Here is a 54,421-nt window from a genome sequence, read left to right as displayed (position 1 = left end):
CCCGGCCAGGACCTGGGGCTCGTTGACGCTGCTGAACCAGTCGACCGGGCTGGGACTGGTGCCGGCCACCAGGAAGACCCGCTTGTTGCGGTAGCTCTCGATCCGCTCCACCGGGTTGTCGGCGCTCACCCGCGCCTGGTCCCAGAACGGCGCGCCGTAGATCGTGCCGCCCGCCAGGTCCAGCGCGGCGGAGGAGGCGTTGGCCCAGTGCGCCACCAGGCCGCCGTCCCGGCGCAGGCTGGCCGGGCCGGAGTGGGCGCTGACCGAGGCGAAGTGGCCGTAGTACTTGGCGGCGTACTTCAGCGCGCCGAAACCGCCCATCGAGAAGCCGGACACCGCGCGGCCGTCGTACTCGGCGAACGTACGGAAGTTGGCCTCGACCCACGGCAGCAGCTGGTTGATGTGGAACTCCTCCCAGTTGCGCGGGCCCACGTTGGAGCTGACCGGGTTGGAGTACCAGCCGGCGTGGCCGCCGTCCGGCATCACCACGATGATCGGCTTGCCGATGGTCCAGTCGCGGACGCCCATCCGGTCGAAGGTGATGAAGTCCTGGTCGGTGCCGCCGCCGTGGAACAGGTACAGCACCGGATAGGTGCGGCCGCTCGTCTGGTAGTCGTCCGGCAGCAGCACGTTCACGGCGGGGTTCCAGCCGATCGCGGAGGTCTGGAAGCGGTAGTACCACATCCGCGGGTCGCTCTCGTTGCGGTCCACGATGGTCAGGCCGAAGCCGTTGTCGGCGGCCGCCGCGGGCTTGGCCGACGCCAACGCGCCCGCGGTGCCCAGCGCCAGCGCGGCGCCGAGCCCGCCGGCGGACTTGAGGATGCTCCTGCGGGTGGGGTGGTGTGCGGTCAACGTGACCTCCTGTGGGCGCGTGGCGGCGGCCGTCCGGACCGCCGGGTGTCGGGCGGTTGGGACGGTAGCCACGCACGGCGCGGCGCGGAATCCGGAACCATACGGACTGACAGGAGGGGATCGGTCGCCGAGACTGTTCTCTTTCGGGGCGCGGCTGCCCGTGGTGCCTGCGCGGGTGCCCGCGGCCGTGCGCGGGGTGCCCGAAGCGGGTACTGACGTACAGTCAGAACCTGCCCTCAGTTGGGGCACGGAGCCCCGGCGTAGTCGCTGGCGTTCAGGAGGCCGGCGGGTACCCGCGGGTGCGGACGAGGTCGTGGACGAGGTCGGTGAAAGCGCGGGTGGCGGCGCTCCGGTAGGCGTCGCTGCGTCGCAGGAGGGTGACGATGCGGGTGGGGAGGGCCGGGTCGAGCGGGACGGGGGTGAGGCGGGGGTGGTCGTGGGTGACGGCGTCGGGCAGGACGGTGGCGAGCGGGGTGCGCTGGACGACCTCGGTGAGGGCTTGGACGGAGTTGGCCTCGACGGCGATGCGCGGGCTGACGCGGTGGAGTTGACCCCATGCGTGACTTCGCCAACGGCATCGAGCGTTTCCAGCGGGACGTCTTCCCGGCCAAGGAGGAGCTCTTCGCCCACCTGGCCGCCCGCCACACCCCGCACACGCTGTTCATCGGCTGCTCCGACGCCCGGGTGGTGCCGGAGCTGATCACCGGGTCTGAGCCCGGCGAGCTGTTCGTCATCCGCACCGCCGGCAACCTGGTGCCCGCCTACACCCCCGGGGCCGACGGGGTCGCGGCGAGCATCGAGTACGCCGTCGCCGCACTGGGGGTCAAGGACATCGTCGTCTGCGGGCACTCCGGCTGCGGGGCGATGACGGCCCTCGCGCCCACCCCGTGCGGGGATCGCCGGCTGCTGCGCTGGTAGCCCCTCCGGGCCGCCGCCCGGAACCCGGCGCGGGAACGCGGCGTCCTGCGGCTCCGTCGTCAGGAGCCGCAGGACGCGGGTGCGTTCCGACCGAACGGGCTCAGCGCCGTAGGTGCTGGACGGCGCGCGGGGCGGTCGCGTGCGCCGCTTGTGCGGCCGGAGCGTCGGTGGCGGGAGCGCCGACGGCGGGGCTGCGCAGGGTGCCGGGCTGGAAGCGGCCGCTGTACACGTCGGTGGCGTTCAGCGGTTCGGCGTTGTTGGCGGTCACCATCACCGGGCGGATCTGGCGGCCGTCGTTGATCAATGCCTGGTAGTCGCCGAGGAAGTGGCCCCCGGCGTAGGGCGCCTGGAGCCAGTCGAAGACCGGCGAGATCTGCCGCTCGATCGGGCTGTTCTCGCCGCCGCGCGGGAAGCTGAGCAGCCAGGCGGCGGTGGGCAGGGTGGTGGTGTTGCCCGGGGTGAGGTAGCGCAGGTCGTAGTAGCTGACGGCGACGGTGCCGTCGGCGGTCACGGTGATGGAGGGGGTGAACGCCGGAGCGCCCGGGGCCTGGTTGAGCCGGGTGGGCCCGCTCCAGGTCCGGCCGCCGTCCGTGGAGTGCACCAGCTGGATCGCGTCGTACTGGCCGCCGGTGAACTCCGAGCCCTCGTAGGCGAGGTAGAGCTCGCCGGTCTGCGGGTCGATGGCTACGCTGGGCAGCCCGGCGCCGGCCCGAAGGGACTTGGTGGCGTCGGTGGGCGCGTTCGGGTCGACCTCGGCGACGGAGGTGTCGGCGGCGACCCGGACCGGCTGGCTCCAGGTGCGGCCCTGGTCGGTGGAGCTGACCATGCCGAAGTGCACCTCGCTGACCGTGGTGGCGGTCGCGTCGGTGAAGGTGATCGAGTCGAAGAAGTCGTACAGGGTGTCGGTCCGGGGATCGACCACGATCTGGTTGCCGATGGTCTGGGTGTTCGGCGTCGAGTCGGTGACCACGAACGGCTTCGCCGGGGACCAGGTGCGGCCGTGGTCGCGGGTGACGGAGATGTAGCCCGGTCCGTCGAAGACGGGTGTCGGGCTGGTGGCCTGGTCCACCCGGTCCCAGACCTGGTAGGCGACGCCCGGGTGCACCGGGTCGGCGGTGACGGCGTTCTTGTCGTCGGTGATCGCCGGGTCGTTGTCGCTGATCAGCTCGGTGACGTGCTGCCAGCTGCGCCCGCCGTCGGTCGAGGTGGCGGCGGCCACGGCGCTGCGTGCCGTGGTGGCGTCGAAGACCAGGGCGCTGGCGTAGGCGGCGCCGTCCGGACCGAAGCTCACCCAGCCGTCCGAGGCCCGCTGGTAGGCCAGCCCGCCCGGTGCGCAGTGGGTGAACGGCAGGGCGGTCTGGGTGAAGTGCACGCCGTCCGTGGTGTAGCTCGAACTCAGGCCCCGGGCACCGCCGTTGGACCAGCGGTCCTGCTGGTAGATGGTGATGGTGTTGGCCGGGTCGCGCGGGTTGGCGGCGGCGTACGGTTCGTCCTCGGCGGACGGGTGGTTGGTGCCGGGGCCGTCCGCGGTGAGGTCGCACGCGGCGTACGGATCGTCGGGCGAGATCAGGGCGAGCGGCGCGCCGCCCGTACTCGCTCCGGCCGGGGTGCCGCCCGCGACGGCGGCGAGGACGAGCGCTGCGGTCGCGGTGGCGAGCGACGCTCTGGCGCGGAACTGCATGAAAGACCCCCATGGTCGTCGGCGGGTTGTGCCTGGTGTCCTGGGTGGTACTGAGCTGTTCCTGCCCGAACGGAAGTTGATGTCCGGTCAGCCGGGCGAGTGTATCCAGCCGTGGGGGCCTCGCCAATGATCCGGACGGGGCGGAAGCAGGGGGGTGTTGCGCGACCTCGCCGTCCGCTCCGACCTTCGGGGGACATGGTGCTGTCGGCCGATGTCGGCGGCGGCCGACGGTCTACCGTGACCACCATCAGTCCGATGCGGATCTCCCGGCGCTCGGACGCTTCCCGGAGGTCCCGCAGCATGACCGAACCCGCGCCGCCCACCGGCTGGTTGACCCGCAACGTCAAGGTGCTGTGCGGGGTCTCCTTCCTCCAGGACGCCGCCAGCGAACTGCTCTACCCGATCCTGCCGATCTTCCTCACCACCGTCCTCGGTGCCCCGCCCGCCGTGGTCGGTGCGATCGAGGGCCTCGCCGAGGGCGCGGCCTCGCTCACCAAGCTCGCCGCCGGACGCCTCGCCGACCGGTTTCCCCGCAAGCCCCTCATCGCCGCCGGCTACGGCCTCGCCGCCCTCGGCAAACTCCTCATCGCCCTCGCCACCGCCTGGCCCGTCGTCCTGCTCGCCCGCGTCACCGACCGCCTCGGCAAGGGCCTGCGCTCCGCACCGCGCGACGCCCTCCTCGTCGACGGAGTCCCGAAGTCGCAGCGCGGCCGGGTCTTCGGCCTCCACCGCGCCGCGGACACCGCCGGCGCCGTCGTCGGCCCGCTCATCGGGCTGGGCCTCAACGCGGCGCTCGACCACCGGCTACGTCCGCTGCTGTGGATCGCCGTGATCCCCGCCGTCCTCAGCGTGCTGCTGACCCGCGCGGTCGCCGACCCCGCCCGCCCCCGTTCGAAGCCCGAAGCCGCACCCGTGCCCGGCGCCCGCCACTCGGCGCCGTACCGGTCACTGCCGGCCCGCTACTGGCGCGTCACCGGTCTCCTCACCCTGTTCGCGCTGGCGAACTTCCCCGACTCGCTCCTGCTCCTGCGGGCCCACCAGGTAGGGCTGTCCACCGCCGGGGTGTTCGCCGCGTACGCGCTCTACAACCTCGCCTACGCCGCGGCCTCGTACCCCGCCGGCGCCCTGTCCGACCGCCTGCCCCGGCGGGCCGTCTACGCCGTCGGCCTGGTCTTCTTCGCCATCGGCTACCTCGGTCTGGCCCACGCCCACCAAGCCTGGCAGATCTTCACCGTCCTCGCCCTCTACGGCGGCTTCAACGCCTGCACCGACGGCGTCGGCAAGGCCTGGATCTCCGGCATCGTCCCCGACCGGGCCCAAGGCACCGCCCAGGGCGTCTACCAGGGCCTGACCGGGGCCGGCGTGCTGGGCGCCGGGCTCTGGGCCGGCCTCGCCTGGGGCGACGACGGCCACCTGCCCCTGCTCGTCTCCGGCACCGTCGGCGCCGTCCTCGCGCTCGCCCTCCTCGCCTACGGCCCTGGAGCGAAAGCCGTCGCCGGCGGACGTCGAGGGCGGGTCGAGGGGTGACCGTTCAGCCTGCCACGCGCCATCTGCGCCTGGTCCGCCCAGGGCGGCAGGATCGCCGACTCCTCGAAGTACTGCTGGAGCTTGGGCGGCAGCCCCGCCGGGGCGGCGCCGCTGTTCCGGCCGAAGCCGAGCAGCATCTGCCGCACCTGCTCCTGTTGTCCCAGCGCGTAGATCTCGGCGATGGCGGCGTCCCCGAGCGGGTCCCCGGTGCCGCGCATCCGGTCGGGCAGGTCGTCCGTCCAGCCATTGGCGGCCATGTGGTCCTCCGTCGAAGTCGGCAAGTGATGCGAATGCGTATCACCGAGCTTCGGCGCGGCCCGGGAACCTCCTTCGGCGCGGCCCGGGAACCTCACTCCAACGAGGGCGTGCCGGCCGGGTCCAGGGAGCGGATGCGCGGTATCGGTGAGGGGAGCAGCCAGAGCAGTGACAGTGCTCCTCCGACGGCAGTTGTGATCAGGGTGGCCCTGAGCCCGATGAGCGTGGCGAGCATGCCTCCGACGATGGCGCCGAGAGGGCGTATGCCGTAGTTCACGGTGCTGTAGGCGCCGGCCACGCGACTGCGCATGCCGTCCGGAATCACCGCGGCTTGCAGGGAGTTGAGGTTGACGTCGAACAGCATCACGCCGATTCCGGAGAGGAACTCGGCGACGCCCAGCGCCCCTGCGCTGGCCCAGGCGGGACCGCTCGCGGTGGCGGCGATGGCGATGGGGGCCGGGAAGAGTACGGCGCCTGCCGCGATGCTGCGTCCCACGCCGATCCGTCGTGAGACCTTCGGGGCTATCACCGCGCCCAGGAGAGCTCCGGTTGACCCGATGCCGAATGCCAGCCCGATGGTCCCTGGGGAGAGGCCGAGCACCTGGGTGGCGAACAGAACGGTCAAGTTGCTGCTCGACACGAAGGTGAAGAAGTTGACGGTCGTCGCGCAGCCGAGGCTCGCCCGCAGGACCGGGTGACGGACGACGAAGACCAGCCCCTCCCTGGCCCGCCGCAGCAGCGAAGGTCCTGCCGTCTCACCGACGGCGACGGCTGGTTCGTCGACCCGGCTCGGCCCGAGCAGAGCGGCCGAGGCCACGAAGGACAAGGCGTCGGCGACCACAGCGACGGGCGCGGTCAGGAGCTGAACGAGGGCACCGCCCACGGCAGGGCCGACGACGAAGGAAGCGGAACGGCTGGCGCTGAGCTTGCTGTTCGCGTCGACGTAGGACGAGCGCGGCACGAGGTGGGCGAAGAAGGGCGGATATGCGGTGTTGAACAGCACCGCCGCGGAGCCGGTCAGCAACGCCACGGCATACAACTGGAGAAGCGTCACGGCGCCCAACAGGTAGGCGACGGGCAGGGTGAGCAGCACACACGCGCGGAACAGATCGGCGAGGATCATCAGGCGGCGCTTGTGGACGCGTTGGTCGACCCAGGCGCCCAGCACGATGGCGAGGAGATTCGGGGCCGAGGCAAGCGCGGTCAGCCATGCGACCTGGCCGACCGAGGCGTGCAGCGCGACCAGAGCGATCAGGGGTAACGCCAGTTCGGAGATCCGGTCGCCGAACTGCGACACCGACTGCCCGGCCCAGAAGCGGACGAAGCGCCGATCCCGCCACAGTGATATCGAGGGGGCCGTGTGCTCCAAGGAGTTCATGCCGTGTCCCCTGTCCGCTGCTCGGCGGCCTCCGGCAGGACGTAGCGCAGCAGCCGGACGCCACGGCTCCCGCTCGGCCGCTGCTCAGGGTCGCGCGTCACATAGGGCGCGAGGACGCTTTCGATCGCGTCCTCGATGGCCGCGAGTTCCTCGGGGGACACCACAACGCGCGTGTTCGCCAGCCCCGCGGGCTTGCGCCAGACCGGATCGAGTCCGGGTTCGGTCTCGGTCACCCACCGCTGCGGCAGGTCGGCGGAGCGGGCGAACATCTCCCGGGACAGCACCCGTGCGGCGGACTGACCCTCAGCGTCCTCCGGCATCTCGAATCGGAATCCCCGTGCCACAGCCTCCCACCGCCGCTCCCGGCGATCGGTTCCGGCCTCGGCGTCGCGGACCAGCCCGAAGCCCGCCAGGTGGCGCAGATGCCAGCTGGTCACGGACGGGGTGGCTCCGACATCCGGTGACAACTGCGTCGCCGTCGCCGGCCCGTGCCGTTGCAGACGTTCGAGGATCGCGAGCCGTACCGGATGTGCCAACGCTCGCATGGCCTTCGGGTCGGTGATCTCGATATCGCCCAGGCGATTCCCATGCTCCATGGTGTGAGAGTGTTCTCTCATAATGTGTGAGAGTCAACTCTCACACATGGTCCGATCCCGGTGCTCGACGGTTGAGCTGTGCGGGCCTGGTCCCCCTGCTCAGCGCGGGGCGGACAATGAGACACATGATCGGAGAGTCGCAGCATTGGACACTCAGGGGTGAGCTCCGGCATCGCGGCGGCCCGGAGGGGAAGCAGCCCGATTATGGGATCACTTTCACAGCCGCAGTTCCACATGCCGTTCGAGTCCCGCCTCAACCCTCATGTCGACCAGGCCCGCGCACAGGCCGGCGAGTGGGCCCGGCAGATGGGCATGTTCGATGAGGAGTACTCGCAGTGGCCACAGAGGTGGAGCGAGGAGAAGTTCGATCAGGCCGACTTCCCGTTGTTCATCGCCCTGACCCATCCGGACGCCGATGCCTGCGAGTTGGAGCTGGTAACCGACTGGCATGTCGCTCTGTGGTTCGTCGATGATCTGTTCTTGCCGCTCTACCGGCGTGACCACGACCAGGAGTCGGCTGCGGCTCAGGTGGAACGGCTGATGATGTTCCTGCCGTTGGACGGATTGCCGCGGCCGCTGAGTCCGGGCAATCCCGTGGAGCGGGCCTTCGCCAACCTGTGGTCCGGCACGGCCGCCACCATGAGCCCGCTCTGGCGTGATCGGTTCGTCAGCAGCGTGCGGCGCTTCCTGGACGGGGTGCCGTGGGAGCTTGAGCACGTCGACCATGCCGTGACGGACCTGATCGAATACCTGGGCGCCCGCCGTGACTTCGGCGGTCTGCAGTTCACCGCCGTGCTCATGGAGCACGCGATGGGCGAGCTCCGTCCGAACGTGCTCCGCCGCAGGGAGTTCCACACCGCCGTTGACGCGTTCGTGGACGCCATCAGCCTGCACAACGACATCGTGTCCTACGACCGGGAGGTCGATGAGGGCACGGTGGGCAACAACGGCGTGGAGGTCGCCCGCAAGGCCCTGGGGCTGAATCGGCGCGACGCCGCCACCGTCATCAACGACCTGCCAGGGTCGACACCCTGGCCGAGGCCCCGGCGGTCGTACCGCCCGAGGCGGAGCGGTTCGTCGAGTCGCTCCAGGAGGCGCTGGCGGGCTCGTACCTGTGGCACGAGCTGACCGGCCGCTTCGACCAGGCAACGGCCGCCACCCTTGGGAAACCTCGCGGTCTGGGCACATCCGCGGCATACGCTTTTTCGGGCTCTTCTGCTCCATCTGTGGGTCGCTTCGGAGAGCCTGACGCAGTGCACGCCGCTCCCTGTGCGGATCTTGAGGTGTCGAAGCCCGAGATCGAGCGCGCAGGAGAAGCGGCGTGCGGTTCACCACGGTATTGAAGCGGTTGGTCGGATGCGAGCAGGCGGTGCCAGAAGACGCCTGGTTCGACGAGGAAGCGCAGGTCATGGTGGTCGCGGTGCGTCCGATGTCCCGGGCGCGTCGTCGCTGTGGAATCTGCCGCAGCCGCTGCCCCCGCTTCGACGCAGGGGCCGGCCGGCGGCGGTGGCGGCACCTGGACGCGGCCGGGTTGCCGCTGTTCCTGGAGGCCGAGGCCCCGCGCGTGTTCTGCCCGCGCCACGGGGTGGTGGTGGCCGCGGTTCCCTGGGCCCGACACGACGCCGGACACACCTACGAGTTCGACCGGCAGGTCGCCTGGCTGGCCACCGAGTGCTCCAAGTCCGCGACCTCGCAGCTGATGCGGATCGCCTGGCGCACCGTCGGCGCGATCCTGACCCGCTACCAGCGCGACGCCGACGCCGGGGGAATCTCGCGGTCATCCCGTCCTCCCGGTGGGTGCGGCCGGTTGCGGCCGGGGGGTCCTGACTTCCAGCGGCTACCCAGCCGGCCGGTTCCCATCCGTCCGGGGCGTTACGCGGTGCGTGGAGCGGGCAGCCGCGCGGTGGGAGGTGGCGCGGATGGACGGGCCCGGGCTCTCGGGGCGGGAGCTGCGGATCCTGGCGGAGATCGAGGCCGGGCTACGGGTGGACCACCGGCCGGAGCGTGCCCTGCGCGGCATGCGGCACGGGCCGCGATGGGTTGTGGGGCGGGTACTGCGGTGGGCCGCCCGGGTGCCGGTGTTCGTGTTCCCGGTGCTGGCGGCCCTGTCGACGACCCTGCTACTGGTCAGCGCCACCGTGTACTCAGCCGCGGTGATCGCCGGTTTCAGCGTCGTGTGGGGGCTTTCGATCGCGCTGGGGGCTGCGCGGCTGGTCGCCCACCGCCGGGGCATCGTGCCCTGACCCGGGCGGGTCGGCCGACCGGCCGCCGTCCCGTAGTTCGGTGAGCGCCGCCCAGGCGACCGCCACCACCGGGACGGCGACGACTGCGCCTAGCACCCCGGCCAGGACGGCGCCACCGATCACCGACAGCGCGATGGCCACCGGGTGGATGCGCACCGACCAGCCGAGCACCAGCGGATGCAGCAGGTGGCCCTCGATCTGGCCGATGACGACGATCAGGGCGAGGACGAGCAGCGCGACCACCGGCCCGCGTGCCGCCAGGGCGACCAGGGCGGCGACGGCCAGCGCGATCGGGGAGCCGACCAGCGGGATGAGGGCGGCGACGAACTCCAGCACCATCAGCGGCAGGACCAGCGGCACCCGGAGCAGGGCCAGGGCGATGCCGACCAGTACGGCGTTGGACGCCGCCACGATCAGCACGCCGCGGGTGTATCCGGCGAAGGTGCGCCAGGCGGCGCTTCCGGCGCGGCCCAGGACGGGGCGGACGCGGGCGGGGAGTTGGCGCTGGGCCCAGGACCACATCCGGTCGCCGGAGTGCAGGAAGAACACCGAGCAGAACACCGCTAGGGCCAGCCCGGTGACCAGCTCGACGACCCGGCTCGCCCCGCTGAGCGCGGTGCTCAGCAGTGCCGAGCGGTGGGCCGAGACGAAGGCCTCGATCTTGGCCCGCAGGTTGGTGACGGTGCCGGGTCTCAGGTGGAAGGGGGCGCGGGTGAGCCATTGGTCGATCCGGCCGAGGCCGCCGCGCAGCTCGCTGCCCAGCCGGTTCCACTCGTCGGCGACGTTCGTGCCGACCAGCACCAGGACCCCGCCGACGACCATGACGGCGAGGACGAAGGCGAGCAGGACGGCGAGCGAGCGGGGCAGCGCCCGGGCGAGCAGGTCGACCAGCGGGCGCAGGACGGAGGTGATGACCATCGCCAGGAACAGCGCGATCACCGGGAGTTGGAGCTCGCCGAGGACGGCGACGGCCAGGTACGCGGCTACGCCGAGCACCCCCAGCCGCCAGGTGTATCCGGCGGCGGTCCGCAGCCCGGACGGGACGCGCTCCCGCTCCGTCTCGCGACGGGCGCGGCGGAGCGCCACCCTGGGCGGGCGGCTGCCGAGCGGCCGAGGCTGGTGGGGGCGCCGGTCCGGTCCGGCGCCGTTCAGGTCCACAGGGTGCCTCCGTGACGAGGGGCGGGCCCCAGGTCTACCGTCCGGTCGACGGGCAGGTGCCGCGCGCAACGCCGCCGGACGCGCGATCGCGGGACCGGACCACCCGTTCGCCGGACGGCGGAGCCGATACCTCCGATGATCGGCCCGGAGGGCTCAGTCGGGCGGCTCGTGCGGCTCCGGTTCGCGGGCCGGCTCCGTCGCCTCCGGCTCCTCGCCGGGCTCCGAGCCCACCTGCGGTTCCAGCGCGTGGGCCGTCTCCATGGCGTCGTACTCGGGGACCGCCTGCGGCCCCCTGCCCTCCTCGGGCACAGGTGGCGGTCCGTCCTCGCCGGTCGTCCGGGACTCGGGAGCACCGGCGGGTCCTTCGGAACGGGCTCTCCCGGGTCGCTCATCATGTCCACCTCCTGGGGACGGGACGGGTGGTCAGGGCCCCAAGGGCGCCGTGACCACGCCGTCCTGCTCGGATGCCGGCTCAGCGCCTCCCGGCGTCCTTGACCTTCTCGGCGGCCTGCTTCAGGTCGCTCTTGACCTGCTTGCCCCGCCCCTCGGCCTCGACGACCCGGTCGCCCATGGCCTTTCCGGCGGCCTCCTTGGCCTTGCCGTGGGCCTTCTCCGCCGCGTTGCGCAGCTTCTCCTTGGTACCCATGACGTGCACTCCTCTCGTGACGGGGGCGGGTTTTGCTCCGCGCCGCGCCTGCCCAGGACCGGCGGTTCCACACCACATCCCGCGCACCGCAGGCTCACCGCCCCCGGGCGAGCGCCTTGGCAGTGGCGGCGCGAGCAGCACCGCCCCGTCGGTGGCCGGCCGGCCGTGGCGCTGAGTGGCCCACAGCTGGGCGCTGTGCTCGCGGGCCTCCTCGTCGAAGCGGCCGTGGGCGCCGTGGTCCCGGGTGGCGTCGCCCGATGTTCAGAGGTTGGTCCGGTCCTGCCACCTGGACGCAGGCGTGTGTAGCCGTGAGGGGACCGGGCAAACGCGTGGCATGGACGAGGAGTACGTGGCGAGCCCGGCCGCACCCGGGACGCCCCTTGAGCGCCCGGCCGTCCACGCCGCGCGGCATGATGGTCGGGACGGCACCTCGCCGTCCCGACCGGTCAGGGAGCACGCCATGCCACGGCCAGCCGATGAGCCCACCGGGGCCGAGGGGGAGCAGGGCAGCGGGGGTCTGCACGTCGCGGTGGGCCGCGACGGACCGGTGCGGATCGTCACCGTCGCCGGGGAGCTGGACCACGACTCGGCGGACGGGCTGCGTACGGCGCTCGCCGCCCCCGCGGACGACGGCACCGAGCGGATCGTGGTCGACCTCGCGGACCTGCGGTTCTGCGACTCGACCGGGCTCAACATCCTGCTGCGCGCCCGTCTGGAGGCCGAGGCCGCCGGGCTGCGCCTGGAACTCGCGGGCCTGCGTCCGATCGTGGCCCGGCTGTTCGAGGTCACCGGGGCCGACAGCGTGCTGCGGATCCATCGCGATCTCACGTCGGCGCTGAACCCGCCCGTCCGGTCGTCCGAGAAACCGGACGAGACCCCGGGATCGGCGTGAAGGGGGCCGGCCATGGACCGCGTCGGGCGAGGACCACGGGCGACCGCCGGGGAGGCCAGGCGGCTCGCGTTCGCCGGCAGCGACGGCGCGGTGCAGCGCAGCCGTGAGTTCAGCCGGGAGGCGCTGCGGTCCTGGCAGTGGCTGCCCGCCGTCGACGACGAGCAGCTGGCCGTCACCGAGGACGTCCTGCTGATGGTCTCGGAACTGGTCACCAACGCCTGCCTGCACGCCCCCGGGGGACCGCGCGAGCTGCGGCTGTTCTGGGACGGCGCCCGGCTGCGGGTGGAGGTCACGGACGCCAGCCCGGTGCCGCCGCGGCTGCGGCCGGCCGGGAATCCGGGGCGGCCGGGCGGGCACGGTCTGCGGGTGGTCGACCGGCTCTCCCGAGCCTGGGGCAGCGTGCCCGGGGGCGGCGGGAAGCTGGTCTGGCTGGAGGTGGAGTCCCCGCTCGACCAGCGCGCTGCCGACCGCTACCGACAGGTACGTTGACTGTCCGTCAGCTCTTTCCGGGGTGCCATCCGGGATGCCGTCACTGTCCGGGATGCGGTTCCGGCCGCGGTGCCGGATCGAGGTCCGGGAAGGGCTCGGGCGTGGGCGCTCTCCTTGATGCGCTCGTACTGGCGCTCCCGCCTGGGGCTGGATCCTCGGGGCGGGTCGACTTCCGCACCGCCGTCCGCCCGCTCCTCGCCCGACTGCCCGCGCGCGAACAGCGGCTCCTCAGGCTCCGCTTCTGGGAGGACCGCACCCAGTCCGACATCGCCGACCGGATCGGCGTCTCCCAGATGCACGTCTCCCGGCTGCTGAGCGCCACGCTGACCTGGCTTCGTGAGCAGTTGGAGGACCGCGACGCCCCCGGCTGGGCCGACGAACCGGAGGGAGTCGGCTGACCTTCCCCCACCGGGCGTTTCCGGCCTCCCGCAGCGGACAGCCGAGCTGCGGGGGTCCGTCCTGTGAAGGACGTGGAGGACGCGCAGGACGCGTAGGACGTGAAGGACGTGAAGGACGTCGCGAAGGAGGAGCGTCGTGGCACCGGAACCCCGTGACGGGCTCGTCACCCGGAGCAGGCCGTGCGCCGAGGCATCCTGCTCACTCTCCTCGGGGAGCTCGACCACGACTCGGCCGACGACCTGCGGAGCGCGCTCGACGACGCGCTGCGACCGCCCGGCACCGTGCTGGTGATCGACTGCGCCGGGCTCGGCTTCTGCGACGCCAGCGGCCTCAACACCCTGATCCGGGCCCGGGCCCGCGCGGCCGCGCAGGGCAGCCGCATCGACCTGGCCCGCCCCCGGCCGCTGGTCCGGTGGATGCTCCAACGGACCGGCACCACCCAACTGTTCACCATCCGCGACACCCTGCCGGCCTGACCGGAAGAACGCGGCCAGGACGACCGTCGGAGCGGCTTGCCGGGCCGGGCCCGGTGAACCTCGGAGGCCTCCGGCAGGCGGTGCAGTTCCTCCCGGCCCGGGGCGAGTCCCACCTCGGCGAGGTCGAGCAGGCCCGGCGCCGCCGAGGGCGCGCGATCACGCGGCCCGGAGCTCCTCCAGCGCGCCCTTCGACAGGCTGACCCGGACCAGCGCGGCGGCCAGCCGGGCGTGGTCCGCCGACGGGACGAGCCGGCCGAGGCCGTCCGGCGTGTGCGGCAGCCCGAGGTCCTTCGCCGTCGCGCACGCCCGGTCGTCGAAGTACGGGCGCAGCCGGGGCCACACGGCCTGGACCTCCCGGCAGAAGATGTCCGCGCCGACCGGTCCGATCCGCGGGACCTCCCGCAGCAGCTCGCGCAGGGCACCCGGGTCGTCGTCGGCCTCGTCCCGCATCCGGCGCAGGTCGCCGTGCCAGCGGTCGAGCACCAGTCGTGCCCCCTCGCCGAGCGCGGTCGCGGTGCTCTCGTCGTACCGGACGTAGTGGGCCCGGCCCAGCGCGTCCACCCGGTCCTGCCAGCCGGAGTCGGCCATCGCCCGCGGGGTCCGGAAACCGGCGGCGGACAGCTCCCGGGCCGCCGTGGTGGCGGTTCCGGCGCTGATGCGGATCGAGCAGAGCATGGTGAGGACCAGCAGCCGGTACAGCGGTGAGGGCTTGTCGCGCAGCGTGATGCCGGCCTCCTCGGCGTACGTCCGGCCGTGCTCGGCGAGCAGCCTGGACGTGATCGCGTCGACCGTCATGGTGCTCACCCCTTCTACGCCCGGGCGAGCAGCGCCCGGTGGACGCCGCGGTGGCGCATCGCCGGCCACCGGAGCCCGGCGGCGCGCCGCCTCAGGTCGGCCCCGTCCGGGTCCGGCATCGGCGACGGCCACCGGCCCCACCGCCGCGGGGTGTGTCGCGTGGGGGAAATGACGGACGGTGTCGGCCGGTGAGCCGTACCGCCGGGTGCTCCGCCGGCTCGTCACCGGCCGGCTGCGGTGAGCGCCTCCCTGACGTTGACCAGGCACGGGTCGCAGTACCGGTCCGGCAGCGCCGGGCCGGTACCGCCATCCGATGGAACGACCCGCTGCGAGGGTTCGAGGACCCGCCCGCACAGCGAGGCCGTCGCGTCGTCCTTCGCCACCACGTGCCACACCAGTCCGGGCGGTGACACTGCCGGGTCCTGCTCGGCCCACATCTCGTACATGGTGACCTCCGGGTCTCGGGGCTCGGTCACCCCATGCAACCCCGGGACACCATGGCGGGCCACCGGGGCGGACCCGGTGGGATGGTTGTGCCGGTGCCGACTGGGACCACGCGCGGGTCGGCCGGGAGCGGCCCGGCCGCAGCACCCGAGGAGGCCCGGACGAGCGTGGTCAAGGAGGTCCGCGAGGTCCTGGGCGTGGTCGACCGGCGGGTGAAGGGCGACCTGAAGCGGTTCAAGGGGTTCATCGAGCAGCGCGGCCGCGTGGCGGGCGGCCGGCACCGGTCGGGTTGGTCCGGCCCGGGCGGGGTAGGCGCGCGGTATGGAGGACTTCGGACCCCCGGCGGGCGGCCCGTCCGCCGACGACGCGGAAGCGTTCGACCTGTGCGACCACTGCGGCCGGATCATCGCCGGTCCGGACGTGCTCAGCGCGCTGGTGCCGGACTCCTCGGCGCTCCACCCCACCGCATCGGAGCTGGACGGCAAACGGGTGCTGCTGGCCTGTTCGGTGGACCACCTGGCCCTCCTGGTCGAGCACTACCGCCACCGCCCCTTCGTCCCGGAGGAACAGTGGGCCGGAAAGGTCTGCCGGGCGCTCGCCGACTACGAGGGACCCGTCCCGCTCAGCGTGGTGGCCCGGCTGAGCGGACTGTCCGAGCGTCAGGCGGAGCAGGGCGTGGAGTGGCACAATGCCCGCGCCCGCGAGTGGCAGGCGCGCTACGGCCACCGGTCGGTCGCCGATCGCGATGACGACGAGTGACGACGACGAGTGACGACATCCGGTCCGGCTCGCGTGCGCACCCTCGGCGATCCACCTGCCTCGATGGGTGAAGCGCGCGTCGCGTCCCCGTTTTCGTGCTACCGCGAGGACGAAAACCCGGTCGTAGGCTGAGACCATGACCGACCGGCCGGAGGGTCTGGGGTGGACCTTCCTCACCAACCACGCCCGTGTCCTGGTGCAGATCGCGCGGGACCCCGGCATCAGAGTGCGCGACATCGCCGCCAGCTGCCTGCTCACCGAACGCGCCGTGCAGCGAATCATCGTCGACCTCGAACAGGCCGGCTACCTCACCCATGAGCGCCAGGGGCGCGTCAACCACTACCACGTGATCGGCGGCAAGCAACTGCGCCACCCGGCCGACGCCGGCCCGACCCTCGCGGAGCTGCTGGCCGTGCTGCTGCGGTGACGGCAGGCGGTGGGCCGGCAGCAGGCCGCTCATGGGTGCCCCCGCCCAGGATGATCACGAGTCCGGCGTGTGCCCGCTTCGGCCCGGTCCACATGTGGCCTGCGGCGTCGCCGTGCGCGTCTCCGGAGGAGGTCGTCCGACGCGGTCACGCCCGCGCACCGCTCAGCGACCGGTGGCGGGCGCCTCCGCCGAGGCCAGCAGCAGGTCGCGCAGCGCCGTGGCGGTGTCCGACGGTTCGGCGGGGGTGAGGATGACCTGGTCGGCGGTGGTCGACGGACCGGTGAGGGGGATGACGCGCAGGCCGGGTGGCTGGTGGTCGAGCGCGGATTCGACGGTGATGCCGATGCCCGTTCCGGCGGCGACGTGAGCGGCGATGGCGTGCACGCTGTCGGCGGTTCTGATGATGCGCAGGTCGGCTCCGCCGATCCGGAAGGCGGACAGGAGGCGGTCGCAGAGACCGCTGTTGATCTGGTGCGGCCAGGTGAGCAGGTCGGTGGTGGACAGTTCGGCGGCTCTCAACTCGCTGTGCCCGGAGAGCGGGTGGGCCGCGGGCACGAGCGCCACGAACCGCTCGGTGGACAGCACCCGCGCGCGTACGCCGGTGATGCCGTCGGTCGCCCAGCCGATGCCCAGGTCGATCGTCTCCGCGCGCAGGGCGGTGAGTTGGGCCGTGGTCGGCATGGCCTCCGGCACGATCGTCACGTTGGGGAAGCGGTCGCGCAGTTGCGGCAGGCAGCGCAACAGCAGCTGGTGGCCGGTGTATTCGGCGTGGGCGACGACGAGGGTGGTGGGGTTCCGGTCGCCGGCGGCCAGAGCGCGTCCGCGCTGCTGGAAGCGGCGCAGCTGGGTCAGGGTGGCGTGGGCGTCGGGCAGCAGTGCCGCACCGAGGTCGGTGAGTGACACCCGGCGGCTGGTGCGGTGGAACAGCCGCCCGCCCAGGGTTTTCTCCAGTCGTCGGACGGCGTCGCTGACGGTGGGTTGCCCCCGGTGCAGGCGCGCGGCGGCGCGGCCGAAGTGGAGCTCTTCCGCGACGGCGACGAACGCTTCCAGTTCCATCCTGTCCATGGGGCCAGGCTAGCGCGATCGATCGGTGTGACCGATCGCTGGGTGCCGGAGTTCGGCGTTGATGCCGTGTCGTGCGCAGGGTGTGATGGGTGGGCAGGCAGGGATCTCCCCATGATCGGAAGTAGTGAAGCGACATGGCAGTCAACGGCGTTGACCGTGAGCACGATGAGCCGACGGTCACGGTGACGGTGGTCTACCACTCGGTGCACGGACACACCAGGGTCCTGGCCGAGCACCTCGCCGACGGGGCGCGGCTGGTGCCGGGCGCGCAGGTGCATCTCGTCGAGATCCGGCCCGAGGACGTCACCGCGGGCCGGTGGCACGATGCGGAGGTGCTGGCGCTGCTGGAGCGCTCGGACGCGATCGTCCTCGGCTGCCCGACACTGATGGGCAGCGTGTCGGCGGTGTTCAAGGCGTTCATGGAGGCGGCGTTCACGCCGTTCATCACGCAGGCCTGGAAGGACAAGCTGGCCGGCGGCTTCACCATGTCCGCTTCGCAGAGCGGCGACAAGCTGGCCGTCCTGGAGCAACTGGCGGTCTTCGCCGCACAGTTGGGCATGCAGTGGATCGGCGTGGGCGACATGCCGGGCAACAACTGGAGCGGTGGCACCCGCGACGATGTGAACCGGCTGGGCTCGTGGCTGGGCCTGATGAGTCAGAGCCACGCCGACCACGGTCCGGAGCAGGCCGGATCGCGCGGCGACCTGATCACCGCGCAGCGGTACGGCGAGCGGATCGCCCGGCTGACCCAGCGGTGGGTCAACGCCCTGCCGTACGACACTCCCCGGATGACCGAACACGAGGCCCGCGCCCTGTCCGCCTCCCTCAGGGAGACGGACGACGCACCGGCGGCGCTCCACGCCTGACCGGCGCCCGATCTCGCGGCTCGATCCGGCCCCGGCCGGTCACACTCCCCACGTCACCCACCCGGCCGAGTACGTGCGGAGCGTGACCGCCTTCATTGAGGCTCACACCGGACGATGCGCCTTCCCGAGCCGTTCGTGCCAGGCGGCGAGCAGGTCGGCCTCCTGGTCCGGCGTCAGCGTCTGCGGCAGCGGGTCGAACGGTGCGATGTCCCGGGCGGTCTCGGTCACCGGGCGCAGCACGAGCCCGGTGGCGAGGGCGGCGGCGGGGTCGGCGGTGCTGGTGGCCCGCACCAGCGGGTTGGTGGTCCACAGTGGCAGCGCGCCGTCCGGGACGTCGGCCGCCCGCAGGAAGTCGTCGTCCACCCAGGTGAGGGTGGTCCCGGCCGGGGCGACCGCCGAGGCGACGGCGTCCAGCAGCCCGCCCATGGTGAAGGGCGGGGGAGTCGCGGCGTGGTAGGCGCCGGAGGCACCCCGTTCCAGCAGGGCGAGCATCCAGGCGGCGAGGTCGCGGGCGTCGACGACCTGGACGGGTGCGTCGGGCCGGCCCGGGGCCAGGACCTCGCCGCCCTGGGCGAGGCGTTGCACCCAGTAGTCGAAACGACGGGTGTAGTCCTGGGGGCCGATCACGTAGGTCGGGCGCACCAGCAGGACGTCCGGGCCGAAGGCCTCGCGCGCCGCCCGCTCGCACTGGACCTTGAGCGGGCCGTAGCTGGCGGGGGTGACCGCGTCGGCCTCCGGGCCGTCGGCGGGCAGCAGCGGGGTGTCCTCGGTGAACGCCGGGGCGTCGGGGGTGTCGTACACGGCCATGGAGGAGACCAGCAGGTAGCGTCCGGCGGCGCCCGGGTCGAGCGCGGCGGCCAGCTTGCGGATCTGGCGGGGGAAGTACGCGCTGACGTCCACGGTGGCGTCCCAGCCGAGGCCGTGCAGGAGGGACAGGTCGGCGTCGCGGTCGGCGATCAGGTGCGTGGCGTCGGGCAGCAGGTGGGCGCCGGACCTGCCCCGGTGGAGCACGGTGACCTCGTGCCCGGCGGCGAGCGCCGCCTGAGCGAAGTGGAGTCCGACGAACCTGGTGCCGCCCATGATCAGTATGCGCATCGGGCCATCGTGCCAGTTCCGGTGCGCCCGGACCACGGGGTCGGCCGAAGCACGGGGTCGGCCGAAGCGCCGGCACGTCGCCGAGGCGGCAGGCCCCGCTCAGCGCTTGCGCTTCGCCAGCCACTCGGCGAGCACGGCCGCCTGGCTGTGGTCCACGTCCTTGGTGGCGGTCAGGAGGGTGAGCGCGTCGTGGGCGGCGAGGTCGCGCAGATGGTCGGCGGCCTCGTGGTGTTCGGCGTCGCGCAGCTCCGCGAGGTAGCGGCGGCGGAACTCGGCGAAGCGGTCCGGGGCGTGGCCGTACCAACGGCGCAGCTCGGTCGACGGGGCGACGTCGCGCAGCCACTCGTCGAGGTGCGCGTCCTCCTTCTTCATCCCGCGCGGCCAGACGCGGTCGACGAGGACCCGCTGCCCGTCCTGGGGCGAGGACTCCTCGTAGATCCGCCGGTAGGCGATCCGTGCGGCCATGGCGGGTTCCTCCCGGCTCTGCCCGGTGGTGCGTCGGAGGCGACGGGCGCTCCACACCAGCGTGCGCCCGGACCGGGAGGATCCGCACTCGGACGGCGGACCGGGGGCAACCGCGACCGTGATCACGCAGCGTGGCGTCCCGGCTCACCGGTCCGCCGACGCTAGGGTCGCTCCCGGCGCGCGAAGCCGCGTACTCCGTGGCGGACGACGGGCCGGGGGTGCGTCATCGGCTCCGCTGCGGAGGTTCCATGAGTGCGTCTGACACCGCGCCGTCGCGCGCAGAGGTCCGCGTCCGGCGTGGCAGCACGCTGCTGCGCTGGTTGTTCACCACCGACCACAAGGTGATCGGGAACCTCTACCTGGCGACCGCCTTCGGGTTCTTCCTGGTCGGCGGCGTGATGGCGCTGCTGATGCGGACTCAGCTGATGGGCCCGGACACCGGGTTCCTGTCGAATCAGCAGTACAACCAGATGTTCACCATGCACGGCACGATCATGCTGCTGCTGTTCGCCACCCCGACCTTCGCCGGCTTCGCCAACGCGATCATGCCGCTGCAGATCGGTGCGCCCGACGTGGCCTTCCCCCGGCTGAACGCCTTCACCTACTGGGCCTTCCTGCTGGGCGGGCTGATCGTGCTGAGCGGCTTCCTCACCGCCACCGGGGCGCCCGCCTTCGGCTGGTTCGCCTACGCGCCGCTGAACGGGGCGGAGCACTCGCCGGGGACAGGCCCGGACCTGTGGGCGCTCGGCCTGGTGGTGGCCGGCCTCGGCACGATCCTGGGCTCGGTCAACTTCATCACCACCATCACCTGCCTGCGGGCGCCGGGCATGACCCTGTTCCGGATGCCGATCTTCACCTGGAACGTGCTGTTCACGTCGATCATGGTGCTGCTGGCCTTCCCCGTGCTCACCGCCGCCCTCCTGCTGCTGGAGGCGGACCGCAAGTTCGGCGCGCACGTCTTCGACCCGGCGAACGGCGGGGCGCTGCTGTGGCAGCACCTGTTCTGGTTCTTCGGCCACCCGGAGGTGTACATCGTCGCGGTGCCGTTCTTCGGCATCGTCAGCGAGATCATCCCGGTCTTCAGCCGCAAGCCGCTGTTCGGCTACTACGGGATGATCGGTGCGACCATCGCCATCACCTCCCTGTCGATGTCGGTGTGGGCCCACCACATGTTCGTCACCGGTCAGGTGCTGCTGCCGTTCTTCTCGATGATGTCCTTCCTCATCGCGGTGCCCACCGGGGTGAAGTTCTTCAACTGGATCGGGACGATGTGGCAGGGCTCGCTGTCCTTCGAGACCCCGATGCTGTGGTCGATCGGGTTCCTGGTGACCTTCCTGTTCGGCGGCCTGAGCGGGGTGCTGCTGGCCGCGCCGCCGATCGACTTCCACGTCTCCGACAGCTACTTCGTGGTGGCCCACCTCCACTACGTCCTGTTCGGGACGGTCGTGTTCGCGACCTTCGCGGGCTTCTACTTCTGGTGGCCGAAGCTGACCGGGAAGATGCTCCACGAGCGGCTGGGGAAGGTGCACTTCTGGATCCTGTTCACGGGGTTCCAGACCACCTTCCTGGTGATGCACTGGCTCGGCGCCCAGGGGATGCCGCGCCGCTACGCGACGTACCTGGACGCGGACGGCTTCACCACCCTCAACGTGGTCGCCTCGATCGGCGCGTTCCTGCTCGGGGTCTCCAACCTGCCGTTCTTCTACAACGTCTGGACGACCACCCGGCACGGCACCCGGATCACCCAGGACGACCCGTGGGGCTGGGGCCGGTCACTCGAATGGGCCACCTCCAGTCCGCCGCCGGACCACAACTTCCACGCGCTGCCCCGGATCCGCTCCGAGTCCCCGGCGTTCGACCTGCACCACCCGGAGGTGCCGACGGAGGCGCAGTCGAGCGGCGGAGCCGACCTGCCGTACGGCCGCCGGGACGGACGGGGGAACGGGCGATGAAGGCCGAGGGGTGGCTGTTCGCCGTCATGACGACGTTCTTCGCGGTGACCGGACTCATCTACGGGTTCTGGGCCCGTGAGCCGGCCGGCAAGGCGATCCTGGCGGTGGCGTTCCTGATGTCGGGGCTGGTCGCGCTGTTCTGGTTCGTCCAGTACCAGCGGAGCGGCGGCGGCCGGGCCCAGGACCGCAAGGACGCCGAGATCGCGGAGACCGCCGGCCCGCTGGGCTTCTTCCCGGCCCGCAGCGGCTACCCCGTGCTCGCGGCGGCGGGCCTGGCCGTCTTCGCGATCGGCCTGGTGTTCGCCCGGTGGCTGATCGTCTGCGGCGCGGTGGTGCTCGCACTCGCCGTCTTCGGCTTCATCTTCCAGTACCGCGACCACGGCGACGGCGGGGCCTGACCCTCCGCAGCAGCCGGCCCAGCGGGCCGGTTCGAGGGGCGGCGGGCGGTTCCGGGGGCCGGGGGTGGGCCGGCGCGGTGAGGACGGCCTCGACCCGGCCCTCCTCCTGCTCCGGGACGGGCAGGGCGACCCGGTCGCCGTAGTACCAGGAACCGAGCGCGGCCCGCACCCGCTCCGTTCGCGGCGCCCCAACCGGGGCACTCGGCGGCAGCGGCGCGTCGCGCACCACCATCGCGTAGCGCTCGGCCGCCGGCACCGGGCGGCGGCTCCCGCTGAACCCGCCGTAGACCGACTGGTCGATCCGGCCGGTCGCGTCGCCCTCCAGCAGCCGGGTGCGGTCCCGGGCCTGCAGGCCGAGGCAGAGCCGCCGGGTGAGCACGAAGGCGAGCGGCGGCAGCAGGACCAGCGCCGCCCGCAGCACCCAGGTGAGGGCGTTGACCGACAGGCCGAAGGCGTACGCGATCACGTCGTTGCCGCCGGCGATCAGCAGCACCGTGTAGAAGACGACCCCGGCGACCCCCAGCGCGGTGCGGGTCTGCTTGTCGCGCGGCCGGTCGCACAGGTGGTGCTCCCCGTCGCCCGGGGTCAGCCACCGCTCGACGAACGGGTAGGCGTACAGCACCCCGAACAGCAGGCCGGGCACCACCAGCGCGGGAAGGAACGCGCTCCACGACACCGTGTGCCCCAGCACCCCGGTCTCCGCGGCCGGCATCAGCCGCAGGGCCCCCTCGATGAACCCGATGTACCAGTCGGGTTGCGCGCCCGCTCCGGCGATGTCGGGCCGGTAGGCGCTGTACCGCCAGATCGGGTTGATCTCCGCGACCAGGGCGGACAGCGCCAGGACACCGGCGACGGTGAACGCCAGGCCGGTCGTGCGGGCCAGGAACTGCGGGAAGAACGGCAGCCCCACCACGTTCCGGTTGGTCCGGCCCGGCGCCGCCCACTGGGTGTGCTTCAGCACGACCACCAGGGTCAGGTGCGCCCCGATCAGCGCCAGCAGCAGGCCGGGCACCAGGAGGATGTGCACGGTGAACAGCCGCGGGATGATCGCGTGCCCGGGGAACTGGCCACCGAAGGCGAAGAAGCTGAGGTACGTGCCGACGATCGGCACGGACAGCAGGACGCCCTCGGTGATCCGCAGACCGGTCCCCGACAGGGTGTCGTCCGGCAGCGAGTAGCCGGAGAACCCCTCCAGCAGCGCGAGGTTGAACAGCGTCACCCCGATCACCCAGTTCAGTTCGCGGGGCCGGCGGAACGCGCCGGTGAAGAACACCCGCAGCAGGTGCGCGCAGATCGAGGCGACGAACAGCAGCGCGGCCCAGTGGTGGATCTGGCGGACCAGCAGGCCGCCGCGCACCTCGAAGCTGATGCGCAGCGTCGAGGCGTAGGCCTCGGACATCCGCACCCCGCGCAGCGGCAGGTAGGAGCCCTGGTAGTCGATCTCGCCCATGCCCGGGTTGAAGAAGAAGGTGAGGAAGACCCCGGTCAGCAGCAGGACGACGAAGCTGTACAGCGCCAGCTCGCTCAGCAGGAACGACCAGTGGTCCGGGAACACCTTGCGCAGCAGCTCCTTGCCCGCCTCCATCAGCGGGAGCCGCCGGTCGACGGCCCGTGCGGCGCGCTCACCGGCCGACGGTTCCGGTGTGCTCGTCCGCACCCACGCACTGCGGTCCGGCACGCGGTCCACAGGCCTGTCGTCACCCTGGTTGCCGTCCATATCGGGCAACCTAGTGCGAAACGCCCGCTGTGCACGGGCAGGCCGACGCGATCCTCCCTCCGTGTGAGGGGCGGAGCACCCCATCGGAGCAACGCCTGCGGGCGTGCTGTGCGGCCCACCGGGTCGCCCGCGGTCAGCGGCCCCGCCGGGATCGGACGGTGGCCGTCCGGCGCGTGGCAGTGCGGATCAACAGCCGTTCCGCGGAGGGGACATGGCCTGCATCTGTTCTGCCGTCACGGGGTGACATTGCCCGGGCCGGTCGGAGCGGTCCGGTCCGTCCGGCGTGTCACTGCGCGCGGACGATGACCACCGGGCAGCCGGCGTGCTGCGCGCAGCGCGTGCTCACCGAGCCGAGCAGGGCCCGGGTGAACCCGCCGTGGCCGTGGCTGCCCACCACCAGCACCTCGGCGCCCTGCGACGCGTCCAGCAGGACGTCGGAGGGGTCGCCCATCACCATCGACCGTCGAACCCGAGCCGGCTGGTCGTCGCCGAGCACGGTGCGGAGCTGGTCGGCGAACCGTCGTTCGGCCACCTCCCGGTCGAAGGTGACATCGACCACGGGCGCCGACCAGCCGAAGTGGCTCGGCGGCTCCCACGCGCCCACGGCCTCCACGACCCCGCCGATCTGCGTGGCGTACCGGACCGCCCAGCGCAGCGCGGCGTGCGACGACGGCGAGCCGTCCACGCCGACCACGACGCGGGGAGCGGAGTCGTTCGCGTCCATCCGTCTGCACCGTCCTGTCGGTCGTCACCCCTCCTCTCACGGTGCGGGCCGCTCGGCGCCACCGCGAGTACGGCCCGGCACCCGGGTGACACCGCCGGGCGGTCCCGGCTGCCCACGGAAGGCCCACCCGGCGTGTGGACCGGGCCGGACCGTCCGATCCTCGACTCATGGCATCGATCATCGTTCTGTTCGAGCTGCAGCAGGACGAGGCCCTCGGCCCCGACGGCGTGGAGCCGGTGGTGCTCGCGGTGCACGCCGCGGGCGCCGACCCGGACGCCCCCGAGGACCCGTTGCCGCGCACGCTGTGCGGGCTGGACACCGACGTGATGGAGCACTCCCACTACCGGCCCATGCGTCCCGGCGACCCCTGGTACCCGGCCCCGCTCGCGGACCGGCGCTGCCGCGCCTGCGAGGCGGTGCTCCGGGCGGCATGAGCCGGACAGCCTCCGACTCCGGGGGGATCCACGGGCCCGAGGCGGGCGAAGGCTGCGACGTGCTCGCGGACGGCGGCGCGGGCGCTCGGTTCCGGGTGGTTCACTCGTGCGCGCTGATCTCGCCGCCGGCGGTGAGCACGATGTAGACGCCGTTGGCGACGGCGCCGATGTCGTGCTGGTTGGCCTCCAGCGTGCCGTCCACCTCGTTCTCGTTGCCGAGGATCTGCGCGCGGTAGTCGAGCTCGCCGGTCTTGGTGACCTTGGCCGTCCAGCCGCCGGGGAGTTTGAAGGTGCCCGGTCCCTGGTGCCCGCCACCCATCCAGGAGTGGACCGTGCCGTCCATCGAGAGCACGACGAACATGTCGTTGGCGTCGAGCCCGGCGTCGGTTCCGTTCGTCTCCAGCGTGGCGAGGACCTGCCCGCGGTTCATGATCTTGGCGACGTAGTGCAGGTTCCCGAGGTCCTGGATCTCGGCAGTGCTGCCGTCCGGCAGGGGCTGGCTGCGGGTCGCGGACGCCGGCTTGCCCGGGGCCGCGGGTGTGGTGGTGCGATGCGCGCTGGGTGTGGCGGCGGGTGTGGCGGCGGGTGTGGTGGTGTGGCGTGCGGTGGGCGTGGCGGTCGGGGCGGTGGTGTCCTGCGCGTCGGGTGTGCCGGCGGGCGCGCTGGTGGCCGTGGGCGCGGTGGACGGTGCGGCGGTGCCGGGCGCGTCAGGTGTGGAGCCGCAGGCCGTTGCGGTGGATACCAGCAGAGCGGCTGTCAGGACGGTGCCGGCCAGCGTTCGGACAGTGGTCGCGCGGCGGGTCGTCGAGAGGGACATGCAGGTTCTCCTGAACGAAGTGCGGGTGAGGGCGCGCCCGTTGACTGTTCGGCCTGGAACGGGGACCGGCGGGCAGCCGGGTGCGGCGTGCACAATCGAAACTAGTACGAACGGTCGACGGAATTGAGCGTTCCGTGTCACCGGACTGCAACACCCCCGGGCAGTGGGTAGCCCACCGGGCTTCTGTCGGTGTGTCAGCAGATCAAGCCCAAGCGACCCGCGTCCGATGGACCGCGGACGATCGCATGCCCGTCCGTCGTGGTGCGTTCGTCCACGGCCGCGCATCCGGTTCGTCGATCCCGTGCCGGACCCGGTCGACGGAGCAACCCCGCCCCGGACCTCGGCCGTTCCGTGTACGAGGTGAACCGCCGCTCAGCCGGGGAGGCGGCGTGAGCACGCCAGTGGCGACATTCCGCCCGGTCAAGCCTCGGTCATGGCATGGACACCGCCCTTGTTCGCCGGTGCACGCTTGGCCACCTTTCTGGCGCTGACGCCGTGAAGGCTCAGCGCACCCCCTTGGCATGTCCGGAACATCCCATCAAGTTCACCGGTACCGAGGACGCCTCGCTGCAGACCAGCTTCGTGATCGACGACACCGCCCTCAACGCCTCCTGACCCTCATCGCACACCCCTGTGGGGCCGCAGCCGCGCGCTGCGGCCCCACAGGCGCGCCGTGTCCGTCCGCGGTTCCGTCGTTCTCTCGCCATGTCACCTCGCGGCGCCCGCATCGCGGGTCGGACGGAATTCCTCAACCGCGAATGAATGCTACTGACGCGCAATCATTTTTCTCATGAAAATCACTGTGCCGACTCGCCGGCCGTTGAATAACAATTCGCTCTCGGGGGCTTTCCGAATTCCCCCACCGGGTCCTACGCTGCGGCGCGTGTCAATATTCCGAAGGCTCCGCGCTTCCGGTCCGCGAGTGCGGACGGAGCTCGATGACGTCCAGCTCGGCCGCGTGCGGCGACAATTGAATTCCGTCGGGCGGCTGGGGCCGGACGACATCCAGGTCGACCAGGTCGAGCGGCTGCTTCAGGAGGCCGGCACCGACTGGGACCGCCGCGGGCACCGCTTCGCTGTGCTCGCCGAGGCCGCCGCGCCGTCGACGTTCGCCCGCTCCTGGCGTCTGCGCCGCCCGCGCAGCGCGGACCCGATGGTGTTCGACGCGTGGGTCCAGCTGGTCCGCGGCCGCCAGGCCGGGGGCATGGCGGACGCCCGGGCGGCCGCCGAGTGTTGCTACCGCGCCGCCGACGCCGTTCCCGCCGATCCTGCGCCCTGGGTGGTACTGCTCGGGATCCTGCGCCTGATGCGGGCCGAGTCGCGTGAGCTGTTCGCCGTCTGGGCCGAGGTGACCGAGCGCGACCCCTGGAACCGCGAGGCCTACCTGCAGATGCTGCGCTACCTGTCGCCGGAGGAGTGCGGCTCGCGCAGCAGCCAGCTGGACTTCGTGGACACGCTCCGCGCGTCCGCGCCGTCGGCCGCGCCGGTCGTGGGCGTGGAGCTGACCGCTCTGGTCGACGAGTACGCCCGCACGACGGCGAAGGGCGGCGTCGAGGCGCTGATGGCCCGCCGCCAGTGGACGCAGATCCGGGCCGCCGGCGCGCTGGACGCCGCACTGGCCACCTGGCCCCGCGAGGGCCGCCTGCGCCACGCGGCGGCCCTGGCCGACCTCAACCTGCTCGCCTACGCCGCGGTCCAGGCCGGCCGCGTGCGCGAGGCCGGTGACACCTTCCGCATGATCGGCGACACCGTCACCGCCTGGCCGTGGTCGTTCGACGGCGACCCGCTCCAGAAGTTCGCGTACTGGCAGGCCAAGGCCCTGACCTGAGGTGCACCTGAAGGCCGTCGAACGCACCGTCGTTCGACGGCCTCACCCCGGTCGGCCGGCAGCGCTCGCCCGGCCCGGGGCCCGGTGACAGTGTCGTCGGCGAGCCTGCGCCGCTCGGCGACCTGAGGGTGTGGCTGGTGTGGCTCAGGTCTGAGGGTGTGGCTCAACGGTCGACCGGCAGGCCGCGCGGCTGCTTGATCGGCTTCATGATGATCTGCGAGTTGACGGCGGTGGCCCCGGTGAGCGTGGTGAGCCGGTCGGTCCAGAGCTTCTCGTAGGCCGCGAGGTCGGCGACCGCGACGCGCAGCAGGCAGCCGGGGCTGCCCATCAGCCGGTAGGCCTCGACGACGTCCGGGATCTCCAACAGCTCGGCCTCGAAGGCCGCGACCGAGCGGGTATCGCGTTCGACCGAGACGAGCACCTCGAAGCCGCGGCCGATCGCGTCCGGGTTGACGATCGCGCGGTAGCCCTCGATCACCCCGTCCTGTTCGAGCTGCCGCACGCGTCGCATGCACGGGGACGACGTGAGGCCGACGCGCTGGGCGAGCTCCTGGATGGTCAGCCGGCCGTCGATCTGGAGCTCGCGCAAGATTGCCCTGTCGATCTGGTCCATGGCGCGATTATCCACCACATCTGATCGGGAACGGGCCTGAAGTGGCAAACCGATTGCGGACGATTCGGCCTAATCTTGCGTCCGCAGCGGCCGCGCGGCCCTCGGTCGGCGCTCCGCACGGCGGTCCGCGCCCGACAGCCGCCGTGGCCACCGATCCCCCAATCCCAGGAACGGAACCCCCATGTCCCCTGCCCTCAGCAGCCCCACCGCGCCCGCCGGCACCGATATCGGCGTCGATGCCGATGCCGGGCCCGATGTTCGTACCGAACACGACCTGCTGGGCGAACGGAACGTTCCGGCCTCCGCCTACTACGGGATCCACACGCTGCGGGCGGTGGAGAACTTCCCCGTCACCGGCACCCCCGTCGCCGCCTACCCGTCGCTGGTGACCGCGCTGGCCTGCGTCAAGCAGGCCGCCACGCTGGCCAACCGTGACCTGGCCCTGCTGGAGGGCCGCAAGGCCGAGGCGATCGCGCAGGCCTGCGAGGAGATCCGCGGCGGGCGCTGGCACGACCAGTTCGTCGTCGACGTGATCCAGGGCGGCGCGGGCACCTCGACCAACATGAACGCCAACGAGGTCGTGGCCAACCGCGCGCTGGAGATCCTCGGCCACGCCAAGGGCGAGTACCGGTTCCTGCACCCGCTGGAGGACGTCAACTCCGGCCAGAGCACCAACGACGTCTACCCGACCGCGGTCAAGATCGCCTTGCACTTCGCCGCCCGCGAACTGCTGGACACCATGGCCGAGTTGCGTGATGCCTTCGCCGCCAAGGCGGAGGAGTTCGCGGACGTCCTCAAGATGGGCCGCACCCAGCTCCAGGACGCCGTACCCATGACGCTCGGTCAGGAGTTCGCCGCCTTCGCGGTCATGCTGGAGGAGGACCGCGGCCGACTGGCCGAGGCCTGCGAGCTGATCCGTGAGATCAACCTGGGCGGCACCGCCATCGGTACCGGCCTCAACGCCCACCCCGCCTACGCGGCCACCGCCTGTGCCCACCTCGGCGCCATCACGGGCATCCCCGTGGTCGTCGCCGGAGACCTGGTCGAGGCGACCCAGGACGCCGGCGCGTTCGTCCAGCTGTCCGGCGTGCTCAAGCGGATCGCCGTGAAGCTTTCCAAGACCTGCAACGACCTGCGGCTGCTCTCCTCCGGCCCGCGTACCGGCCTCGGTGAGATCAACCTCCCCGCAGTACAGGCGGGTTCGAGCATCATGCCGGGGAAGGTCAACCCGGTGATCCCCGAGGTGGTCAACCAGATCGCGTTCGAGGTGATCGGCAACGACCTGACCGTCACCTTCGCTGCCGAGGCCGGCCAGCTCCAGCTCAACGCCTTCGAACCGGTCATCGCGCACAGCCTGCTGAAGAGCCTCTCCCACCTGCGGGCCGGCTGCCGGATCCTTGCCGAGCGCTGCGTGGCCGGCATCACCGCCAACCGCGACCACCTCGCCCACCTGGTCGGGCACTCGATCGGCCTGGTCACCGCGCTCAACCCGCACATCGGCTACGAGAACGCCACCGCCATCGCCCAGGAGGCACTGACCACCGGCGCCTCCGTCCACGACCTGGTACTGCGCCGGGGCCTGCTCACCGAGGCGCAGCTCGGCGAGATCCTCCACCCCGACAACCTCGCCCGCCCGCACGCCCGCGCCGCCGCCCAGGACCGGACCCGACCGGCCGTCGGGGCCTGAGAGAGCGGGGTGATCGTGCCGGGCTGAAACGGTACGCCGCCGGCCCGCCGCCGGAAGGCGGCGGGCCGTTGAGGTGAGGTCAGGGTCGCTGGGGCGGTTACTCCTGCAGGAACGTTTCGGTGAAGCTGGTGCCGCCGGAGCCGAGCGCGCTGGTGCTGGCCTCGTAGACGCCGTTGGAGCTGGGGTCGAGTGCGACCGGGCCGGAGGATCCGAGGGACTTGCCGTTGACGGTGGCTGAAGTGAAGTTCAGCGTACCGAAGTTGGGGTAGGACCCGGTCGGCGACTCGATGATGACTTCGGCGCTGGTTCGTTGCGCGGAGAGGGACTTGGTCGTGCTGTACGTCCAGCCCTGCGAGGAGTCGGTCAGCTTGAGGGTGTACCTGCTGCTTCCGGCGTAGGTCACCGAGGCGGTGATGTGGTCGCCGGCCGACACCGGGTACGAGGTGAGGCTCAGGTAGACGGGGCTCGCCGGGTACATCTCGTACCAGGCCTGGTTCACGGGGCTGCCACTGGAGCAGTCGGTCGCCACCCCGGTCTGCTCCACGGTGGAGGAGCCGTACCCGTCGATGCCGACCCAGGGGGCGTAGAGGTCGTTGGTGGAGTTGCAGGTCGCGTCCGGCTCGGTCCAGGACGCCGACACCGAGCTGAAGCCGCTGCCCGTGGCGGCGTAGCCGCCCCAGTTGTAGCCGTTGGTGTTGTACTGCAAGGGGCGGAACGAGAGTCCCTGTGCGGCCGCCGCAGTGGTCGGCGCGGCGGGGACGGCGAGCGTCGCGGCTGCTGCCGAGAGGGTGGCGACGCGTATCAGGAATCTGCGCATGCTGGCTCCTTCGTGAGGGGACGAACAGGAGGCTCGCAACCCAACCCAGGCCGTGGGGGCGGCCGTTGAGGGGTGGCAGTACAGGATGGCCGACTGTCATGAGCGGGGCAAGGGGGGTGGTGGAAAGGTTGGTGAAGGCATTGCCGTGCCAGGTGGGATGCTTGACGATGCGTCCGCGTGCTCACCCGGCTGTCGGCACGGGAACCGGGGATGATCTCGGCCACCTTCGACGCACGGGTGGCAGTCCCCGTCGTCGGCCCGAACCGGTTGACCCGTCCGGCGCAGCGTGGCGCGCGGGACGGGCGGGGTGCTGCGATCTTCGGAGGGCACCCGGCGGCGCCCGACCGCCGGGTCCCGTCGTCCCGAGACCGTGGAGGCCCGGATGTGGCAGGCACCCCCCGCCCCCGTCAGCCGTGAGTGGCTCCCGGTGCTGGACATGCCGGCACCAGGCCCGCAGAACCGCTGGACGGTGCTGCTGCGCGCCCTGCTGTTGATCCCCCAGTTCGTCGTGGTGTGGGTGCTGTCGGTGGTGGCGTTCTTCGTCACCGTCATCGGCTGGTTCGGCGCGCTGGTGCTCGGCCGGCTGCCCGGCTTCGTGGCGGACTACCTGACCGCGTTCCTCCCGTACGACACCCGCGTCGCCGCGTACCTGATGCTCACCGTGGACCGCTACCCGCCGTTCCGGTTCAGCGCGCCCGAGTACCCGGTGCAGGTCGGGCTGCGCCCGGGTGCGCTGAACCGGCTCGCCGTCCTGTTCCGCATCGTCCTCGTCATCCCGGCCTCGGTCGTGCAGGGCCTGGTGAACGCGGGGTGGTGGACGGTGTCGTTCATCAGCTGGCTCGTGGTGCTGGTCCTCGGCCGGATGCCGCAGCCGCTGTACGAGGCGACGACCGCGATCCTGCGTTACCGGATGCGCTACACCGCCTACCTGGTGATGCTCTCCTCCGCCTACCCCAAGCGCCTGTTCGGGGAGGAGCCGGGCAGCGAGCCGGACAGCCCGGTGTCGGCCACCCGCCCGCTCGTCCTGAGCGGCGCCGGGCGCGGCCTGCTCGTCGTCTTCATCCTCCTCGGCCTGTTCTCCTGGGTGACGAGCTCGATCACCGCCTCGGTGAACTCGGGCGACGACAACGACGACGGCACCAACCCGACCCAGCAGGTCATCGCGCCCCTCGTGCCGGGCTTCGCCGACCGCGCGCCTCGGAGTCCTGCCCCCTAGCCCTGCGGCCGGACCCGGCCACCGCCACCTCCGAGCGGGTGCGGCCAGGGCGCCTCACAGCCGTCTCCGGGTCCCGCCGTCGGTGGCTCACCCGGACATAGTGGTCAGCAAGGGATGGGAGGTGGCCAGGAGCAGCAGGCCGAGCAATGCCGTGGAGAAGGGCACGATGCGGCGCGGGCTGATCGCGGTGAACGCGAGGTGGGTGGGGACGGCCAGGAGGACGGTGGCGGTGGCGGGGATCAGTCCGAGGGCGCCGAGGCCGAGGGTGACTTCGACGCCGGCGGTCGCGACGGCCGCGGCTCGGCAGGCGGTGCGGAACGCCGGGGCGGGGAGGAGGACGGTGAGGCGGTGCGGGTGGGGGACCGGGAGAAAGTCGCGATTGCCGGCGGCGGCTTGCCAGGCGTTGTAGACGATGTTGTCCACGAGGACGCCGCCGCTCATGAAGTGGGGTGAGCGGATCTTGCGGATGCCCGCGACGAGGTACATCTGTGTGGCGAAGAACGAGGCGATGACCCCGGTGAGCGCGGTGGGTGGGCTCCCGAGGGCGATGACGGTGGCCTGGTTCAGGGCGATCACGGCCAGCAGGACGAGTAGGCAGATGCTGGTGTAGCGGGGGGATCCGTCCCCCAGGATCCACACGCAGGCCAGGCCGCAGCACAGCAGCGCGGCGGCGGCCGTCCAGCGGGATGCCGGCAGGAAGGCCGTCGGCAGGAGTGCGGCGGCCGTGGCCGACTTGGCGATCGCGCGGCGGCGTTGGGCGGACAGGGCATCGGGGCCGGCCCAGCCCCGGCCGAGGTGGTAGATGCCGGCGCGCGGGTAGCTGCGGTGGATGGCCCGGTCGTCGAGCAGCGCCATCCCGCCTTCCCAGGCGAGGGCGAGGGCGAGGCAGGAGACGGCGGCCGGGAACGCCACCGATGCCGCCAGCGTGTGCGCGACGGTCATTCTCCACCGGTGGCAGGTCGACGGGCCATTGCCCGTCTCCGGTGCGTTCGGCGGCTCGTGCCGCGCTGGCCCGGGCGCGCGCACCGACGGCGCGCGACTCGGCCGCCAACCGTTCCAGCAGATCGGCGGAGGGTGCGTCCCGGCGGGTGAGGCGCTGTGCCCGGTGGGCGGCGGCGTGGTAGCCGGGGTAGCGGATCTCGGCGTCAGAGGGCAGCTCGGTTCGGGGGAGTACGCGGGACAGGGCTGTGCGTACCAGCCGGACGACGGCGAGTTCGTCCCGCCGGGCGGCGCGCGCGTCGGGTGTGACCTGCACGTGGTCCACCTCTCGTCACGGTGATGCGACACGCGTACGGGGCCGGACCGCGGCCCGACCCCGCAGCCGGGGCGCCTTGCGACACCCGGTGTCCGGACAGGCGTCCGGACCTACCTGGGGACGTCGACCATCAGGGCGAACTCGGGGAGGTCTTCCTCCTCCACGGGCTCCAGGTCCTCGGTCTCGACTTCGGTGGTGTCTCGGATGTCTTCCATGACTCCTCCTGGTGATCCCGGTGGACGTCTCCGCACGGAACGCGCGGAGCCGTTGCGCCCGATAGGTTCAACTGTGTGCGAAGCGAGTTGGCTGCGCCACTCGGTGTCCAGGTCGAGAACTGCTGCCTGATGACCAGCCTGGTCACGCAGCGTGAACTTCCGCGGCGGTTCAGGGCTGTGATCGGGCAAGGCCCGCTCGACACAGGAGCTGTCCGGCGGCGGTCCTTCGACCGAGCTGAGCGGAGCCGTCAGTCGATGGTGCGTCGGTGAGCCGGCATGGAGCCGGGATTGATCCGAGTGGACGCCGCCGCAGATGGTCGGACGCCGCGAAGCGCCTGTCGCCCGAGCCGCGTCCGGCTGGCGGCTTCGGTCCGCGGAGGGACGATGAAGTGAACCGGCGCCGTTGCCGTCGCTGCGGGCCGGTGCGCGTCGGCGGGAGGAGGTGGCCGGATGGAGGCCGGGCACGCGGTGCCGTCGGGAGAGGCCTCGTCGGGCCGGGATCCCGCGATGGAGCCGGGCGGGCTGCTGGACGTGCTGGGTGTCGCCGCGGTGGTGCTGGACGCGCAGGGGCGGATCGCGCTGTGGAGCCCGCAGGCCGAGGACCTGTTCGGCTACCGGGCTTCCGAGGCCCTCGGCCGTCCCGCCGCGCAGGTGCTGGTCGACGAGCAGCACCTGGAGCTGGTGCTGTCGCTGTTCGCGCAGGTGATGGCCGGTGGCGGGGCGTGGGCCGGGGTCTTCCCGGTGCGGCACAAGGACGGGTCCACGCTGCTGGCCGAGTTCCGCAACATGCGCCTGGAGGACGAGAACGGCCGGTACTACGCGCTCGGCCTGGCCTCGGCCCAGGCCACGCTGCGGCGCCTGGAACGGGACCTCGCGCTGTCGCTGCGGCTGGTGGAACAGTCCCCGATCGGCCTGGCGGTGATGGATACCGACCTGCGCTACGTGCTGGTCAACCCGGCGCTGGAACGCATCAACGGACTGCCCGCCGCCCAGCACCTGGGCCGTACCGTCCGGGAGGCCCTGCCGTTCCTCGACATCGACGCGATCGAGGCGGCCATGCGGGAGGTGCTGGCCACCGGCACGCCGCTGCTGGACCAGTTCACCACCGGACACACCCACGCCGACCCCGAGGTCGAGCACGCCTGGTCGGCGTCCTTCTACCGTCTGGAGGACCCCGCCCACCGCGTGATCGGCGTCGCCCTCACCGTCGTCGACGTCACCGAGCAGCACCGGGCCGCCACCGCCGCGGCCGCGGCCCGGCGGCGCCTCACCGTGATCGCCGACGCCTCCGAACGCATCGGCACCACCCTCGACCTCGAGATCACCGCCCGCGAACTCGCCGACGTCCTCGTCCCCGAATTCGCCGACATCGCCGCCGTCGACATCCTGGAAACCGTCCTCACCGACAGTCAGCCCCCGGCCGGCAAGGGCAGCCCGGCCCTGTTCCGAGCCCTCGCCGTCAAGGCTGCGTACCCCACGCCCGCCACCGTGGCCGCCGACCCCGTCGGACAGATCGCCCGCTACGACGCCACCCGCCTGGTCACCCGCTGCGCCCGCACCGGCCGTCCGATCCTGCTGGCCCACGTCACCGACCACGACCTGACGCGGATCGCCCGCGACGAACCGGCCGCCGAACTGCTCAGGCAGGCCCACCTGCACTCCTACCTGGCCGTGCCGCTGCGTGCCCGGGGCCAGGTCCTCGGTGCACTGGACCTCAAACGCGCCCGCAACCCACAGCCGTTCGACCACGACGACCTGGTACTGGCCGGCGAGCTCGCCGCCCGCGCTGCCGTCGCCATCGACAACGCCCGCTGGTACCAGCGCCAGCGTCACGCCGCGCTCGCCCTCCAGCGCCACCTGCTGCCCGGCCCGCCTCCGCAGCCGCCCGGACTGGAGGTCGCCTACCGCTACGAGCCGGCGGCGAGCGTCGGAGAAGTCGGCGGCGACTGGTTCGACGTCATCCCGCTGAGCGCCGACGCGACCGCCCTGGTCGTCGGTGACGTCATGGGCAGCGGCATCAACGCCGCCGCCACCATGGGCCAACTGCGCACCGCCGCAAGGACCCTGGCTGGTCTCAACCTGGAGCCCGCCGCTGTCCTCACCCACCTCGACGGGATCGCCGCCGGCCTCGGCGAGTCCATCGCGACCTGCGTCTACGCGGTCTACGACCCCCGCCGCCACCGCTGCCGCATCGCCTGCGCCGGGCACCTGCCCCCCGTCCACACCCGCCCGGGCCGCCCGCCGGTCCTGCTCGACCTGCCCACCGGCGCACCCCTGGGAGTCGGCGGCGTCGCCTTCCGCGACACCTTTCTCGACCTCGCCGTCGGGGACGAACTCGTGCTCTACACAGACGGGTTGGTGGAGACACGCGAGCACGACATCGACACCCGCCTCGCGACGCTCACCGACCTCCTCGGTCGGTCCCGCAGCTCCCCGGAGGAGACCTGTGAGCTCCTCCTCGGCGCCCTGCACCACGAGAGCGGACACGACGACGTCGCCCTGCTCGTCGCCCGTGCCCGGCCTCTGCCGCGTACGGGTGGACTCGTGCGACCGTGAACCCGACTGGCGCGCACGGTTCACCGCTGCTTCCAGGCGGTGAGGAGATCGGTCTCGTGGCTGGGCGGCAGGGTCTCCGGCAGCGGCTCGAACGGCAGGATGTTTTGCGCCGTGTCGGCCAACGGGCGGAGCTTCAGCCCGGTGGCGAGGGCGGTTCAGGTCGCTGGAGAACGCGTCGAGATACCGAGGACGCCCCTCGTCCCGTGCCGGTGCCGGTGGCAACGGTGGACGAGGGGCGTCGGTGTCGTGGGGTGGCGCGGGGTGGATCAGTCGTCGAGGACCATGGCCTCGGCGCAGGCGGAGATGGTGAGGAGCAGCGCGTCGTCCTGGCCGGGGATGATCTTGACCGAGTAGTGCTCGCTCAGCAGCGACCACTCGCGGGAGATGTGTGCGATCTCCTGCTCGCCGTAGGTGATGGCGTACTGGTGGTCGGTGATGTTGCCGGTGACGTGGATCTCCGCGCCGTTCTCGAACGTCACGGTGAACTTGTAGACCAGCGGCGAGAAGAGCGCCTTCTTCACGGTGGCGATGGTCTGCTCGCCGCGCTTGATGTAGCGGATGTCCCGGAGCGTCATGATCTTCTCGGAGATCCGGTACAGCTCGTTGCCCTCGGGGTCCTGGAGGGCGATCGCACCGCTGAAGCTGAACATCTTCTCGTCGACCTGGAACACGCGCTCACCGTTGCGCTTGATCCAGAAGTCGTGGGTCGGGGAGAAGAACTTCTCGTCGATGTCGTAAACGACGCCCTCCTGCACGGGCTGGTGGCCGTCCATCAGCTTCTGCCCCAGGTCCATCAGGAAGTTGTCGTGGTGTTCGCCGTGGCCCTGCTGCGGCGTGTCGCTGAACAGCTGCTGTGCGATGCCGAGCAGGCCGCCGAACTCGTTGCTCATGTTCTCTCGTCCCGTGTGAAGTGCGTTGCGGAGGTGATCCTAGGGACGTGATCCGGGTGGCGGACAGCCCTCTCCGGGCTCTGTTGCACAATCTGCACAGAGCGTGCAGAAGGCTGGCTTGACGGATTTGTTGCAGGTCAGCCAAGGTGCGCCCGCCGGACGGCCCGGCCCGGGGGCGTGCTGCCACGCCTCACCGTCCCTCCACTCGCCGCACCACCAGGAGCGCCGTAGCATGACCGCTGTGAAGGTCGCGATTCTCGACGACTACCAGGGTGTCGTTCTCGAGTGCGCCGACCGGGGCCGGCTGGACGCCCGGATCGAGGTGTTCACCGACCACATCCCGGACGCGGGCGAGTTCCGAGCTGGGACGCATGGTCGTCAAGCTGGCCGAGCGGGACGGCATCCGCACCCTGAACGTGGTGCGCAGGCGCGAATCGGTGGCCCAGCTGGAAGCCCTCCTCGCATCCCGATGCCACACGGCATCGGGTCAACCCCGAGGAGACAGTCATGAACACGGTGCCGACCCGGTGGAACGCCCGTGAACGGCGATGGGACACGACGGCCAGGGGCCGGGCCGTGTTGGCCGATGCCCGGCTGAACAAGGGCACCGCCTTCACCGAGGACGAACGGCGGGCGCTCGACCTCGTCGGCCTCCTCCCGCCACGGGTGCTCACGCTCGGGCAACAGTCCTCCCGCGCCTACGCGCAGTTCCGGGCACAGCCTGACGACCTGGCCAAACACGTGAACCTGACCGCCCTGCAGGACCGCAACGAGGTTCTGTTCCACCGGCTGGTCAGCGAGCACTTGGACGAGATGCTGCCGATCGTCTACACCCCGACCGTCGGCACCGCGATCGAGCGCTACAGCTCCCAGTACCGGCGACCCCGCGGGGTCTACCTGTCGGTCGACGCGCCCGAGGACGTCGAACGCTCGCTGCGGGCCACCGGCCTGGGACCGGAGGACGTCGACCTGATCGTCGCCACCGACGGCGAAGCCATCCTGGGCATCGGCGACTGGGGGGTGGGCGGTATCAACATCTCGGCGGGCAAGCTCGCCGTGTACACCGCCGCAGGCGGCATCGATCCGGCCCGCACCCTGCCCGTGGTGCTCGACGTGGGCACCAACCGCAAGGAACTGCTGGAGGACCCGCTCTACCTCGGCAACCGCCATCCCAGGGTCGACCGGGAGACCTACGACGCCTTCGTCCGGACCTATGTGGACACCGCGACCCGGCTCTTCCCCGGCGTCCTGCTGCACTGGGAGGACTTCGGGCCGGACAACGCGCGGCGCATCCTGGCGCGCTACCGCGACCAGGTGCTCACCTTCAACGACGACGTCCAGGGCACGGGCGCGGTGAACCTGGCGGCGGTGCTGTCCGGTGTGCGGGTGAGCGGCACGCCGCTGCGGGAGCACCGGGTGGTGATCTTCGGCGCGGGCACGGCGGGTGTCGGCATCGCCGACCAGCTGCGCGACGCGTTCATCGCCGACGGCCTGACGCCGGGCGAGGCCACCCGTCGGATCTGGTGCATCGCCCGGCACGGCCTGCTCACCGACGACATGGCCGGCATGCGGGACTTCCAGGCCCCCTACGCGCGCGCCGCGGATGAGGTGGCCGACTGGTCCCACGACCCGAAGCTCGGCGGCATCGCGCTGGCGGAGGTCGTGCACCGGGTCGGACCGACCGTTCTCATCGGCACCTCCGGCCAGGGCGGCGCCTTCACCGAACCGGTCGTCCGCGAGCTGGCCGCGGCCGTCCGACGCCCGATCATCCTGCCCATGTCCAACCCCACACCCCTCGCCGAGGCGACGCCCGTCGACCTGCTCGCCTGGACCGACGGACGGGCCCTGGTGGCCACCGGCAGTCCGTTCGCGCCCGTCACCCACGGCGGCATCACCCATCGGATCGGACAGGCCAACAACGCGCTGGTCTTCCCCGGGCTCGGCCTCGGCGCCATCGTGGCCCGAGCCACCCGCATCACCGACGGCATGCTCACCGCCGCGGCCCACGCGGTCGCCGCACAGGTCGACCCGACCACCCCCGGTGCGCCTCTCCTGCCGCCCACTCAGCAGCTGAGGGAGACCTCCGCTGCCGTGGCCACGGCCGTCGCCCGCGCCGCCGCGCGCGACGGGGTGACACGCGCCACCATCGGCGACGAGATCGAAGCCCAGGTCCGCGCGGCCATGTGGCAGCCGAACTACCAACCCGTACAGGCGATCTGACCGCACAGGGCGCTCGCGCGGCCCGGCTCTGTCGAGTGGGTACCGCAGAGCCCGCAGTCAGTACGGGACCGGGTGGTTCATGTGTGTTCTCCTCGACGTGTTCGTGGCAGTTCGGCCAACTATGCCCCGCATGTCACGGTCCACAACCGAGCAACACCGGCGGCAGGTGACCGGAATGTGCGCGACGCCCAGCACCACCTGAACCGACGCGAGCACGAGGAAGCCAGACGCACAGGATGGGGCGGGGGACCCGCCGCGGGGCCGCCCCGCCAGGATCGCGGCGAGCACGTACCGCACCGATGAACACCGGCCGTTCCGCCGAGGGCCGGAGCGCTGACCTCGGCCGAGGGCTCCTTATCCGCGCCAGGGCGTTGCCCGGATCTCGAAGCCCGTCAGGCCCTCGGGATCTTCTTCCCAGACGAGGACCCGGTCCACGATGGCCAGTGGCGGCCCCTGCCTGGTCCACTCGACCAGCTGTTGGACGGCGGCCGGGTTCCCCTCGAACACGGCCTCGACGGTGCCGTCCGGCAGGTTCCGCACCCAGCCCCGCACACCGTGCGCGGTTGCTTCGTGACGGCAGGTGTCGCGGTAGAAGACCCCCTGCACCTCGCCGGAGACGATCACTCGGCTGCGGATCATCGCCCACTCCCTACGGTGTCCGGGTCACGGTACGGCCCGCCCGCGCGGCGGCGGCCGCGAACGCGCCGGCGTCGAGCACCGCCGCACCGCCCAGGTCGTTGTTGAAGTACACGTAAACCTCGGCCGAGTCCGCCCAGCTGTCGGCGATTCGGCCCACCCAGCCGGCCAGCGCCTGCCGCCCGTACCGGGGCCGGGGCCGGGCCCGACCGGCGTGGCAGCGCAGATAGCCCCATTCGCAGGTCCGCCACAGCGGCGAGACCGGGCGTGACTCCCGGTCCGCCCAGCACAGTGCGGCGGCCCGGCCGGTCAGCACCGCACGGATCTCCGGCGTCCACCAGGACGGGTGGCGCGGCTCGACGGCGACCCGCACGCCCGCGGGGAAGGCGGCCAGACAGCCGTCCAGCAGCTCGGCATCCGCGTGCAGCGTGGGCGGCAGCTGCAGCAGCACCGGGCCGAGCCGCTCCCCGAGCCCCTGTGCCGCCGTGAGCAGCCGCTGGACCGGCTCGGCGGGCTCGTGCAGGCGCTTGATGTGGGTGAGGTAGCGGCTGGCCTTCACCGCGAACACGAAGCCCTCAGGGGTACGGGCACGCCAGTCGGCGAAGGTGTCCGGCGAGGGCAAACGGTAGAAGGCGGCATTGCTCTCCACCGTGGCGAACCGCTCGGCGTACTCCTCCAGCCAGCGTCGCTTGGGTGTCCCTTCCCGGTAGAGCACCCCGCGCCAGTCGTCGTACTGCCAACCCGAGGTACCGACGATCACCGACATATCTCCAGCAAACACCCATCTGCCGGGTCAGGCCCTCGATGAAGATCACAACCGCACGGCAGACCAGCAGCCCCGTGCGCGCGGGCCGGTGTCCGTACCGCGCCGGGTGCGCCCGCGGCGAGGACGCGGGCGCCGAGTTGTCAGGCGGGCTGGACGGTGATTGTGCAGAGGCGCCTGGTGGCCCGGGTCAGGGCTACGTACAAGTCCCTTTCCCCACCGGGGCGGGCCGTGATGATTTCCTCGGGGTTCATGACGACGACCCCGTCGAATTCCAGGCCGCGCGCTTCGGACGCCGGCACGATGCGTGCGTGGTGAGCGATGCCCTGGGCCGTCAGCTCGCTCACCCTGGTGTCCGCGCAGATCACTCCCAGAAGCTCGCCCGGGTGCGCGGTGCTCTGGGCGCGGAGTTCCTGAACGACGGCGGTGGCCAACCCATCCGGAGGTGTGGTCACGGTGCGAGGGCTCTCACCGCTTCGCAGTGACCGTGTGGGCTTCTGGTCCGGGGCGATCCGGGTGAGCAGGTCCCGGACGCTCTCCAGGATCTCCTGCGTGGTGCGGTAGCTGACGGTCAGGTTGTGCAGTTTGAACCGCGGTCCGACGTGGGGGCTCAGTGCTTCCTTCCAGTCGCGTGCTGTCGCGACCGGGCCTGCCTGGGCGAAGTCACCCACCAGCGTCATCGCCCGTGCCGGACAGCGGCGGACGATCATCCGCCACTGCATGGCGGTCAGTTCCTGCGCCTCGTCGACGACGACGTGCCCGTACATCCGCTCGGGTGGGCCGTCGACCAGGCTCGCCGCCTCGTCCAGCAACGGCACATCGGCATCGGTCCACGGGGCGTCCGGACCGCGCAGCAGAAGGGACCGCTCCTGCGCGGTCAGGTGGGGCAGGTGCTCGGCGAGAGCGTCGGCGTTCGTCAGGAGCGCCTTCACGAGGTCACCGGGCACCAGCCGCGGCCACAACACCTCGACCGCTCGGTCGACGCCGGCGTCGTCGAGGAGATCGGCTCGGATGGCGTCCAGGTCCAGCTCGTGGACCGGACCCGGGTCGGCCGCACCTTCGGTACGGCGCTGGGCGGCTCCCGTGAACCGGTCGAGGTTGATGCCCGTCATCCTTTCGGCATCGGCGTCGATCTGCTCCAGGAGGTCGCCCATGTCCCGTTGCATCGCGTCGGCGACGGCGTCGACCAGGAGCTGTTTGAACACCTGGCGCGCGGGGTTGTGCCCCGGTGCGGCCGCCACGGCGGCGTCGCGTGCCGTGGCGACCTCCTCGCCGGACAGGTGAACCAGTTCCTGTCCGACCCGCACGGTGAAGTCACCGGCGGGGGCTTGGTGGACGCGCAGCAGGCCGGCCAAGGCGTCGGCGAGGTCGGAGCCGCCCTTGAGACGCGCAGTATCGAACGGGTCCGCCGTGTCCGTGGACACTCCGGCCAGTTCCCGGCAGGTCACCAGAACGACGTCGTTCTCTCCGAGAGAGGGAAGGACCTGGGAGATGTAGTCGAGGAACCGGGCGTTCGGGCCCACCACCAGGACACCCTCCTCCGCGGCGCGCGGGAATGCGTACAGGACGTAGGCCGCCCGGTGCAGGGCGACCACCGTCTTGCCGGTGCCGGGCCCGCCCTGCACCACGGTCACCCCGCGGTGGGCGGAGCGGACGATCTCGTCCTGCTCGGCCTGCAGCGTCGCGACGGCCGCGTGCATCCTGCCCGTACGCCGTGCCGACAGAGCCTCGGTCAACGGGCCGTCCCCCACGACGTCCTCGTCGGTCGGGGCGGTCCCGTCCAGCAGTTCGTCGCTCACCGAGATGACCGTGCGCTCCTCGATGCGCAGGTGCCGGCGTCGCCGCAGGTCCATCGGGTGGACCGGTGTCGCCTCGTAGAAGGGCCGTGCCGCGTTCGCGCGCCAGTCCACGAGCAGAGGCAGGTCATCCTCCTCCGTCTGCAGTCCGATCCGCCCGATGCGCAGGGCCGTGCCGTCCGTCCAGTCGATGCGCCCGAAGACCAGCCCCTTTTCGGCGCCCTCCAGCCGGCCGATTTCCTTGGCCAGACGCTCGGCGGCGATTTCTCTCTCGTATGCCTCACCGGCGTTGTCCGCCGGGGCCTTCAGCACCCTCGCTCGGTTTACTCGCGCCTCGGAAAGCCGCTCGGTGAGCAACTCATACAAGGAGGACACATAATCCCGCTCCGAGTCAACCGCACGCGCAACGGGATCATTCATTTTCGACAACAGGGGGCTCCTTCGGTTCGAGCCACACCATACGGTCAAAGTTCCCTGAGAGATAAGTCTTGACTTGCTTGACGAAGGCATGCCCCTGCGGCTGAATCCATGATGACGGGCCGTATGGTACGCATTTCGCCGTTCCGTATATCGCTAATTGCCCCCCCCGATTCCCGCCTGCCTTGTGGGCGAGCCAGCCCTTGGATATCGGCGAGGTTTTGCCGCGCTCGGGAAAAGGGGGAAGATTGTGCCTCAGCCCAGTTCCATGAGGACGTCGCCTTCATCACCTCCGCCGCCGTGATCGTCAGCGAACGGCTCCGTGCCTTCTCCCTCCGTTGCCCGGACGTCCGGGTCAGGCTGCACGACGGCTTCACCGTCGACGTCCTGACGGCCCTGGAACGCGGCACGGCCGACATCGGGATCGTCCGGGACATCGAGGAGTGCGACGACATCGACCTCGCCCTCCTGACGACGGAACGGTTCGTTGCGGTCGTCCCCGCCGACCACCCCGCCGCGGAGGGGGACCGGGTGGAAGCGGCGGCGCTGGCCACCGACCCCCTGATCCCCTTCCCGCGCTCCGCGGGAGCCCGCGCGTTCGACGTGAACACCCAGCCGATCCGGGGCGGACGGTCGAGCGACGGGGTCGCGTCGGTCCGCTGAGCGGTTCGGACCTTCGGTCGACGTCGGCCCCCGGTCCGTGGACGTCGGGCCCGGACGCCCCGACACGGGCATCCGGGTGCGCTGCTCGAACCGCAGCACGCGCAGGGCCGGTTGTGTCTCGACCGTCAGATACATCTCTGGAAAAGGTGACTGACGGTCCGTCGAAATGAAGACGGGGAGGGGCCCTTGGCGGCCCCCGCCGCGGGCGTCGATATCGTGGCCGACGCCGCGCGGCCGACTCCTCGGCGTGCGGCCTTTCGTCATGTCAGGAGAGATCTGGGTGAAGTCCCCAATGACAGCGCTCCGGAGCGCCGCGGCCCTCGTGGTGGCCGTGCTCGTGGCGGCGCCCGCCGCCGCAGGCTCCGCGGTGGCCGCTCCCGTCGGAAGTCCGGACACCAAGGCTGTGACGTACCAGGGCCGCGTCTTCCATGTGCCCGCGGCCTGGCCGGTGGTGGACCTGGCCGTGGACCCGCAGGCCTGCGTCCGCTTCGACCAGCACGCGCTGTACCTCGGCCACCCGGGCGAGCAGCAGGTCTGCCCGCCGCGGTTGACCGGCCGCACGGAGGCCCTGCTGGTCGAACCCGCCGCGGCCGCCGCACCGGACGGGGAGGGTTCCAACCCCGTCGCGCACATGATCCGGGCGACCGACGGCGTCGTCGCGGTGACCGGAACGTACGACACGGACCAGCCGCTGGTGAAGCGGATCATCACCGGTGCCGGGCTCACCCCCGCGCCGGCGCACCGACCGCAGCCGGCGCCCGCGGGGCCCCGGACGACCGTCACCCCGAGGCCCGCCACCACCACCTCTGCGGCTGCGCCGTCCGGCCAGGCCACGGCTGCACCGGCTGCGGCGGCGTCGGTACCCGCGTCGGCGACGAACTACACCGGCAAGGGGTTTGACGCGTGTACGGCGCCCTCCGGCGCCGCGATGAACGCGTGGATGACCTCCTCCCCGTACCGGGCAGTCGGCATCTACATCGGCGGTGTCGGACGGGCCTGCGCCCAGCCGAACCTGACGGCCTCCTGGGTCCAGCAGCAGCAGGCTGCGGGCTGGGCCTTCCTGCCGATGTACGTCGGTGTGCAGGCCCCGAAGATCAGCTATCCCGCCACCGAGGGCGCCAACGCCGCCGACGACGCGGTGAGCCAGGCCCAGGCCCTCGGCTTCGGCCCCGGCGCGATCCTCTACTACGACATGGAGGCGTACGCCACCCCGCAGTACTCGGCCACGGTGCTCGCCTTCCTCACCGCCTGGACCAACGAACTGCACGCCTGGGGCTACAACTCCGGTGTCTACAGCAGCTCCTCGTCCGGCATGAAGGACCTGGCCGCCAATGTCGGCAACAGCGCCTACACCGTGCCCGATGCCGTTTTCAGCGCCAACTGGAACGGCAAGGCGGACACCGCCGACCCGTCGATTCCGGCCGGCTACTGGTCCGGCCACCAGCGCGTCCACCAGTACGCGTCGCCGCAGAACCCGGAGACCTGGGGCGGCTACGCGATCGCGATCGACCAGGACTACCTGGACATCCAGCTCAACGCCGCCCCGCCGTCCCAGTCCTCCGCGTTCTTCCTCGGCGTGCGCCAGAGCTCGGGTGTCTGGCCCGGCTTCAGCCCGTTGACGGGCGGAGCGGGCGTCTTCCGCGGCTCGGAGGCCGCGATCACCGGCCTGCCGGGCGGTTCCTCGCAGGAGCTGGGCATCGGCCTGGACAGCCGGCTCTACCACGGGGTCCGCGCCTCGAACGGCAGTTGGAGCGGTTTCGCCGCGCTGGCCGACGACGGCACCCCGGCCTCGCAGGCCCGCCGGGCCGGCATCGCGGGCATGCCGGACGGCTCCTCGCAGGTCCTGACCATCGGCAGTGACGGCAACGTCTACCATCGGATCCGCTTCGCCGACGGCAGCTGGTCCGGCTACGGAGCGCTCCCCGGGGTCGGCACCCCGACCATGGCGGCCGGGGACGTCGCCATCGCCGGTCTGCCCGACGGGTCCGCCCAGGTCCTCGCGGTCGGCAACGACGGGAACGTCTACCACGAGACCCGCTTCGCCAACGGCAGTTGGAGCGGCTTCGCCCCGCTGCCCGGTGTGAACAGCTCGCGGATGGCGGCCTCGCGGGTGGCCATCACGGGACTGCCGGACGGGTCGTCCCAGGTGGCGGTGGTCGGCGGCGACGGCAACGTCTACCACGAGTCCCGCTTCACCGACGGCAACTGGTCCGGCTTCGCCGCGCTCCCCGGCAACGGCACGCCCACCACGGCCGCGCGGTCGGTCGGCATCGCGGGTCTGCCGGACGGGTCGTCCCAGGTGGCGGTGGTCGGCGGCGACGGCAACGTCTACCACGAGTCCCGCTTCACCAACGGCAACTGGTCCGGCTTCGCCGCGGTCCAGGGCCCGTACGGCGCGAGCACCTTCCCGGCCCAGCGCGCCGCCATCGCGGGTCTGCAGGACGGCTCCAGTCAGCTGGTGGCCGTCCGGAGCTGACCCGGGCACGCCCCACCATCCGGCGCCTCCGCCCCCGGCCCACCCCGGGGCGGGGGCGCTGACCGGTTCGTCCGGCAACACGTCGGCGAGGGGCGCGGACACTCGGCCGTCCGGAGCGGTTCCGCGCGCCGCCGCCACGGCGTGTAGTGACGGTGGTGCGGTCCATGACGTCGCGGGCGGCACGCCGTCACAGCGACGTCGCCCCGGGCCCGATCAGGACCTGGAAGCCACGGGAGGGGACGACCGAAGGCGGGAAACGCCCCCGCCCGCGACAACTGGTCGGGGTACCCTGCGACTTCGGGGGACGGGGCAGGTCGCGGGTCGGGAGGGAACGATGGTACGTCGGGAGTTGGAGCCGGAGCTGGCCGCGCAGGTGCGGGCGGCGTTCGCGGAGCTCGGGAACGAGGTCACCCTGCACGGGGACGTGGCCCGCGACGCGCAGGGGCGCGACTACGGGCTCGGAGGGCTCCTGGCACTGGTGGAGCAGCGGCCGGGGGTCCCGCTGCGGGAGCTGGTCCGCGCCCATGTCCTCGAACTGGTCGTCGCCGTCCAGGGGTCGACGGCGGGTGGCGCCGGCTCGCCGCAGGAGACGGCGGCCCGGCTCTACCCGTTGCTCCTGGACGCCACGACCCTGGCCGACCCCGCGCGGCACCCGCACGCGCACGAAGTTGCGCCCGGGGTAATGGAGTTCCTGGCGCTGGAGTCACCCGTCGGCTGGCAGGTGCTGACCGGGGCCGCCGTCGCCGAACTCGGGGACGCGTCGCGGTTGCGCGAGGCCGCGCGGGCGCGGCTGGCCCAGCTGCCCGTGGAGCGGCACGAGCTCCGGCCGACCGGGCAGGGTGGCGGCCTGCACGTCGTCACGGGTGGTTCGGCGCTGACGGGGAGCCGGGTCCTCGTCCTGGACGCCCTCTACCGCGAGGTCACCGGGCGGGAACTGCCGCCGGACGGCGCGGTGGTGGCCTTCCCCACGGCGTTCCGGCTGCTGTTCGCGCCGTTCGACGTCCAGGTGCCGGACGTGCTGCAGCTCCTGATCGAGGCGGCCGCCCGGGAGTTCGACGAGTCCGCCGCGCCGCTGTCCCGGCACACCTACTGGTGGCGCGGCGGCGAGCTGATGCCGCTCACCGAGGTGGGCGAGGGCGGCCTGCTGGACCTCGTGCACGTGGACGAGGTCGTCGCGGCGGTCACCCGGCTGGCCGAGGGGCGAGCAGACCTGCCCGGGCCGCGACCGCACCACTACCGCTTCGCGCACCGCCTGCTGCCCTCGCTCGGCCACCTGGACGCGGTGCCGGGGGAGCGGCTCGACGGTGAGTTGCGGCGGCTCTGGGAGGACTACGGTGCGAGCCTGCCGGTCGAGCAGCGGCTGGAGCCGGAGGGCCTCCGGGGCGGGTTCGTCCAGGCCGGGCGGCACCGCATGCTCCTCGTCGCCCTCCCGGTGCCGCGGGCGGCGACGGAGGCCTTCGCGGTGGTGCTGGCCTGGCCGGGCGACGGCTCCGCGCAGCGGGCCTTCACCCTGGAGTACGCGGTCGACCCGATCACCGGCGAGCGCGGGGCGGTGCTGGGCGAGTGGGAGGCGGCGGGCCGCCACCGCCTGCACCGGACCGGCATGACCGCCGAGGCCCGCCCCTTCCTCCACGCCGTCGCGGCCCTCCTCGACGCGCCGCCGACGGAAGCGGCGAGGACCGTTCCGCGGGCGAAGCGGCGCGGCCTGTTCCGCCGATGAGCCGACGCCTCGTGTCGGTGACCACTGGGTACGCCACGCTGGAGGAGACGAAGTGACAGCCCCATGAGCACGCCGAACGTGACGGTCGTCCGCGCCTGCCTGCGAGGCGGAGCGGGCGGCAGCCCCACGGCCGTCGTCCTGGAGGACGACGCGGACGGCGCGCCGCCGGGCGACGACGAGCGGCGCCGGATCGCGGTCGCACAGGGCGTCTCGCACACCGTGTACGTACGTCACGTCGGTGACGCGACCGAGCTGCGCTTCTTCACCGCGGAGGGGGAGTTGCCGGCCTGTGGGCACGGCACGATCGCCGCCCTCGCCCTCCTCGCGGCACGGCACGGCGGCGCCGGGCCCTACCGCGCCACCCTCCGTGCCGGGGGGCGCGTATTCGCCGGGCGGGCCGAGTGTGCCGGCGAGCTGATCACCGCCGCCTTCGACCCCGGTCCCGTCGATCTGCGCGAACCCACCGCGGAGGAACGCGCCCTCGTTCTTCCGGCCCTCGGTCTCGCGCCGCACGAGGTCGGGCCGAACGTCCGGATCGCCGGCGTGGGCCGCGAACGCATGCTGGTGCCGGTCGAAACCCGGGCCGTGCTCGCTGCGCTGCGTCCGGACCTCGACCGCCTCAGGGCGGCCTGCGACCGGTTCGGCCTGCTCGGTGCGTACGTCCACTCGGAACCCTCGCCCGAGGGCGCGCTCGCAGCCCGGATGTTCGCCCCGTCGATCGGTGTTCCGGAGGACCTCGCCAACGCCAACAGCACGGCCTGTCTCGCCGCACACCTGGCCGGCCGGGGCACCCACCGGATCGCCGTCGACATGGGCGACGCCCTCGGCAGCCCGGCCACCATCGCCGCCACGGCGGGGCCGGACCTTCGAGTCGAACTCGGCGGCACCGCACGGGTCGTGACGGAGCGGCCGACCCATCGGCCCGCTTGAGAGCGGGTCAGAGAGCCGATCGGCGGGCTCGGGCCGCCTCGATGTCCGGCACGTGCTCTTCGGCCCAGCGTCGTACGGCACGGAGCGGGACGAGCAGAGAGCGGCCCAGCGGTGTGAGGGCGTACTCGACGCGGGGCGGGTTCTCGGCGTACTCGTGGCGGCTGATCAGACCGTCGTCCTCCAGGGAGCGCAGTGTCTCGGTCAGGGCCTTCGGGGTGATGTCCTGGATGCGCCCCTTCAGTTCGCTGAAGCGGCGAGGTCCGCCCTCGAGGGCGTTGACGACGAACACGGTCCATCGGGCACCGATGCGGTGCAGCACGGTGCGGCTCGGGCAGGTCGCCGCCATCACGTTGTAGGCCTTTCCCATGGCTGCCCCCAGTTTCGTTGAAGATACCGGTATCAAATCCATACCCTTGCGCCCGATCCTAGGAGAGGGAGTGAGCTTGATGGAGCGGATCCTGGTCATCGGCGGTGCACGGGCGCTCGGCGCGGCCGTCGCGAGGCGGGCGAAGAAGGACGGGTACGACGTCGTCGTCGGTGCCCGCGATCTGGCCGCGGCCGACGCGCTGGCGAGCGAGATCGGTGCCGCGGCGGTGCGGGTCGATCTGCAGGACGAGTCGACGATCGCGGCCGCGGCGGAACGGCTGAAGGACGGGGTCGACCACATCGTGACGACCGGTTCGGCGCCGCACGACGTTCGCGCGACCGAGCTGGATCGCGACAAGCTGCTGGCCGCGTTCACGGCGAAGGTGGTCGGCCCGATGCTGGTCGCCAAGCACTTCGCGCCGGTGCTCCGGCCGACCGGGTCGATGGTGTTGTTCTCCGGTGTCGTCGGCTGGCGCCCCGGGCCGGGATCATTGGTCAAGGGGATCACGAACGGTGCGCTCGAGTACGCCGCGCGCCACCTTGCAGCGGATCTGGCACCGGTACGGGTCAACGCGGTCTCGCCCGGCGTCGTGGACTCGGGCTCATGGGATCGCCTCGGTGACAAGAAGGCCGCTTTGTTGAGCAAGAGCGCGGCCGGGACCCTCGTCGGACGGCACGGTGAGACCGACGACATCGTCGACCTGGTGATGTGGCTCCTCCGCGCGGGTTTCGTCTCCGGCGAGACGATCCACATCGAGGGCGGCGCCCGCCACAAAGCCGCCTGACAGGCACCCGAGCACAGCCATCAAGGAGTCGGAGGACAGCCAGTTGGACACCACCAGTCAGCGCCGACCGGGCGAACGGACCGAGCCGGCGGCCGGGAAGGGCGCCGAACGAGGGTTGTCGGCCTGGCTGGTGGCTCGCGGCCTCATCCCCGAAACGAGCCCCAAACGCGCCTTCGCCGCCGCGACCTTCGTCAACCAGATCGGCAAGGGCCTCTTCATCGCCGGGGCCGCGTTGTTCTTCACCCGCTCCGTGGGCCTCCCGGTCGCCCAGGTCGGATTCGCCCTGGGCGCCGCCGCCCTGATCGGACTCGCCGCCGGCATCCCCGTGGGCTACCTGGCCGACCGGTACGGCCCGCGCGACGTCTTCCGGGTCACGCTCTTCGTGCAGGCCCTCGCCGTGGCGGGACTCGTATTCGTGCGCTCCTTCCCTGCGCTGATCGCCTGCCTGTGCGTGGCCGAGCTCGCCGTCTCGGCCGGCACCGCCGCCCGCGGCCCGCTGACCCGCGCCCTGGGCGCCCCGAACCCCACCCGCTACCGCTCCTACCTGCGTGCCCTCAACAACATCGCCGTCGGCTCGGGTGCCCTCGCGGCCGGTGTCGTTGTCCAGTTGGACACCAGGACCGCGTACGTGTGCCTCATCCTCGGCACCGCCGTCGCGTTCCTCGTCTCCGCGGCCGCCTCCTCCCTCGTTCCGTCCGTGCCGCCGGTGGAGGTCCCGGCGGGAGGCAGCCGCTGGCCGGCCCTGAAGGACAAGCCGTACGTGGCGCTCACCGTCCTGGACGGCATCATGTCCATCCAGAACCAGGTGCTGATCTTCGCCCTGCCGCTGTGGATCATCGGGCACACCGAAGCGCCGCGGTGGTTCGTCGGCGCGAGCGTGGCGGTCAACACCGTCCTCGTGGTCCTCCTGCAGGTGCGGGTCGGCCGCGGCGTCCGCGACAACACGTCGGCCGGCCGCACAGCGCGCCGAGCGGGGGCCGCGTTCCTCCTCGCCACCGGCCTCATCGCAGTGGCGGGCGGCGCGCCCGGATGGGTCGCCCTGGTCGTCGTCGTGCTCGGTGTAGTGGCCCTCACCGTGGGCGAACTGTGGTACACAGCCGCCTCGTTCGAGCTGTCTTTCGGCCTCGCCCCCGAGCGCGCACAGGGCCAGTACTCGGGTCTGTTCGCGATCGGCCAAGGCCTGTCCAACGCGATCGGCCCGTCGGTGCTCGGCCTGGTGTGCATCGGCTGGGGCGAGCCGGGCTGGCTCGCCATGGGAGCTCTCTTCCTCGTCGCCGGCCAGGCCGTACCGCTCGTCGTGAAGTGGTCCGACCGCACGCGCACCCACAGCCCGGCCGTCTGACCACTTCCCGCTCCGGCCCCCTCGAAGGCCTCCGGCCCCCAGGGCCACCGGCCGACCGGAGCGCGACGGTGAAATGCACCCGTTCTGCTCTCAGTTGGATGCTCGGCGGGTCACTGGTGCCGATGAACGTGCACAACCCGCGTGGGATGGCTGGGGCGTGAATTGCAACGGTTCGGGCCGCTGGACCCCACGCCCGTCGAGTGTGCGGGTCAGCGGCCTGATGCCCGGCTTCATCGGGCACGTCGCCCAAGTCCTCGGCCTCGCAGCCTGAAGCACGTGGGCCCCTGTTCCTTGCCGAACAGGGGCCCACGTTTCCAGTGCGTGACCGTCAGGCAGACTGCGGAGCACCGCAGTTCGCCGAGCACTCCAGTCGTCGTGGAGGGCCCCACAGACGCGGGCTCCACCTACTCCACGTTGGTGGCGATCACGGTCCACGCTTTGGTCGACGTGTCGTCCAGCCGGAGATCGAACGCGAAGGTGATCGGTCTGCGCTCGCGTGCGTCGCCACGGAGCACCTGCTCGCTGCGCCGGTCGACCTCGTAGTAGACGCCCTCTGCGTCGACCGCGACACGGAAGACGATCGGGCCGCGTGAGACCAGCGAGCGCACCGTGACCGACCTGACGACGGCGTCACGCATGACGGTTCGATTGACCGTGCGCACGGACGTGAAGTCCAGGCTGCCGTCGTTCATGACCCACTCCTCGAGGAACCGCTCGACGGCGACCTCGAGAACCGCCTTGTCGAACCGGCCGTCGAGCACGCTCAGATCGCCGACGGCGGTGTCGGCATCCGTGCTCCACGAAATGTTGGTGAGCGACAGGATGTCACTCACACCCTTGACCGCGGTCTTCCCGGCCACCTCGAGCACCGCCTCGCGAGCGACCTCCTTCTGGTCCCAGCCGTCCGTCTCGATGGCGCTGGTCAGGTGGTGCGCACCCTCGGCCGCCTGCTCCACCGACGACACGATCCACTCTCCGGCCCGGCTCTTGCGCAGCGTCCAGTACTCGACCGGGCGCGTCGAGCCGTCCTTGCGTACGGCATCCGGGCCGTAGCCGCGGCGTACGTAGTCCTTGAGCGTCGCGGTGACCCGGAAGGTGACGGTGTCGTTCGCCTCGCCTGCGCGATTCGCGACGTCGACCAGCTCGACCACCGGGCCGGAGACGATCTCCACGACGTTGACCTCGCCGCGTGACTCGTAGTCGCGCAGCTCGTCGGCCCACTTGCCGTAGAGCACCGGGGACAGGATCTGCTGCAACGTGGCGTGATCGTGTTGGGTCCAGGCATGTTGGGCGGTCACGTACAGCCAGACGGCCCGGCGCTCGAGCGCAGCGCGATCGAAGGTCGCATCCGTGTCGGCGATGGCATCGACCCGGGCCCCGACCTGGGCGGCGCGCTCGCGCGCTTGTGCGTCCGCGCGGTGCGCCGTACGGTCCGACACCGTGTTCAGACCGACTGCCTGCTCCGCCTTCCGGCGCCGGTACCTGAGCCACAGGATCAGGAGGACGACAGCCAGGATCACCAACAGGAGAAAGAACCCACCGCCACCGCCACCGGCTCCGAAACCGTAGCCGAAGCCGCCGCCGGTCGACCCGTGGAAGCCACCACCATGGCTGCTCCCGCCGCCCCCGCCGCCCCCGCTGCCACCGAACCCGTGGCTACCGCCCCCGCCGCGGGCATACGCGACCGTCGGGCTGCTCAGCGCGACGACTCCAGCGACCACAGTTATCCACCGACGGGCGCGCACTGGGCTCCCCCTTCAAGAATCAGAGCTGTTTCAAGCGAGCCTACAAGCCGGGTCGCCCGGGAGAATTCGGGGTCGGCGAGTCGCCCGAGGGTGGGGACGGCGGGCCGACCAGGGCACGGATCCTGAGCCCGCACGACATCGACGCCCCCGCGCTCGCCCGGAACGCGGGCGAGCGCGGTCAGCCGGCAGGCCGAGGTTCTGGCACGGTCGGACGCTTTCGCGCGTTGCCCCGCGCTGATGGCTCAGCCGGAGGCGACAGGGCTCCCTGACGCCTCCCTGTTCGGTGAACGTGCAGGTCAGCGGGTGCGTCCGCGGGCCTTGAGGGGGATTCCGGGGAGCTCCGGGGCGGGGAGGCGGCCGCCTGGGTAGCCCTCGACGGTGCCGAAGCGTTCGGAGGCGGTCTGCCACTCCTCGCGGGCCCGGACGATGTCCTCGTGAGACCGTCCGATGAAGTTCCACACATATCACGCGATTCACGGTTCTTCCCAGGTCAGGGGCCTGGTCGACCATCTGCGGTCAGCAAAACGTCAGCATTGGACGGGACGGAGACCAAGACGATGGCATCGAGGAAGCTCGTCCACGGCATGGGCACCTTCTTCAAGGACTGCGAGCACCAGGAGTCGCGGTGGTCGCGGTGTGTCCACGCATACAAGACCCGCTACCGCAGCGCGGCCGGGAGCCAGGCCGAGGAGTCCGGATTCCCCACACAGTCGGAGGCGATCGGGCCGACCAGGGTGCTGTGGGCGAGGTCGGTGTACCAGGTGGCGGCGACCTTGCCGAAATGCCCCCCGGGGACGCGTCGGATGGTCAGCGCGGGCGCGTCGTGGTCCACGGTGCGCATGATCTTGGCCGGCCCGGCCGGGGGCACAGTGCCGGTGCTCACCTGGTGTCGGCGCAGCGGCGAGCGGTTCGGAGCCTGCGCGGATCCGCCGGACGGCCGACGGGCCCGGTGCGACGCGCACCTTCGATGCGGTGCGGATCACGCGGACAAGATCCATGGGCAGTCTCTATGCTGGCTGCCATCAGGGGGGACGGACTGCGACCCGGGTGGAGCCCGTGCGGTCATGACCGATCGACAGACCCTGGCAGGCCTCGCACGACCGCGATCGCGGAGTGCCATTGAGAACGGGATCGAACCACCATGACCAGACTTGCCCCAGACACCGACCTGTGGTGCCGCAGCTTCCACCCGGCTCCGCAGGCACCCAGCCGGCTGGTCTGCTTCCCGCACGCGGGCGGCTCGGCGAGCTTCTACTTCCCGGTGTCGGCCCAACTGAGCCCCGGTACCGACGTGATCGCCCTGCAGTACCCCGGCCGCCAGGACCGGCGTCTGGAGCCGTGCATCGAGGACATCCACCAACTGGCCGACGAACTCCACCCGGTGCTGCGCACGTTGGCCGACCGGCCGCTGACCTTCTTCGGCCACAGCATGGGGGCGGTCATCGCCTTCGAGGTGGCCCGGCGCCTCGAGCGTGACGGCGAGGGCCCGGTACACCTGTTCGCCTCGGGCCGCCGGGCACCCTCCCGTTACCGGGACGAGGACGTGCACGAGCGCGACGACGAGGGCATCCTGACGGAGATACGGGCGATGAGCGGCACCGACTCCCAGGTGTTCGCCTCCGAGGAGATCGTGCGCATGGTGTTGCCCGCGCTGCGCAGCGACTACAAGGCCGTGGAGACCTACCGCAGCGAGCCCGGCTCCGTGCTCCGCTGCCCGATCACAGCGCTGACCGGTGACAGTGACCCGAAGACCTCGATCGAGGAGGCGCGCGCCTGGCAGGAGCACACCTCCGGGGTGTTCGACCTCCAGGTGTTCCAGGGCGGGCACTTCTACCTGAGCAGCCGACCCGGTGAGGTCATGAAGGTGCTCTCCGCGCACCTGGACGCGCTCGCCGCCGGGGCCTGACCGGTACGGCGAAGGGCTGTGGTGGGGGGGGGGGCCCCCCCCCCCCCCCCCCCCCCCCCAGACCCCCCCCGGGCGCGGGGGGGCCGCCGGGAAACCGCGAGCGGCGCGCGC

Annotated in this window: 52 protein-coding genes and 4 pseudogenes (1 of these 56 cut by a window edge); 28 read left to right on the top strand and 28 right to left on the bottom strand. The window is 71.8% G+C overall.

Annotation, left to right across the window (positions count from 1 at the left end; all coding sequences use genetic code 11):
* Both ACIRYZ_RS31170 and ACIRYZ_RS31165 read right to left on the bottom strand, forming a co-directional pair.
* On the bottom strand, window positions 1-852 hold the 5' portion of the coding sequence (locus tag ACIRYZ_RS31170; RefSeq protein ID WP_402950669.1) for an alpha/beta hydrolase. 138 nt of this gene lie to the left of the window's left edge; the window shows 852 of its 990 coding nt (coding positions 1-852); the start codon lies at window positions 850-852; its stop codon lies off the left edge, out of view.
* A gap of 274 nt (window positions 853-1,126) precedes the next feature.
* Window positions 1,127-1,396 (bottom strand): annotated as a pseudogene (locus ACIRYZ_RS31165) (LysR substrate-binding domain-containing protein); the annotation flags it as partial.
* Between the two features lie 11 nt (window positions 1,397-1,407).
* On the opposite strand from ACIRYZ_RS31165, the pseudogene ACIRYZ_RS31160 reads away from it, so the two are divergent.
* A pseudogene (locus ACIRYZ_RS31160) lies at window positions 1,408-1,731 on the top strand (carbonic anhydrase); the annotation flags it as partial.
* A 139-nt stretch (window positions 1,732-1,870) separates the two neighbouring features.
* Here ACIRYZ_RS31160 and ACIRYZ_RS31155 read toward each other — a convergent pair.
* Window positions 1,871-3,451, bottom strand: a complete 1,581-nt coding sequence (locus ACIRYZ_RS31155) for a sialidase family protein (protein WP_402950667.1) — start codon at window positions 3,449-3,451, stop codon at window positions 1,871-1,873.
* 300 nt (window positions 3,452-3,751) lie between these two features.
* On the opposite strand from ACIRYZ_RS31155, the gene ACIRYZ_RS31150 reads away from it, so the two are divergent.
* Window positions 3,752-4,978 carry an MFS transporter gene (locus tag ACIRYZ_RS31150; protein WP_402950665.1) on the top strand — a complete coding sequence of 409 codons (1,227 nt, stop codon included), beginning with the start codon at window positions 3,752-3,754 and terminating at the stop codon, window positions 4,976-4,978.
* Here the strand turns inward: ACIRYZ_RS31150 and ACIRYZ_RS31145 are convergent.
* The 3 genes from ACIRYZ_RS31145 to ACIRYZ_RS31135 form a co-directional block, all read right to left on the bottom strand.
* Complete coding sequence (locus tag ACIRYZ_RS31145; protein ID WP_402950663.1) at window positions 4,921-5,235, bottom strand: hypothetical protein; 315 nt, start codon at window positions 5,233-5,235, stop codon at window positions 4,921-4,923. The two genes, ACIRYZ_RS31150 and ACIRYZ_RS31145, sit on opposite strands and share 58 nt — an antisense overlap.
* A 92-nt stretch (window positions 5,236-5,327) precedes the next feature.
* A complete protein-coding gene (locus ACIRYZ_RS31140; RefSeq protein ID WP_402950661.1) occupies window positions 5,328-6,611 on the bottom strand; it encodes an MFS transporter in 1,284 nt (427 codons plus the stop codon).
* Entirely contained in the window at window positions 6,608-7,207 is a 600-nt protein-coding gene (locus ACIRYZ_RS31135; RefSeq protein WP_402950659.1) for an ArsR/SmtB family transcription factor, read from the bottom strand. The genes ACIRYZ_RS31140 and ACIRYZ_RS31135 overlap by 4 nt, the downstream gene beginning before the upstream one ends.
* Before the next feature lie 159 nt (window positions 7,208-7,366).
* Here ACIRYZ_RS31135 and ACIRYZ_RS31130 point away from each other — a divergent pair, with 159 nt between their 5' ends.
* The 3 genes and pseudogenes from ACIRYZ_RS31130 to ACIRYZ_RS31120 all read left to right on the top strand — a co-directional run bounded on the left by ACIRYZ_RS31130 (window position 7,367) and on the right by ACIRYZ_RS31120 (window position 9,450).
* Window positions 7,367-8,335, top strand: a complete 969-nt coding sequence (locus tag ACIRYZ_RS31130) for a terpene synthase (RefSeq protein ID WP_402950656.1) — start codon at window positions 7,367-7,369, stop codon at window positions 8,333-8,335.
* A gap of 280 nt (window positions 8,336-8,615) precedes the next feature.
* Window positions 8,616-8,939, top strand: a pseudogene (locus tag ACIRYZ_RS31125) (helix-turn-helix domain-containing protein); the annotation flags it as partial.
* A 187-nt stretch (window positions 8,940-9,126) separates the two neighbouring features.
* Window positions 9,127-9,450 carry a hypothetical protein gene (locus ACIRYZ_RS31120; protein ID WP_402950771.1) on the top strand — a complete coding sequence of 108 codons (324 nt, stop codon included), beginning with the start codon at window positions 9,127-9,129 and terminating at the stop codon, window positions 9,448-9,450.
* Here ACIRYZ_RS31120 and ACIRYZ_RS31115 read toward each other — a convergent pair.
* From ACIRYZ_RS31115 to ACIRYZ_RS31105, 3 genes are all read right to left on the bottom strand, one after another.
* Complete coding sequence (locus ACIRYZ_RS31115) at window positions 9,352-10,608, bottom strand: AI-2E family transporter (protein WP_402950654.1); 1,257 nt, start codon at window positions 10,606-10,608, stop codon at window positions 9,352-9,354. The genes ACIRYZ_RS31120 and ACIRYZ_RS31115 overlap by 99 nt on opposite strands.
* Before the next feature lie 153 nt (window positions 10,609-10,761).
* Complete coding sequence (locus ACIRYZ_RS31110; RefSeq protein ID WP_402950651.1) at window positions 10,762-10,917, bottom strand: hypothetical protein; 156 nt, start codon at window positions 10,915-10,917, stop codon at window positions 10,762-10,764.
* A gap of 163 nt (window positions 10,918-11,080) precedes the next feature.
* On the bottom strand, window positions 11,081-11,254 hold the full coding sequence (locus ACIRYZ_RS31105; RefSeq protein WP_402950648.1) for a CsbD family protein: 174 nt from the start codon (window positions 11,252-11,254) through the stop codon (window positions 11,081-11,083).
* A 460-nt stretch (window positions 11,255-11,714) separates the two neighbouring features.
* Between ACIRYZ_RS31105 and ACIRYZ_RS31100 the strand changes: the two genes are divergently transcribed.
* From ACIRYZ_RS31100 to ACIRYZ_RS31085, 4 genes are all read left to right on the top strand, one after another.
* A complete protein-coding gene (locus ACIRYZ_RS31100) occupies window positions 11,715-12,146 on the top strand; it encodes an STAS domain-containing protein (RefSeq protein WP_402950646.1) in 432 nt (143 codons plus the stop codon).
* Window positions 12,147-12,158: 12 nt separating this feature from the next.
* Window positions 12,159-12,635 (top strand): ATP-binding protein, encoded by a 477-nt coding sequence (locus ACIRYZ_RS31095; RefSeq protein WP_402950643.1) that lies wholly within the window; start codon window positions 12,159-12,161, stop codon window positions 12,633-12,635.
* 101 nt (window positions 12,636-12,736) lie between these two features.
* Window positions 12,737-13,033, top strand: a complete 297-nt coding sequence (locus ACIRYZ_RS31090) for a sigma-70 family RNA polymerase sigma factor (protein WP_402950640.1) — start codon at window positions 12,737-12,739, stop codon at window positions 13,031-13,033.
* 180 nt (window positions 13,034-13,213) lie between these two features.
* The gene (locus tag ACIRYZ_RS31085) at window positions 13,214-13,510 is read left to right on the top strand and encodes an STAS domain-containing protein (RefSeq protein WP_402950638.1); all 297 of its coding nucleotides are present in this window, start codon (window positions 13,214-13,216) and stop codon (window positions 13,508-13,510) included.
* Window positions 13,511-13,666: 156 nt separating this feature from the next.
* Here the strand turns inward: ACIRYZ_RS31085 and ACIRYZ_RS31080 are convergent, their stop codons facing one another.
* Entirely contained in the window at window positions 13,667-14,305 is a 639-nt protein-coding gene (locus ACIRYZ_RS31080; RefSeq protein ID WP_402950636.1) for an endonuclease, read from the bottom strand.
* Window positions 14,306-14,526: 221 nt separating this feature from the next.
* Entirely contained in the window at window positions 14,527-14,781 is a 255-nt protein-coding gene (locus tag ACIRYZ_RS31075) for a hypothetical protein (RefSeq protein ID WP_402950633.1), read from the bottom strand.
* 289 nt (window positions 14,782-15,070) lie between these two features.
* Between ACIRYZ_RS31075 and ACIRYZ_RS31070 the strand changes: the two genes are divergently transcribed.
* On the top strand, window positions 15,071-15,508 hold the full coding sequence (locus tag ACIRYZ_RS31070) for a hypothetical protein (protein ID WP_402950632.1): 438 nt from the start codon (window positions 15,071-15,073) through the stop codon (window positions 15,506-15,508).
* Window positions 15,509-15,644: 136 nt separating this feature from the next.
* Window positions 15,645-15,935 carry a helix-turn-helix transcriptional regulator gene (locus tag ACIRYZ_RS31065; protein ID WP_402950629.1) on the top strand — a complete coding sequence of 97 codons (291 nt, stop codon included), beginning with the start codon at window positions 15,645-15,647 and terminating at the stop codon, window positions 15,933-15,935.
* A 162-nt stretch (window positions 15,936-16,097) separates the two neighbouring features.
* Here ACIRYZ_RS31065 and ACIRYZ_RS31060 read toward each other — a convergent pair whose 3' ends face one another.
* Window positions 16,098-17,000, bottom strand: a complete 903-nt coding sequence (locus ACIRYZ_RS31060) for a LysR substrate-binding domain-containing protein (protein WP_402950626.1) — start codon at window positions 16,998-17,000, stop codon at window positions 16,098-16,100.
* A 134-nt stretch (window positions 17,001-17,134) separates the two neighbouring features.
* Between ACIRYZ_RS31060 and ACIRYZ_RS31055 the strand changes: the two genes are divergently transcribed.
* Window positions 17,135-17,866 (top strand): flavodoxin family protein, encoded by a 732-nt coding sequence (locus ACIRYZ_RS31055; protein WP_402950623.1) that lies wholly within the window; start codon window positions 17,135-17,137, stop codon window positions 17,864-17,866.
* Window positions 17,867-17,968: 102 nt separating this feature from the next.
* Here ACIRYZ_RS31055 and ACIRYZ_RS31050 read toward each other — a convergent pair whose 3' ends face one another.
* Window positions 17,969-18,961 carry an NAD-dependent epimerase/dehydratase family protein gene (locus tag ACIRYZ_RS31050; protein WP_402950620.1) on the bottom strand — a complete coding sequence of 331 codons (993 nt, stop codon included), beginning with the start codon at window positions 18,959-18,961 and terminating at the stop codon, window positions 17,969-17,971.
* 99 nt (window positions 18,962-19,060) lie between these two features.
* Window positions 19,061-19,426, bottom strand: coding sequence for a DUF488 domain-containing protein (locus tag ACIRYZ_RS31045; RefSeq protein WP_402950617.1), 366 nt, complete (start codon window positions 19,424-19,426; stop codon window positions 19,061-19,063).
* Between the two features lie 248 nt (window positions 19,427-19,674).
* On the opposite strand from ACIRYZ_RS31045, the gene ctaD reads away from it, so the two are divergent.
* On the top strand, window positions 19,675-21,378 hold the full coding sequence (gene ctaD / locus ACIRYZ_RS31040) for a cytochrome c oxidase subunit I (RefSeq protein WP_402950614.1): 1,704 nt from the start codon (window positions 19,675-19,677) through the stop codon (window positions 21,376-21,378).
* On the top strand, window positions 21,375-21,776 hold the full coding sequence (locus ACIRYZ_RS31035) for a cytochrome c oxidase subunit 4 (RefSeq protein WP_402950611.1): 402 nt from the start codon (window positions 21,375-21,377) through the stop codon (window positions 21,774-21,776). The genes ctaD and ACIRYZ_RS31035 overlap by 4 nt, the downstream gene beginning before the upstream one ends.
* On the opposite strand, the gene ACIRYZ_RS31030 is transcribed toward ACIRYZ_RS31035, so the two are convergent.
* Both ACIRYZ_RS31030 and ACIRYZ_RS31025 read right to left on the bottom strand, forming a co-directional pair.
* Entirely contained in the window at window positions 21,736-23,361 is a 1,626-nt protein-coding gene (locus tag ACIRYZ_RS31030; protein ID WP_402950765.1) for a cytochrome bc complex cytochrome b subunit, read from the bottom strand. The two genes, ACIRYZ_RS31035 and ACIRYZ_RS31030, sit on opposite strands and share 41 nt — an antisense overlap.
* A 418-nt stretch (window positions 23,362-23,779) precedes the next feature.
* The gene (locus ACIRYZ_RS31025) at window positions 23,780-24,217 is read right to left on the bottom strand and encodes a universal stress protein (protein ID WP_402950608.1); all 438 of its coding nucleotides are present in this window, start codon (window positions 24,215-24,217) and stop codon (window positions 23,780-23,782) included.
* A gap of 167 nt (window positions 24,218-24,384) precedes the next feature.
* Between ACIRYZ_RS31025 and ACIRYZ_RS31020 the strand changes: the two genes are divergently transcribed.
* On the top strand, window positions 24,385-24,651 hold the full coding sequence (locus ACIRYZ_RS31020; protein WP_402950605.1) for a hypothetical protein: 267 nt from the start codon (window positions 24,385-24,387) through the stop codon (window positions 24,649-24,651).
* Window positions 24,652-24,751: 100 nt separating this feature from the next.
* On the opposite strand, the gene ACIRYZ_RS31015 is transcribed toward ACIRYZ_RS31020, so the two are convergent.
* Window positions 24,752-25,468: a hypothetical protein gene (locus tag ACIRYZ_RS31015; protein WP_402950603.1), complete on the bottom strand. Its 717-nt coding sequence runs from the start codon at window positions 25,466-25,468 to the stop codon at window positions 24,752-24,754.
* A 922-nt stretch (window positions 25,469-26,390) separates the two neighbouring features.
* Here ACIRYZ_RS31015 and ACIRYZ_RS31010 point away from each other — a divergent pair.
* The gene (locus tag ACIRYZ_RS31010) at window positions 26,391-27,296 is read left to right on the top strand and encodes a hypothetical protein (protein ID WP_402950600.1); all 906 of its coding nucleotides are present in this window, start codon (window positions 26,391-26,393) and stop codon (window positions 27,294-27,296) included.
* A gap of 163 nt (window positions 27,297-27,459) precedes the next feature.
* On the opposite strand, the gene ACIRYZ_RS31005 is transcribed toward ACIRYZ_RS31010, so the two are convergent.
* Window positions 27,460-27,909, bottom strand: coding sequence for an Lrp/AsnC family transcriptional regulator (locus ACIRYZ_RS31005; RefSeq protein WP_402950598.1), 450 nt, complete (start codon window positions 27,907-27,909; stop codon window positions 27,460-27,462).
* Between the two features lie 181 nt (window positions 27,910-28,090).
* Between ACIRYZ_RS31005 and aspA the strand changes: the two genes are divergently transcribed.
* Complete coding sequence (gene aspA / locus ACIRYZ_RS31000; protein ID WP_402950596.1) at window positions 28,091-29,596, top strand: aspartate ammonia-lyase; 1,506 nt, start codon at window positions 28,091-28,093, stop codon at window positions 29,594-29,596.
* Window positions 29,597-29,693: 97 nt separating this feature from the next.
* On the opposite strand, the gene ACIRYZ_RS30995 is transcribed toward aspA, so the two are convergent.
* Window positions 29,694-30,413, bottom strand: coding sequence for a G1 family glutamic endopeptidase (locus tag ACIRYZ_RS30995; RefSeq protein WP_402950594.1), 720 nt, complete (start codon window positions 30,411-30,413; stop codon window positions 29,694-29,696).
* Between the two features lie 382 nt (window positions 30,414-30,795).
* On the opposite strand from ACIRYZ_RS30995, the gene ACIRYZ_RS30990 reads away from it, so the two are divergent.
* On the top strand, window positions 30,796-31,629 hold the full coding sequence (locus ACIRYZ_RS30990; RefSeq protein ID WP_402950591.1) for a DUF4389 domain-containing protein: 834 nt from the start codon (window positions 30,796-30,798) through the stop codon (window positions 31,627-31,629).
* An 87-nt stretch (window positions 31,630-31,716) separates the two neighbouring features.
* On the opposite strand, the gene ACIRYZ_RS30985 is transcribed toward ACIRYZ_RS30990, so the two are convergent.
* The gene (locus ACIRYZ_RS30985; RefSeq protein WP_402950589.1) at window positions 31,717-32,571 is read right to left on the bottom strand and encodes a hypothetical protein; all 855 of its coding nucleotides are present in this window, start codon (window positions 32,569-32,571) and stop codon (window positions 31,717-31,719) included.
* A gap of 978 nt (window positions 32,572-33,549) precedes the next feature.
* On the opposite strand from ACIRYZ_RS30985, the gene ACIRYZ_RS30980 reads away from it, so the two are divergent.
* Window positions 33,550-35,655, top strand: coding sequence for a SpoIIE family protein phosphatase (locus tag ACIRYZ_RS30980; protein ID WP_402950588.1), 2,106 nt, complete (start codon window positions 33,550-33,552; stop codon window positions 35,653-35,655).
* A gap of 266 nt (window positions 35,656-35,921) precedes the next feature.
* Here ACIRYZ_RS30980 and ACIRYZ_RS30975 read toward each other — a convergent pair whose 3' ends face one another.
* Complete coding sequence (locus ACIRYZ_RS30975) at window positions 35,922-36,545, bottom strand: LURP-one-related/scramblase family protein (RefSeq protein WP_402950587.1); 624 nt, start codon at window positions 36,543-36,545, stop codon at window positions 35,922-35,924.
* A gap of 371 nt (window positions 36,546-36,916) precedes the next feature.
* Here ACIRYZ_RS30975 and ACIRYZ_RS30970 point away from each other — a divergent pair, with 371 nt between their 5' ends.
* Window positions 36,917-37,087: a hypothetical protein gene (locus ACIRYZ_RS30970; RefSeq protein ID WP_402950584.1), complete on the top strand. Its 171-nt coding sequence runs from the start codon at window positions 36,917-36,919 to the stop codon at window positions 37,085-37,087.
* On the top strand, window positions 37,053-38,765 hold the full coding sequence (locus ACIRYZ_RS30965; protein ID WP_402950581.1) for an NAD-dependent malic enzyme: 1,713 nt from the start codon (window positions 37,053-37,055) through the stop codon (window positions 38,763-38,765). The genes ACIRYZ_RS30970 and ACIRYZ_RS30965 overlap by 35 nt, the downstream gene beginning before the upstream one ends.
* Window positions 38,766-39,119: 354 nt before the next feature.
* Here the strand turns inward: ACIRYZ_RS30965 and ACIRYZ_RS30960 are convergent, their stop codons facing one another.
* The 3 genes from ACIRYZ_RS30960 to ACIRYZ_RS30950 form a co-directional block, all read right to left on the bottom strand.
* Complete coding sequence (locus ACIRYZ_RS30960) at window positions 39,120-39,404, bottom strand: acylphosphatase (RefSeq protein ID WP_402950578.1); 285 nt, start codon at window positions 39,402-39,404, stop codon at window positions 39,120-39,122.
* Window positions 39,405-39,414: 10 nt separating this feature from the next.
* Complete coding sequence (locus ACIRYZ_RS30955) at window positions 39,415-40,167, bottom strand: DUF72 domain-containing protein (protein ID WP_402950576.1); 753 nt, start codon at window positions 40,165-40,167, stop codon at window positions 39,415-39,417.
* Between the two features lie 140 nt (window positions 40,168-40,307).
* The gene (locus tag ACIRYZ_RS30950; RefSeq protein WP_402950573.1) at window positions 40,308-42,335 is read right to left on the bottom strand and encodes a HelD family protein; all 2,028 of its coding nucleotides are present in this window, start codon (window positions 42,333-42,335) and stop codon (window positions 40,308-40,310) included.
* A 153-nt stretch (window positions 42,336-42,488) separates the two neighbouring features.
* Here ACIRYZ_RS30950 and ACIRYZ_RS30945 point away from each other — a divergent pair, with 153 nt between their 5' ends.
* From ACIRYZ_RS30945 to ACIRYZ_RS30930, 4 genes are all read left to right on the top strand, one after another.
* A complete protein-coding gene (locus ACIRYZ_RS30945; protein ID WP_402950571.1) occupies window positions 42,489-43,040 on the top strand; it encodes a LysR family substrate-binding domain-containing protein in 552 nt (183 codons plus the stop codon).
* A gap of 292 nt (window positions 43,041-43,332) precedes the next feature.
* Window positions 43,333-45,516 carry a glycoside hydrolase domain-containing protein gene (locus ACIRYZ_RS30940; RefSeq protein ID WP_402950568.1) on the top strand — a complete coding sequence of 728 codons (2,184 nt, stop codon included), beginning with the start codon at window positions 43,333-43,335 and terminating at the stop codon, window positions 45,514-45,516.
* Window positions 45,517-45,850: 334 nt separating this feature from the next.
* The gene (locus tag ACIRYZ_RS30935) at window positions 45,851-47,236 is read left to right on the top strand and encodes a hypothetical protein (protein ID WP_402950565.1); all 1,386 of its coding nucleotides are present in this window, start codon (window positions 45,851-45,853) and stop codon (window positions 47,234-47,236) included.
* A gap of 63 nt (window positions 47,237-47,299) precedes the next feature.
* The gene (locus ACIRYZ_RS30930; RefSeq protein ID WP_402950562.1) at window positions 47,300-48,166 is read left to right on the top strand and encodes a PhzF family phenazine biosynthesis protein; all 867 of its coding nucleotides are present in this window, start codon (window positions 47,300-47,302) and stop codon (window positions 48,164-48,166) included.
* 7 nt (window positions 48,167-48,173) lie between these two features.
* Here ACIRYZ_RS30930 and ACIRYZ_RS30925 read toward each other — a convergent pair whose 3' ends face one another.
* Entirely contained in the window at window positions 48,174-48,533 is a 360-nt protein-coding gene (locus ACIRYZ_RS30925) for a winged helix-turn-helix transcriptional regulator (RefSeq protein ID WP_402950559.1), read from the bottom strand.
* 79 nt (window positions 48,534-48,612) lie between these two features.
* Here ACIRYZ_RS30925 and ACIRYZ_RS30920 point away from each other — a divergent pair, with 79 nt between their 5' ends.
* The gene (locus tag ACIRYZ_RS30920) at window positions 48,613-49,317 is read left to right on the top strand and encodes an SDR family oxidoreductase (protein WP_402950556.1); all 705 of its coding nucleotides are present in this window, start codon (window positions 48,613-48,615) and stop codon (window positions 49,315-49,317) included.
* 43 nt (window positions 49,318-49,360) lie between these two features.
* The gene (locus ACIRYZ_RS30915) at window positions 49,361-50,659 is read left to right on the top strand and encodes an MFS transporter (protein WP_402950553.1); all 1,299 of its coding nucleotides are present in this window, start codon (window positions 49,361-49,363) and stop codon (window positions 50,657-50,659) included.
* Between the two features lie 404 nt (window positions 50,660-51,063).
* On the opposite strand, the gene ACIRYZ_RS30910 is transcribed toward ACIRYZ_RS30915, so the two are convergent.
* The 3 genes and pseudogenes from ACIRYZ_RS30910 to ACIRYZ_RS30900 form a co-directional block, all read right to left on the bottom strand.
* Window positions 51,064-52,380 (bottom strand): TIM44-like domain-containing protein, encoded by a 1,317-nt coding sequence (locus tag ACIRYZ_RS30910; protein WP_402950551.1) that lies wholly within the window; start codon window positions 52,378-52,380, stop codon window positions 51,064-51,066.
* A 320-nt stretch (window positions 52,381-52,700) separates the two neighbouring features.
* A pseudogene (locus ACIRYZ_RS30905) lies at window positions 52,701-52,862 on the bottom strand (pirin family protein); the annotation flags it as partial.
* A gap of 200 nt (window positions 52,863-53,062) precedes the next feature.
* On the bottom strand, window positions 53,063-53,287 hold the full coding sequence (locus tag ACIRYZ_RS30900) for a hypothetical protein (protein WP_402950548.1): 225 nt from the start codon (window positions 53,285-53,287) through the stop codon (window positions 53,063-53,065).
* A gap of 258 nt (window positions 53,288-53,545) precedes the next feature.
* Between ACIRYZ_RS30900 and ACIRYZ_RS30895 the strand changes: the two genes are divergently transcribed.
* Window positions 53,546-54,310, top strand: coding sequence for a thioesterase II family protein (locus tag ACIRYZ_RS30895; protein WP_402950545.1), 765 nt, complete (start codon window positions 53,546-53,548; stop codon window positions 54,308-54,310).
* Window positions 54,311-54,421: the final 111 nt, after the last annotated feature.

The sequence above is a fragment of the Kitasatospora sp. NPDC101155 genome, assembly GCF_044768305.1.
Classification (GTDB): Bacteria; Actinomycetota; Actinomycetes; order Streptomycetales; family Streptomycetaceae; genus Kitasatospora.
This window is presented reverse-complemented; position numbering and strand designations above follow the sequence as displayed.

Excerpts from the sequence above, each read along its gene's own strand:
- ACIRYZ_RS31100 (WP_402950646.1), top strand. The coding sequence starts at position 11,715 with ATGCCACGGCCAGCCGATGAGCCCACCGGGGCCGAGGGGGAGCAGGGC.
- ACIRYZ_RS31070 (WP_402950632.1), top strand. The coding sequence starts at position 15,071 with ATGGAGGACTTCGGACCCCCGGCGGGCGGCCCGTCCGCCGACGACGCG.
- ACIRYZ_RS31045 (WP_402950617.1), bottom strand. The coding sequence starts at position 19,426 with ATGGCCGCACGGATCGCCTACCGGCGGATCTACGAGGAGTCCTCGCCC.
- ACIRYZ_RS30955 (WP_402950576.1), bottom strand. The coding sequence starts at position 40,167 with ATGTCGGTGATCGTCGGTACCTCGGGTTGGCAGTACGACGACTGGCGC.
- ACIRYZ_RS30965 (WP_402950581.1), top strand. The coding sequence starts at position 37,053 with ATGAACACGGTGCCGACCCGGTGGAACGCCCGTGAACGGCGATGGGAC.
- aspA (WP_402950596.1), top strand. The coding sequence starts at position 28,091 with ATGTCCCCTGCCCTCAGCAGCCCCACCGCGCCCGCCGGCACCGATATC.
- ACIRYZ_RS30895 (WP_402950545.1), top strand. The coding sequence starts at position 53,546 with ATGACCAGACTTGCCCCAGACACCGACCTGTGGTGCCGCAGCTTCCAC.
- ACIRYZ_RS31155 (WP_402950667.1), bottom strand. The coding sequence starts at position 3,451 with ATGCAGTTCCGCGCCAGAGCGTCGCTCGCCACCGCGACCGCAGCGCTC.
- ACIRYZ_RS30990 (WP_402950591.1), top strand. The coding sequence starts at position 30,796 with ATGTGGCAGGCACCCCCCGCCCCCGTCAGCCGTGAGTGGCTCCCGGTG.
- ACIRYZ_RS30935 (WP_402950565.1), top strand. The coding sequence starts at position 45,851 with ATGGTACGTCGGGAGTTGGAGCCGGAGCTGGCCGCGCAGGTGCGGGCG.
- ACIRYZ_RS31055 (WP_402950623.1), top strand. The coding sequence starts at position 17,135 with ATGGCAGTCAACGGCGTTGACCGTGAGCACGATGAGCCGACGGTCACG.
- ACIRYZ_RS30930 (WP_402950562.1), top strand. The coding sequence starts at position 47,300 with ATGAGCACGCCGAACGTGACGGTCGTCCGCGCCTGCCTGCGAGGCGGA.
- ACIRYZ_RS31140 (WP_402950661.1), bottom strand. The coding sequence starts at position 6,611 with ATGAACTCCTTGGAGCACACGGCCCCCTCGATATCACTGTGGCGGGAT.
- ACIRYZ_RS31120 (WP_402950771.1), top strand. The coding sequence starts at position 9,127 with ATGGACGGGCCCGGGCTCTCGGGGCGGGAGCTGCGGATCCTGGCGGAG.
- ACIRYZ_RS31035 (WP_402950611.1), top strand. The coding sequence starts at position 21,375 with ATGAAGGCCGAGGGGTGGCTGTTCGCCGTCATGACGACGTTCTTCGCG.
- ACIRYZ_RS30940 (WP_402950568.1), top strand. The coding sequence starts at position 43,333 with ATGACAGCGCTCCGGAGCGCCGCGGCCCTCGTGGTGGCCGTGCTCGTG.
- ACIRYZ_RS31080 (WP_402950636.1), bottom strand. The coding sequence starts at position 14,305 with ATGACGGTCGACGCGATCACGTCCAGGCTGCTCGCCGAGCACGGCCGG.
- ACIRYZ_RS31020 (WP_402950605.1), top strand. The coding sequence starts at position 24,385 with ATGGCATCGATCATCGTTCTGTTCGAGCTGCAGCAGGACGAGGCCCTC.
- ACIRYZ_RS30985 (WP_402950589.1), bottom strand. The coding sequence starts at position 32,571 with ATGACCGTCGCGCACACGCTGGCGGCATCGGTGGCGTTCCCGGCCGCC.
- ACIRYZ_RS30920 (WP_402950556.1), top strand. The coding sequence starts at position 48,613 with ATGGAGCGGATCCTGGTCATCGGCGGTGCACGGGCGCTCGGCGCGGCC.
- ACIRYZ_RS31005 (WP_402950598.1), bottom strand. The coding sequence starts at position 27,909 with ATGGACCAGATCGACAGGGCAATCTTGCGCGAGCTCCAGATCGACGGC.
- ACIRYZ_RS31030 (WP_402950765.1), bottom strand. The coding sequence starts at position 23,361 with ATGGAGGCGGGCAAGGAGCTGCTGCGCAAGGTGTTCCCGGACCACTGG.
- ACIRYZ_RS31065 (WP_402950629.1), top strand. The coding sequence starts at position 15,645 with ATGACCGACCGGCCGGAGGGTCTGGGGTGGACCTTCCTCACCAACCAC.
- ACIRYZ_RS30970 (WP_402950584.1), top strand. The coding sequence starts at position 36,917 with ATGGTCGTCAAGCTGGCCGAGCGGGACGGCATCCGCACCCTGAACGTG.
- ACIRYZ_RS31060 (WP_402950626.1), bottom strand. The coding sequence starts at position 17,000 with ATGGACAGGATGGAACTGGAAGCGTTCGTCGCCGTCGCGGAAGAGCTC.
- ctaD (WP_402950614.1), top strand. The coding sequence starts at position 19,675 with ATGAGTGCGTCTGACACCGCGCCGTCGCGCGCAGAGGTCCGCGTCCGG.
- ACIRYZ_RS31150 (WP_402950665.1), top strand. The coding sequence starts at position 3,752 with ATGACCGAACCCGCGCCGCCCACCGGCTGGTTGACCCGCAACGTCAAG.
- ACIRYZ_RS31105 (WP_402950648.1), bottom strand. The coding sequence starts at position 11,254 with ATGGGTACCAAGGAGAAGCTGCGCAACGCGGCGGAGAAGGCCCACGGC.
- ACIRYZ_RS30925 (WP_402950559.1), bottom strand. The coding sequence starts at position 48,533 with ATGGGAAAGGCCTACAACGTGATGGCGGCGACCTGCCCGAGCCGCACC.
- ACIRYZ_RS31015 (WP_402950603.1), bottom strand. The coding sequence starts at position 25,468 with ATGTCCCTCTCGACGACCCGCCGCGCGACCACTGTCCGAACGCTGGCC.
- ACIRYZ_RS31095 (WP_402950643.1), top strand. The coding sequence starts at position 12,159 with ATGGACCGCGTCGGGCGAGGACCACGGGCGACCGCCGGGGAGGCCAGG.
- ACIRYZ_RS30975 (WP_402950587.1), bottom strand. The coding sequence starts at position 36,545 with ATGAGCAACGAGTTCGGCGGCCTGCTCGGCATCGCACAGCAGCTGTTC.
- ACIRYZ_RS30945 (WP_402950571.1), top strand. The coding sequence starts at position 42,489 with ATGATGACGGGCCGTATGGTACGCATTTCGCCGTTCCGTATATCGCTA.
- ACIRYZ_RS30980 (WP_402950588.1), top strand. The coding sequence starts at position 33,550 with ATGGAGGCCGGGCACGCGGTGCCGTCGGGAGAGGCCTCGTCGGGCCGG.
- ACIRYZ_RS31135 (WP_402950659.1), bottom strand. The coding sequence starts at position 7,207 with ATGGAGCATGGGAATCGCCTGGGCGATATCGAGATCACCGACCCGAAG.
- ACIRYZ_RS31025 (WP_402950608.1), bottom strand. The coding sequence starts at position 24,217 with ATGGACGCGAACGACTCCGCTCCCCGCGTCGTGGTCGGCGTGGACGGC.
- ACIRYZ_RS30995 (WP_402950594.1), bottom strand. The coding sequence starts at position 30,413 with ATGCGCAGATTCCTGATACGCGTCGCCACCCTCTCGGCAGCAGCCGCG.
- ACIRYZ_RS31145 (WP_402950663.1), bottom strand. The coding sequence starts at position 5,235 with ATGGCCGCCAATGGCTGGACGGACGACCTGCCCGACCGGATGCGCGGC.
- ACIRYZ_RS30960 (WP_402950578.1), bottom strand. The coding sequence starts at position 39,404 with ATGATCCGCAGCCGAGTGATCGTCTCCGGCGAGGTGCAGGGGGTCTTC.
- ACIRYZ_RS31050 (WP_402950620.1), bottom strand. The coding sequence starts at position 18,961 with ATGCGCATACTGATCATGGGCGGCACCAGGTTCGTCGGACTCCACTTC.